The sequence below is a fragment of the Epilithonimonas sp. genome (assembly GCF_056329745.1).
The window spans coordinates 1-57,671 of sequence record NZ_JBWEYV010000002.1 but is presented as its reverse complement, the minus strand read 5'-3'; the positions used below and the strand labels follow the sequence as shown (position 1 = coordinate 57,671).

45 protein-coding genes (1 of these 45 running past the window's edge) are annotated in these 57,671 nt (G+C 33.1%); 37 read left to right on the top strand and 8 right to left on the bottom strand.

The genetic code is table 11. From position 1 onward, the window contains the following. A protein-coding gene (locus tag AC00Y6_RS02110; protein WP_474488963.1) for a ComEC/Rec2 family competence protein crosses the window boundary here: on the top strand, positions 1-54 show its 3' end. 1,743 nt of this gene lie to the left of the window's left edge; 54 of the gene's 1,797 nt are visible here — the last part of the coding sequence; the start codon falls outside the window, past its left edge; it ends in the stop codon at positions 52-54. Positions 55-104: 50 nt separating this feature from the next. Here the strand turns inward: AC00Y6_RS02110 and AC00Y6_RS02105 are convergent, their stop codons facing one another. The 3 genes from AC00Y6_RS02105 to ppk1 form a co-directional block, all read right to left on the bottom strand. Then, complete coding sequence (locus tag AC00Y6_RS02105; protein WP_474488962.1) at positions 105-1,124, bottom strand: LLM class flavin-dependent oxidoreductase; 1,020 nt, start codon at positions 1,122-1,124, stop codon at positions 105-107. A gap of 113 nt (positions 1,125-1,237) precedes the next feature. Further along, positions 1,238-2,125 (bottom strand): Ppx/GppA phosphatase family protein, encoded by an 888-nt coding sequence (locus tag AC00Y6_RS02100; RefSeq protein ID WP_474488961.1) that lies wholly within the window; start codon positions 2,123-2,125, stop codon positions 1,238-1,240. Positions 2,126-2,165: 40 nt separating this feature from the next. Continuing rightward, on the bottom strand, positions 2,166-4,235 hold the full coding sequence (gene ppk1, locus AC00Y6_RS02095; RefSeq protein WP_474488960.1) for a polyphosphate kinase 1: 2,070 nt from the start codon (positions 4,233-4,235) through the stop codon (positions 2,166-2,168). A gap of 212 nt (positions 4,236-4,447) precedes the next feature. On the opposite strand from ppk1, the gene dnaK reads away from it, so the two are divergent. The 15 genes from dnaK to AC00Y6_RS02020 all read left to right on the top strand — a co-directional run bounded on the left by dnaK (position 4,448) and on the right by AC00Y6_RS02020 (position 21,768). Continuing rightward, complete coding sequence (dnaK, locus tag AC00Y6_RS02090) at positions 4,448-6,343, top strand: molecular chaperone DnaK (RefSeq protein ID WP_474488959.1); 1,896 nt, start codon at positions 4,448-4,450, stop codon at positions 6,341-6,343. A gap of 230 nt (positions 6,344-6,573) precedes the next feature. Beyond that, entirely contained in the window at positions 6,574-7,143 is a 570-nt protein-coding gene (locus AC00Y6_RS02085; protein ID WP_474488958.1) for a helix-turn-helix transcriptional regulator, read from the top strand. Positions 7,144-7,232: 89 nt separating this feature from the next. Further along, on the top strand, positions 7,233-8,396 hold the full coding sequence (locus tag AC00Y6_RS02080) for a tyrosine-type recombinase/integrase (RefSeq protein ID WP_474488957.1): 1,164 nt from the start codon (positions 7,233-7,235) through the stop codon (positions 8,394-8,396). Beyond that, on the top strand, positions 8,393-9,133 hold the full coding sequence (locus AC00Y6_RS02075) for a hypothetical protein (RefSeq protein WP_474488956.1): 741 nt from the start codon (positions 8,393-8,395) through the stop codon (positions 9,131-9,133). The genes AC00Y6_RS02080 and AC00Y6_RS02075 overlap by 4 nt, the downstream gene beginning before the upstream one ends. Before the next feature lie 124 nt (positions 9,134-9,257). Then, complete coding sequence (locus AC00Y6_RS02070; RefSeq protein WP_123910515.1) at positions 9,258-9,635, top strand: helix-turn-helix domain-containing protein; 378 nt, start codon at positions 9,258-9,260, stop codon at positions 9,633-9,635. Then, positions 9,632-10,861 carry a primase-helicase family protein gene (locus tag AC00Y6_RS02065; RefSeq protein WP_474488955.1) on the top strand — a complete coding sequence of 410 codons (1,230 nt, stop codon included), beginning with the start codon at positions 9,632-9,634 and terminating at the stop codon, positions 10,859-10,861. Before AC00Y6_RS02070 ends, AC00Y6_RS02065 begins: the two co-directional genes overlap by 4 nt. Positions 10,862-11,283: 422 nt before the next feature. Further along, the gene (locus AC00Y6_RS02060) at positions 11,284-11,961 is read left to right on the top strand and encodes a toprim domain-containing protein (protein WP_474488954.1); all 678 of its coding nucleotides are present in this window, start codon (positions 11,284-11,286) and stop codon (positions 11,959-11,961) included. Positions 11,962-12,108: 147 nt separating this feature from the next. Next, the gene (locus AC00Y6_RS02055; RefSeq protein WP_333854171.1) at positions 12,109-12,558 is read left to right on the top strand and encodes a plasmid mobilization protein; all 450 of its coding nucleotides are present in this window, start codon (positions 12,109-12,111) and stop codon (positions 12,556-12,558) included. Beyond that, positions 12,551-13,471, top strand: a complete 921-nt coding sequence (locus AC00Y6_RS02050) for a relaxase/mobilization nuclease domain-containing protein (protein WP_333854169.1) — start codon at positions 12,551-12,553, stop codon at positions 13,469-13,471. Before AC00Y6_RS02055 ends, AC00Y6_RS02050 begins: the two co-directional genes overlap by 8 nt. A gap of 25 nt (positions 13,472-13,496) precedes the next feature. Further along, complete coding sequence (locus tag AC00Y6_RS02045) at positions 13,497-14,135, top strand: hypothetical protein (RefSeq protein WP_474488953.1); 639 nt, start codon at positions 13,497-13,499, stop codon at positions 14,133-14,135. Between the two features lie 76 nt (positions 14,136-14,211). Further along, the gene (locus tag AC00Y6_RS02040) at positions 14,212-14,496 is read left to right on the top strand and encodes a helix-turn-helix domain-containing protein (RefSeq protein ID WP_123910526.1); all 285 of its coding nucleotides are present in this window, start codon (positions 14,212-14,214) and stop codon (positions 14,494-14,496) included. Between the two features lie 12 nt (positions 14,497-14,508). Next, the gene (locus tag AC00Y6_RS02035; protein ID WP_123910527.1) at positions 14,509-15,756 is read left to right on the top strand and encodes a type II toxin-antitoxin system HipA family toxin; all 1,248 of its coding nucleotides are present in this window, start codon (positions 14,509-14,511) and stop codon (positions 15,754-15,756) included. A 69-nt stretch (positions 15,757-15,825) separates the two neighbouring features. Then, positions 15,826-18,891, top strand: a complete 3,066-nt coding sequence (locus AC00Y6_RS02030; RefSeq protein ID WP_474488952.1) for a type I restriction endonuclease subunit R — start codon at positions 15,826-15,828, stop codon at positions 18,889-18,891. Beyond that, a complete protein-coding gene (locus AC00Y6_RS02025) occupies positions 18,891-20,513 on the top strand; it encodes an HsdM family class I SAM-dependent methyltransferase (RefSeq protein ID WP_474488951.1) in 1,623 nt (540 codons plus the stop codon). The genes AC00Y6_RS02030 and AC00Y6_RS02025 overlap by 1 nt, the downstream gene beginning before the upstream one ends. Then, positions 20,500-21,768: a restriction endonuclease subunit S gene (locus AC00Y6_RS02020; RefSeq protein WP_474488950.1), complete on the top strand. Its 1,269-nt coding sequence runs from the start codon at positions 20,500-20,502 to the stop codon at positions 21,766-21,768. Before AC00Y6_RS02025 ends, AC00Y6_RS02020 begins: the two co-directional genes overlap by 14 nt. Here AC00Y6_RS02020 and AC00Y6_RS02015 read toward each other — a convergent pair. Next, on the bottom strand, positions 21,707-22,231 hold the full coding sequence (locus tag AC00Y6_RS02015; protein ID WP_474488949.1) for a restriction endonuclease subunit S: 525 nt from the start codon (positions 22,229-22,231) through the stop codon (positions 21,707-21,709). The two genes, AC00Y6_RS02020 and AC00Y6_RS02015, sit on opposite strands and share 62 nt — an antisense overlap. Next, positions 22,231-23,223 carry a site-specific tyrosine recombinase/integron integrase gene (gene xerA / locus AC00Y6_RS02010; RefSeq protein WP_474488948.1) on the bottom strand — a complete coding sequence of 331 codons (993 nt, stop codon included), beginning with the start codon at positions 23,221-23,223 and terminating at the stop codon, positions 22,231-22,233. The genes AC00Y6_RS02015 and xerA overlap by 1 nt, the downstream gene beginning before the upstream one ends. 98 nt (positions 23,224-23,321) lie before the next feature. Here xerA and AC00Y6_RS02005 point away from each other — a divergent pair, with 98 nt between their 5' ends. From AC00Y6_RS02005 to AC00Y6_RS01995, 3 genes are all read left to right on the top strand, one after another. Further along, complete coding sequence (locus AC00Y6_RS02005) at positions 23,322-24,038, top strand: restriction endonuclease subunit S (protein WP_474488947.1); 717 nt, start codon at positions 23,322-23,324, stop codon at positions 24,036-24,038. 113 nt (positions 24,039-24,151) lie between these two features. Next, positions 24,152-26,509, top strand: a complete 2,358-nt coding sequence (locus tag AC00Y6_RS02000; protein ID WP_474488946.1) for an AAA family ATPase — start codon at positions 24,152-24,154, stop codon at positions 26,507-26,509. Between the two features lie 12 nt (positions 26,510-26,521). After that, positions 26,522-27,886 carry a 5-methylcytosine restriction system specificity protein McrC gene (locus tag AC00Y6_RS01995; protein WP_474488945.1) on the top strand — a complete coding sequence of 455 codons (1,365 nt, stop codon included), beginning with the start codon at positions 26,522-26,524 and terminating at the stop codon, positions 27,884-27,886. Positions 27,887-27,902: 16 nt separating this feature from the next. Here the strand turns inward: AC00Y6_RS01995 and AC00Y6_RS01990 are convergent, their stop codons facing one another. Beyond that, positions 27,903-29,093, bottom strand: coding sequence for a hypothetical protein (locus AC00Y6_RS01990; RefSeq protein ID WP_474488944.1), 1,191 nt, complete (start codon positions 29,091-29,093; stop codon positions 27,903-27,905). 385 nt (positions 29,094-29,478) lie between these two features. On the opposite strand from AC00Y6_RS01990, the gene AC00Y6_RS01985 reads away from it, so the two are divergent. The 18 genes from AC00Y6_RS01985 to AC00Y6_RS01900 all read left to right on the top strand — a co-directional run bounded on the left by AC00Y6_RS01985 (position 29,479) and on the right by AC00Y6_RS01900 (position 56,701). Further along, complete coding sequence (locus tag AC00Y6_RS01985; protein WP_474488943.1) at positions 29,479-31,053, top strand: reverse transcriptase domain-containing protein; 1,575 nt, start codon at positions 29,479-29,481, stop codon at positions 31,051-31,053. A gap of 139 nt (positions 31,054-31,192) precedes the next feature. Continuing rightward, complete coding sequence (locus AC00Y6_RS01980; RefSeq protein WP_333854147.1) at positions 31,193-31,792, top strand: DUF6088 family protein; 600 nt, start codon at positions 31,193-31,195, stop codon at positions 31,790-31,792. 2 nt (positions 31,793-31,794) lie between these two features. After that, entirely contained in the window at positions 31,795-32,799 is a 1,005-nt protein-coding gene (locus AC00Y6_RS01975; protein ID WP_333854146.1) for a nucleotidyl transferase AbiEii/AbiGii toxin family protein, read from the top strand. Positions 32,800-32,945: 146 nt separating this feature from the next. Beyond that, on the top strand, positions 32,946-34,019 hold the full coding sequence (locus AC00Y6_RS01970) for a DUF4433 domain-containing protein (RefSeq protein ID WP_474488942.1): 1,074 nt from the start codon (positions 32,946-32,948) through the stop codon (positions 34,017-34,019). Further along, positions 34,016-34,597, top strand: coding sequence for a DUF6939 family protein (locus AC00Y6_RS01965; RefSeq protein WP_474488941.1), 582 nt, complete (start codon positions 34,016-34,018; stop codon positions 34,595-34,597). The genes AC00Y6_RS01970 and AC00Y6_RS01965 overlap by 4 nt, the downstream gene beginning before the upstream one ends. A gap of 123 nt (positions 34,598-34,720) precedes the next feature. Beyond that, positions 34,721-35,701 (top strand): type IV toxin-antitoxin system AbiEi family antitoxin, encoded by a 981-nt coding sequence (locus AC00Y6_RS01960; RefSeq protein ID WP_474488940.1) that lies wholly within the window; start codon positions 34,721-34,723, stop codon positions 35,699-35,701. Then, positions 35,691-36,536, top strand: a complete 846-nt coding sequence (locus AC00Y6_RS01955) for a nucleotidyl transferase AbiEii/AbiGii toxin family protein (protein ID WP_474488939.1) — start codon at positions 35,691-35,693, stop codon at positions 36,534-36,536. Before AC00Y6_RS01960 ends, AC00Y6_RS01955 begins: the two co-directional genes overlap by 11 nt. Positions 36,537-36,538: 2 nt before the next feature. After that, positions 36,539-38,548, top strand: coding sequence for a methylation-associated defense system DNA methyltransferase MAD2 (gene mads2 / locus AC00Y6_RS01950; RefSeq protein ID WP_474488938.1), 2,010 nt, complete (start codon positions 36,539-36,541; stop codon positions 38,546-38,548). 4 nt (positions 38,549-38,552) lie between these two features. Beyond that, positions 38,553-39,926 carry a methylation-associated defense system restriction endonuclease subunit S MAD5 gene (mads5, locus tag AC00Y6_RS01945; protein ID WP_474488937.1) on the top strand — a complete coding sequence of 458 codons (1,374 nt, stop codon included), beginning with the start codon at positions 38,553-38,555 and terminating at the stop codon, positions 39,924-39,926. After that, positions 39,911-44,383 carry a methylation-associated defense system protein kinase MAD6 gene (gene mads6 / locus AC00Y6_RS01940; RefSeq protein ID WP_474488936.1) on the top strand — a complete coding sequence of 1,491 codons (4,473 nt, stop codon included), beginning with the start codon at positions 39,911-39,913 and terminating at the stop codon, positions 44,381-44,383. Before mads5 ends, mads6 begins: the two co-directional genes overlap by 16 nt. A gap of 2 nt (positions 44,384-44,385) precedes the next feature. Then, entirely contained in the window at positions 44,386-45,942 is a 1,557-nt protein-coding gene (mads7, locus tag AC00Y6_RS01935) for a methylation-associated defense system protein MAD7 (RefSeq protein ID WP_474488935.1), read from the top strand. A gap of 10 nt (positions 45,943-45,952) precedes the next feature. Then, positions 45,953-51,352 carry a methylation-associated defense system ATP-binding protein MAD8 gene (gene mads8, locus AC00Y6_RS01930; protein ID WP_474488934.1) on the top strand — a complete coding sequence of 1,800 codons (5,400 nt, stop codon included), beginning with the start codon at positions 45,953-45,955 and terminating at the stop codon, positions 51,350-51,352. Continuing rightward, positions 51,352-52,044: a PP2C family protein-serine/threonine phosphatase gene (locus AC00Y6_RS01925; protein WP_474488933.1), complete on the top strand. Its 693-nt coding sequence runs from the start codon at positions 51,352-51,354 to the stop codon at positions 52,042-52,044. The genes mads8 and AC00Y6_RS01925 overlap by 1 nt, the downstream gene beginning before the upstream one ends. Before the next feature lie 9 nt (positions 52,045-52,053). Next, positions 52,054-52,611, top strand: coding sequence for a hypothetical protein (locus AC00Y6_RS01920; RefSeq protein ID WP_474488932.1), 558 nt, complete (start codon positions 52,054-52,056; stop codon positions 52,609-52,611). A gap of 96 nt (positions 52,612-52,707) precedes the next feature. Next, positions 52,708-53,799 (top strand): hypothetical protein, encoded by a 1,092-nt coding sequence (locus AC00Y6_RS01915; RefSeq protein ID WP_474488931.1) that lies wholly within the window; start codon positions 52,708-52,710, stop codon positions 53,797-53,799. A gap of 13 nt (positions 53,800-53,812) precedes the next feature. After that, entirely contained in the window at positions 53,813-54,127 is a 315-nt protein-coding gene (locus AC00Y6_RS01910; RefSeq protein WP_474488930.1) for an STAS-like domain-containing protein, read from the top strand. Between the two features lie 14 nt (positions 54,128-54,141). Then, positions 54,142-54,705, top strand: coding sequence for a hypothetical protein (locus tag AC00Y6_RS01905; RefSeq protein WP_474488929.1), 564 nt, complete (start codon positions 54,142-54,144; stop codon positions 54,703-54,705). Positions 54,706-55,123: 418 nt separating this feature from the next. Beyond that, on the top strand, positions 55,124-56,701 hold the full coding sequence (locus tag AC00Y6_RS01900; RefSeq protein WP_474488928.1) for an ATP-binding protein: 1,578 nt from the start codon (positions 55,124-55,126) through the stop codon (positions 56,699-56,701). Positions 56,702-56,797: 96 nt separating this feature from the next. Here the strand turns inward: AC00Y6_RS01900 and rpmA are convergent, their stop codons facing one another. Together rpmA and rplU are read right to left on the bottom strand one after the other, a co-directional pair. Continuing rightward, complete coding sequence (rpmA, locus tag AC00Y6_RS01895) at positions 56,798-57,055, bottom strand: 50S ribosomal protein L27 (RefSeq protein WP_072996923.1); 258 nt, start codon at positions 57,053-57,055, stop codon at positions 56,798-56,800. Positions 57,056-57,083: 28 nt separating this feature from the next. Next, entirely contained in the window at positions 57,084-57,479 is a 396-nt protein-coding gene (gene rplU, locus AC00Y6_RS01890; RefSeq protein ID WP_120211803.1) for a 50S ribosomal protein L21, read from the bottom strand. Between the last annotated feature and the right edge of the window lie 192 nt (positions 57,480-57,671).

Below are 57,671 nucleotides of genomic sequence, written 5' to 3'. Positions count from 1 at the left end.
CCCAATGATGCACAATCTTTTATTGCGGATGGAACTGTATATTCTTTAAAATGAAGTTTAAACGTAAAAAACGCCTTCTGATCATTCAAAAGGCGTCTTGGTTTTTATTTAACTAATGGTGCCACTTTATCACCAAATAATTCGATAGAGTTCATCATCACATCATGTGCAGGATCGCCCACATCCATATGTCCTATGAATCTTGTTAAGCCAAACATTTCTTTTACATCATTAATCTTTTCAGCTACTTCCTCTGCATTTCCTATGAATAATGCGCCGTCTTTGCTGCGTCCGCCGTCGTACTGTTCCTTTGTATAAGGTGCCCAGCCTCGGCTTCTCCCAATCCTATCCATCTGAGATTTATAAGTGAAAAAATAGTCATCAATTACTTTTGGATTATCACTTACAAAGGTGTGCGAGTGCACGGCAATCTGCATTTTGTCTTCATCGTGGCCAGCGCGCAGGTATTCCTGTTTGTAAAACTCTATCAGGTTTTTGAACTGTTTTGGCATACCGCCAATAATCGCTACAATGAGTGGCAAGCCGAGCTTAGCTGCTCTCAGTACAGATTCTGGGGTTCCGCCAACGGCAATCCAAATGGGTAATTTCCCATCGTTATAAGCCCTTGGGTAGACGGTTTGATTTTCCATAGGCCTGCGGAGTATTCCACTCCAACTTACATTTTCTTCGTTATTGATTTTCAAAAGTAAATCAAGCTTCTCTTCAAAAAGTTGGTTATAATCCGATAAGTCGTATCCATATAGAGGAAAAGACTCAATAAAACTTCCTCTTCCTACAAAAATCTCGGCTCTGCCTTTTGAAATCAAATCGATGGTAGAAAAATCTTCGTAGACTTTTACTGGTTCTGCCGAGCTAAGGACTGTTACGCCACTTGCTAATTTTATATTGCTGGTAATGCTGGCGGCAGCGGCCAACAATATCTCCGGCGAAGAAACCGCATAATCTGCACGGTGGTGTTCCCCCATTGCAAAAACATCCAGACCTATCTGATCCATTAGTTTTACCTGCTCTAGGATTTCGTTTAGTTTTACGCTGGCGTCTCTATATTTCCCGGTTTTTGTGTCCAGAGCTATGTCTCCAAACATCCCTATTCCTAATTCCATAATTGTCTCATTTTTATAGATGTAAAATTAAGTCAGAAGGAATTCTCCTGCATTGATCTAAGATAATTTCGGTAAGTCAAATCGCTTTGATTCTTTTTAACAGGATAATAGGATTAAGGTTTTTTCTGATTAAGTTTGTAATAAATACTTTTTACCAACCCGTCTGCTACAGAGATTTTTGGAACGTAGATATGTTTGATCTCCGCCCATGTCATCACATTATTAAAGATTTGCAGAGCCGGAACCAGCACATCGGCGCGGTCTTCGCGCATCTGGTAAAGTTGCATGCGCTCTTGTACAGTAAGCTGTTGCATCTCCTTCAGGTATTTTTTGATTACAGTTACCGGCATGGGCTTTCCATCTTTAGTCTTGCTAAGGGAAAATATTTTGTTGATATTGCCTCCGGAGCCAATGGCAACCACAGGTTTTTTACTTTTTATTTTATCCTTGATTTCAGCTTTCATCTCCTCCCATGCTTTATCGGGAACCAGCCCATTTAGGATTCTGATCGTTCCTATATTGAAGGAGTGCTCATACTTCATTTTGTTGTTTTCGTAGAAAGTCAGTTCTGTAGAGCCGCCACCAACATCCACATAGAGATAGGCGAAATCTTTGTCCAGGCCTTCTGCTACATGGTTTTCATAGATAAGAGTCGCTTCTTCGTCACCGGTAATAATTTCTATATTAATGTCGGCTGTGCTTTTGACAATATCGATAATTTCCTGACCATTTTTGGCATCGCGCATCGCGCTGGTGGCGCAGGCACGGTAATGATCTACTTTATAAACCTCCATCAATTGCCGGAAAATCTTCATAGAGTTGATTACCATTTCCTTTCTTTCCGCCCCAATTTCGCCATTGCTGAAGACGTCTATCCCCAGCCGGAGTGGGATTCTCAGGAGGTTAAGCTTGGTGAATTCAGCTTTGCCATTATTGGTTTTTACTTCATTTATAAGCAATCTTGCAGCATTACTTCCTATATCTATTGCAGCGATTATCATGTTTTGAGGTCTAATTAAAGAATAAAATTAGTGTAAATTTCTAATATTTTTGATTTTTAAGATAATGATAAGTGCTTATTTGGGATCGTATTTTTTCCAGATCGTTGGTATGTACGTATTCATTTCGCATATTTTTATCCAAGATTCTGGCTTTTACGTTATCCTTAAGCTGTATTTCCAGCATGGCTTTCAGTTCTTTTTTCAGGTTCTTTTGCAAAACGGGTACAGCGGCTTCAATCCGGTAGTCCAGGTTTCTGGTCATCCAGTCGGCAGAGGAGATATACATATTTTCGGCACCTTTGTTATAGAAATACATGACACGGGCATGTTCAAGATATTCATCAACGATACTGATAGCGTAGATTTTTTTCTTAAACTCTTTCTGGTTAATGGCACAATAGATCCCGCGGACAATCATTTTGATATCTACGCCAGCTTCCGCAGCTTCGTAAAGTTTGATAATAAGCGATTTATCACTTAAAGAATTAACTTTTATAATCATCTCGGCACGTCTTCCTGCCTTGGCCTCGTCAATCTCACGATCGATATGTGCCATTATTTTTTCGCGCATAAACTGAGGGCAGACCATCAGGCTTTTACAACTTTTCAAAATGGGCAGAGGATCCATTTTGGGTTTATTAAGTGCGTTGAAGACTTTATTAATATCTGCCATTATTGCACGGTTGGATGTCATTAGCAGATGATCGCCATAGATTTTGGCCGTTTTTTCATTAAAGTTCCCGGTGCTTACAAAACCAAACTGCACCGTTTTATTATTTACCCTTTTTTTGATGACGCACAACTTGGCATGTACTTTTTTATTAGGGATTCCAAGGAGAACTTTTACGCCTTCCAGCTCCAGTTTATCTTTCCATTCCAGATTATTTTCTTCATCAAATCTTGCCCGCAGTTCCAGCATTACCGTTACATCTTTGCCATTCCGTACAGCATTTATCAGGGCATTCACAATCTTGGAGCTTGATGCCAGCCTGTAAGCGGTGATTTGTATAGATTTCACATCAGGATCCATGGCAGATTCCCGCAAGAGGTCAATTACAGAATCATAGGAGTGATACGGAAACGTCAGTAAAACATCTTTCTTGATAATGACATCGGTAACCCGTTGTTTATTTGCAAATTCCGGATGGATAAAGGAAGTCCTTTCCACAGGTTTTTGATAAGCCTTGAAAACATCCGGAAAATCCATAAAATGCCTAAAGTTGTGAATTTTTTGGCCCGGGATAATGCTGTCTTTTTTGGTAAGGTTCAGTTTTTTGATCAGGAACTCTAGCAGGGCTTTATCTATTTCTTTATCAAAGACAAACCGGGTTGGCTTCCCTTTTCTGCGGCTTTTGATGCCTTTTTCGATCTTATCTGCAAGTGTTGTTTTGATGTCATTATCCAGGTCAAACTCAGCATCCTTGGTTACTTTGAAACAATGCGCCATGAACTCGTCATAACCAAAATAGGAAAAAATATGTGGCAGATTATAGATGATAACATCTTCCAGCAGCATGACATCCTTTTGCGCAGGATCTTCTGTTGGAAGCAGGACAAATCTTCCATTTGCTGTTACCGGGACTTCGATTATGGCATATTGACTTTCGTATTGCCATTCTTTCCTCCTCATGGCAACACCAATGAAAAGGCTTTTTTCTCTAAGGTATGGCAAAGGTTTGTTGTCATGCAGCAGGATCGGGATTACGTTGCTTTCCACCTCTTCATCAAAATATTGAACTACAAATTCTTTCTGCTGATCTGTCAGGTGCCTGTAATCCTTAATAAAAACCTGCTCTTTGGCCATCTCGCGCTGCACTTCTTTCCACGTCCTGTCAAAGTCTTCCTGTTGTAGGATTACCAGCTTGTTGATTTTCTGAAGTATTTTGGAAGGAGCATCATAAAAAGATTCGGCAAGAACTTTTTGTTTAAAGTCCATGGCGCGTTTAAGTCCAGCCACCCTCACGCGGAAAAACTCATCCAGATTGTTGGAAAAAATCCCTAAAAAACGGATTCTGAGATGGATAGGGACGGTTTTGTCCATAGCTTCCTGAAGTACCCGGGCATTGAAGCCTAGCCAGGTAATATCGCGAGGATTAAATTCGTGCGGCATTGCTGATATTTTGTTGTTCTCAAAATTAATAAAAATCATTGTAAAATAATGTGTGCGGAAATTACAATCTTCTTTTATCACGCGATGTTTCGGGAACTTCAACTAAATTTTAATAATTAAATAAATGACAATTTGTCACAGTTTCTGTCGTGGTACAGATATTGAAAATAGGAGGATATAACAATTAAGAATAACAAAAAATAACATATAATATGAGTAAAATTATTGGAATCGACTTAGGAACAACCAACTCTTGTGTTGCCGTAATGGAGGGTAAAGACCCTGTTGTTATCCCTAATGCAGAAGGTAAAAGAACAACGCCTTCTATTGTAGCCTTTACACAAGATGGTGAAAGAAAAGTTGGTGATCCTGCAAAAAGACAGGCTGTAACCAACCCAACTAATACGGTATATTCTATCAAAAGATTTATTGGTACACATTTTAAAGATGATGCTAATGAAGTGAGTAGGGTGCCTTACAAAGTAGTTGCTGGACCTAATGATACTGTAAAAGTTAAAATTGAAGACAGAGAATATACACCACAAGAGATCTCAGCAATGATCCTTCAGAAAATGAAAAAAACAGCTGAAGATTATCTAGGACAGGAAGTAACAAGAGCGGTAATTACTGTTCCGGCTTACTTTAACGATGCTCAAAGACAAGCGACCAAAGAAGCTGGTGAAATTGCAGGTCTTAAAGTGGAAAGAATTATCAATGAGCCTACCGCAGCAGCTTTAGCTTATGGTTTGGATAAAAATCATAAAGATCAAAAAATTGCTGTTTATGACCTTGGTGGTGGTACTTTCGATATCTCAATCCTGGATTTGGGAGATGGCGTTTTCGAAGTATTGTCAACTAACGGAGATACGCACCTTGGTGGTGATGACTTTGATGATGTCATTATCAACTGGTTGGCGGATGAGTTCAAAGCTCAAGAAGGAGTTGACCTTAAATCTGATGCTATCGCATTACAAAGATTGAAAGAAGCTGCTGAAAAAGCAAAAATCGAGTTGTCTTCTTCTCCTCAGACAGAGATCAACTTGCCATATATCACGGCTACAGCTACAGGGCCAAAGCACTTGGTGGTAACGCTTACAAAGGCTAAATTCGAGCAATTGTCTGCAGATCTTGTAAAAAGATCTATGGATCCTGTGAAAAAAGCATTGTCTGATGCCGGTTTGTCTACATCTGATATTGATGAAGTGATCTTGGTAGGTGGTTCTACAAGAATCCCGATTATTCAGGAAGAAGTTGAAAAATTCTTCGGTAAAAAACCATCAAAAGGCGTTAACCCGGATGAGGTAGTTGCCGTAGGTGCTGCAATCCAAGGTGGTGTATTGACAGGTGATGTAAAAGATGTTCTTTTGTTAGACGTAACACCACTTTCTCTTGGTATCGAGACAATGGGTTCTGTTTTCACTAAGTTGATTGAAGCTAACACAACAATTCCTACCAAAAAGTCTGAAACATTCTCTACAGCATCTGACAACCAGCCAGCTGTGAGCATCAGAGTAGGACAGGGGGAAAGACCAATGTTCAACGATAACAAAGAGATTGGTAAATTTGATTTGACAGATATTCCGCCAGCTCCAAGAGGTGTTCCTCAGATCGAAGTAACTTTCGATATTGATGCCAACGGTATCTTGAGCGTTTCTGCAAAAGATAAAGGAACAGGTAAAGAGCAGTCTATCAAAATCCAGGCTTCATCTGGCCTTTCTGAAGAAGAAATCGAAAGAATGAAAAAAGAAGCTCAGGAAAATTCTGCTGCCGATGCTAAGAAAAAAGAAGAAGTTGAAATCTTCAATAAAGCGGATGGATTAATCTTCCAGACTGAAAAACAGTTGAAAGAATTTGGCGATAAATTATCAGCTGATAAAAAAGCGGCAATTGAATCTGCCCATACAGCGTTGAAAGCTGCTTACGAAGCTAAAAATGCGGATGACATCAAAGCAAAAACCGAAGCTTTGGACGCTGCATGGATGGCAGCTTCAGAAGAAATGTATGCTGCAGGACAAGGCGCTCAGGGAAACCCAAGTGCTGATGCCAATGCAGGCAATGCAACCGGAGCAGATGATGTTCAGGATGCAGATTTTGAAGAAGTCAAATAAGTAGCAATTAACATCGATTAACATCGATTGAAATAAATTAGCAAATCGCTGTAAATGTAATGTTTACAGCGATTTTTTTTGTTTTTGTATTTTTTATTAATAGTTGATTTTAATCGATTTTTGTTGTAATTTTGTATCTCATTTGTACCGCATCTTAATTACGGACAATGTGGTTCTTATTGTGTCTTAAATGTGCTAATGCATATTTTTAAATTTAAAAAAGTTGAATTATGGGCTTCAGTAATCTTAAAATACCTAAACTTTGTGAATTTTGCCAGAAGCCATTTGAAGCAAAAACAGTTGCCACCAGATTTTGTAGTAAGTATTGCTCGGAAAAATTGGGGAAAAGGCAAAAACAATTGGCAAAAGAAATCGAAGCAAAAAAAACACTGTTAGAAAACTCAGTTTCTAAAATTGCTGAATTGCAAACACGACCTTATATATCTGTGAGTGAAGCGGAAATGCTTTTTGGGATTTCAAAAAACACGATTCATAGATTAATTAAAAGTAAAAAAATACCTGCCATCAATTTGGGCGAGCGACTCACTCGTGTAAGCAAAATTGATATAGAACAAATGTTTACAGCAGTTGAAATAACAGCTAAGTCAGAGGAAATTACTGAGAAACCCAATTTTGAAGTTGGTAATTGTTATACAATTTCTGAAATTAGTTCAAAATTCTACGCTGATCCAGGAACTGTTACAAGCCTAATTAAAAGAAACAAAATTCCGACAAAGAAAGTTGGGAGTTTCGTTTATGTCCCTAAAAATCTAATTGATAAAATTTTTGAAGGAAGATGAAAGAATTATTGAAAACTAAAGTTACAGTAAGACTGCGAAAAGCCGAGTTCCGAAAAGAATGGTTTATTTATTTGGAAAGTTATCCTGTAATGGTTCCCGGAAAAGATGGCGCTCAAAGGATTCGGGAATACTTGAACCGAAGCGTAACGACAGTAGATTTTGATAAGAAGAGACCTGCAAGAACAACGCAAGAATCCGTTTCATTTAAACCTAAAAGGGATGACAATGGTATTATCGTTTGCAAAAGCGAAAATGATCGGGAGACAATGCTCTACGCAGATTCTCTGCGAAAATTACGTCAAAAAGAATATGATAATATAGAACTCTACAGCGAGCTTGAAGCAATAAAGGCTGAAGAAAAAGAAAAATCTCAGGAGGATTTTGTCAGATATTTTGATTTGCTAGTCACTAAGAGGCATAAAAACAGTTCTGAATCTATACAAATAAATTGGTATCGCTCCATTAAATTTCTCCAAGATTTTGGAGGTCAAAAAATTATGTTTTCACAGATCAATACAAAATTCTGTGATAAATTTAAATCATATCTTCTGACTGCAAAAAGTGGAAATAATAAGGAAAATACTATCTCTCAGAATACCGCTTCAACTTATTTTTCTGTTTTCAAAGCCGCATTGAAAGAAGCATTTATTGATGGTTACTTTACCTCTGACATTTCTGCAAAAATAAAAGCGATTCCGCACGAGGAATCTAGACGAGAATATTTAACACTTGATGAACTTAATACTTTAGTTGAAACGCCTTGCGAACTTGATGTTTTAAAACGAGCAGCGCTATTTTCGGCATTGACAGGTTTGCGACATTCCGATATTCAAAAATTGACGTGGAATGAAATCAATATTGAAAACGATCAAGCCAGAATAAATTTTACTCAAAAAAAGACAAAAGGCGTAGAATATATGCCGATTTCTAAACAAGCATTACAACTTTGTGGTGAAGCAGGTCTTCCAACTGATTTGGTTTTTAAAGATTTAACGAACCCAGCTTGGATTTCTCGACCACTTAAAAAATGGATTGAAAGTGCAGGAATTACCAAAAAAATAACTTTTCACAATTTCAGACATACTTTTGCAACGCTGCAACTTTCCAGCGGAACTGATATTTATACAGTAAGTAAAATGCTCGGTCATACGAACGTAAAAACTACACAAGTTTACGCAAAAGTGGTTGATGAAAAGAAAAATGTTGCGGCAGAAGCCATTCAGTTAAATACACTCTCAAAGATTAAAAAATGAAACATAATTACCAAGATATAATTATTCAGAATGTTTCTGTTGTCATTGGGAGCGCAATTACAGGTTTAGTAATAAGATTTGTGATGCTTGAAAAAGGCGCAGATCAATTTACTGCAAATAGTATATTTTGGATTGTCATACTTATAGGATTGGTGTTTTACACAAGTTTAGTTTTATTAGGTGTTTCATTATTTGAATTATACAAGCAATTAAGAAATAAGAAAAATTCAAAAAAACTTAATAATTATACTGAGGCTAATGAAAAAGTTGTTCAGATAGACAATACGGCGAAGATTAACTCATCTGAAAATGTAGAGATTTTGGTTGAAAATAATATCGATACAAATGCAATCCGTACATTTCAACATCAGAAAAAAGTTCAACAAGAAAACGAAAAATTACAAATCGCCCTTCACTACACAAGAAATCATTTTGCCTTGTACGTTTCGGATGAAGATTTGGGTTTGCTTTGCAATACTGTTATTTCTTACTCGAAGAAGGAAGAAATTTCAAATTCAAAATTGATAGAAACAGCTGGACTTTCTAATCTAGACCTCTATCATTTCGGATGGAATATTTGGAATCATTTTAGACCAATAAAACAGGAAGAAATTTCAAAATTATTAAAAACTGTTTTTGTTTCGCTTGATGATATTGATTTAGATAGTATCAAATCACATTTGAAAGATGAACCTAAAAAAGGTATTATCACAATTCAAGAAAACTTGGCAGACTAACAAAAGACATAAAAAATTACAAAACGAAGTGTAAGTTAAGTGATTTCTCTGTGATTGCGTGTTTATAGGCGTCACAGAGAAATCACTTTTTTTCTTTGCACCATAACAATCAAAAACGATACTTATGGACAGCAATGAAATTTCATTCGAAAACCTGCCGAGAGCAGTGGCACATTTGGCTAACGAAATAGCCGAAATTAAATTTCTTGTGGAAAGAAAAGAAACAACTACAATTCCTCCAAAAAGAATTCCAATCGACATTGAAGCTGCGTGCGAATTAATTGGAAAAGCCAAACCAACGGTTTACACTTTAGTAAGAACTCGAAAAATTCCGTGTTACAAAAATGGTAAAAAACTCTATTTTTTTGAAGATGAATTATTAGAGTGGATTTCCCAAGGAAAAAAGAAAACATTACAGGAAATTCAATCTGAAGCTGACGCCAATTTCAAGAAAAATTTCAGGAAATCGAATGGTGAGTTTAATCAAAATTCACAACGATGAGCCAAAAAACCCCTTACATCCGAGTCGGAACCACGTATTATAAAATCATTGAAAAGCCATTAATATCGGGCGACACAACCTCGGTTTTGGTTCGTTGGAATCGCGAAACAATCATTAGCGACCATGGAAAAGCTTTTCTTTCCTCGATTCCAAAATATGATGGTTTTTGTTGCATTCCAGAACATTTAGATTATCAGCAAATCGTTCGAGGTTTTTATAATATTTATAACGAAATCCCATTCTCTCCTTCATCTGAAAACGAAAATTTCAAAAATGAAATTCCTTTTTCTTTGAATTTTGTGAAGCATATTTTCGGAAAACAGTTGGAACTCGGTTTAGATTATTTGAAAATCCTATTGCAATTTCCAACTCAAATTCTGCCGATTTTATGTTTGGTAAGCAAAGAAAGAGCTACCGGAAAATCAACTTTCATCAAATGGTTGAAAGAAATTTTCGGGTTAAATATGACTTACATTAAAGGCGATTCATTCGGAAGTCAATTTAATTCTGATTGGGCGGCAATGCTTGTTGTAGCGATTGATGAAGTGTTTTTCGATAAAAAAGAAATTACGGAAAGATTAAAATATTTATCAACCACCAACAAAGACAAGTTGGAAGCCAAAGGAAAAGACCGAGAAGAAATCGATTTTTTCGCCAAATTTATTTTGTGTTCCAATAACGAAGAAAATTTTATTCAAATTGACGAAAACGAAATTCGGTTTTGGATTCTAAAAATAAATCCGATAAAAGTGGAAAACACAGACTTTCTCAACAATCTCATTTCAGAAATCCCTCATTTTCTTCGGTTTTTAATCGAGAGACCTTTTGCAACTGAAAAGAAAACGAGAATGTGGTTTTCTGCCGATGAAATCAGGACAAAAGCACTTCAAAAACTGGTTTTCAAGAATAACAATAAACTAGAATCTAAGGTGATTGAGTTGTTATATGAGTTTTTTGAAAGCAACAACGAAGATGAAATTAATTTCGTTCCACAAGACATCCTGAACATGATGAACCGAATGTTTCGACCAACTTACTGGACGAGAAACGATATTCGAAATCTATTAAAGGAAACATGGAAATTGAATCCGCAAAATAACGGCTTAACCTACATCAGATACGACATTGATTTTGCAGGAACATTCTATCAAAACAATTCCGTTGGGCGATTTTTCACCGTTAAGAAAGATTTCATTCTTCAAAAATATGTTGAAATGTTGAATTAATTGATAATGAAAAGAAAATCAATCAATTAGTTCTCTACAAAATCCTCAACAAACTTTTAAACCCACTTTTTTGTTGAGTGTTTGTTGAGCAAATAAAATCGAATTTGTTGAATTGTTGAGCTTTTGTTGAATGATTAACTGTTTAAAATTCAATTATTTAATAAGTTTTTTCAACAATTCTACAGAAAATTACAATAATTAATACCCGAAGAATCTACACAATGAATTGCAAACAATTTAACAGCATAAAGTTGGAAGAAGTCCTCCAAATTCTCGGACACCTTCCAACAAAACAAACGGAAAAAGAAGCGTGGTTTCTCAATCCATTTTCCAAAGAAAACCACGCCTCTTTTAAAATTAATAAAAACCTAAATTATTGGTATTTACACTCCGAAGGAATCGGCGGAAAGAATGTCGATTTTATGAAAAAACATTTGAATGCTTCTGTAAAAGAAGTTTTAGAATGGGCAGAAAATCAGAATTTTTCTTCTTTTCAACAGCAAAAAACTTCCAATAGTAAATTGGAAAATCTTTCTAAAAACTATGAAATCATTGAAATTAAAAATGTTCAGCATCCTGCACTTTTAGAATATTTAAAGGAAAGAAATGTTGAAAATCAAACTCAATTTTTACAAGAAATTCATTATCGAATGAATGATAAAAATTACTTCGGAATTGGCTTCAAAAATGATTCTGGTGGTTATGAAATTCGCAATAAATATTCAAAAATTTGTTTGGGTAAAAAAGATGTTTCTACGATAAAAAATGGTTCAGAAAATTTGAAAATTTTCGAAGGTTTTTTCGATTTTCTTTCCTTTAAAAATGTAGAAAATTTTTTAGAAAAAAAACCTTCAGATTATCTGATTTTGAATTCCGTTTCGATGATTCATAATATTAAAAATTCACTCGGAAATTATGGAAATATTGAGCTTTATTTTGACAATGATGAAGCCGGAAATAGAGCAGTTGAAATGATTGAAAATGAAAACAAAAATGTAGAAGATTGTAGGATTTTGTATTTAGGTTTTAAGGACTTAAATGATTGGTTAATTCACAAAAACCCATCAAATGAAAGGCAAGTGAAGCACAGGAGAAGGTGAGTGAAATAAACACAGGTAAAATATGGTGGGATGCTTGTGCAAAAAGTACCCAAAGTTTACAATAAGCGTGGTCGCTGATCGTAAAATTGGGATTTTTGATTTCTTCCTATCGTCAGAAATGTTTTTAAATACACAAAATTTAATGAAATGGAAAACGACTTTTTACAAGAATTTATAAACCAAGCCACCAAAGAAAATGAAGCCAAAATTGCTCAGGAAAAAAGGAAAAAACATTTTCAAGAATTGGGCAGAAAAGGTGGTTTAAAAACTAAAGAAAACAAAAAACTGGATAAAGTAATTTCGATAAGAATGACCAATTCTGAATATGAATTATTGATTCAAAAACAAGAGAAATATCCTCTCAAATTATCGACCTATATCCGAAATGTTTTATTCGAAAAAGAATTAAAAATCAATGAATTTAAAACTGATGAAATCTTGCTTCAGTTTGGAAACAATTTCAAAAAAATAACCAATCTTTTGCGAAATCGAGAATGGAATGTTTTTGAAAATAAGAAAGAAATTTTAGTGAAAATTGAAACGACGGTTGATTTGATTCATCAATATTTATACTCAAAAATTCAGAAAAATGAATAATTCTGCAACCACAAGAACCATCACAAAAATTGCTTTAGAATATAATGGAAACGACAAAGGAACTGCAGAAACAGTGGCTTCAAATTGTCTTTTAAGTTCGACGGTTGAAGGTCAGTTTTTGGAAATGAAAACCGTTGTAGACCGAAACACGAATGTGAAAAAATGGGCTTTAACTGGCTATATTTCCCAACCCGACGAGCTTGGCAGAAAGTTGACGGATGAAGAATTTACAGAAATCGCTACCAAAGCTTTAGAAAAAATTGGAGTGAGCGATAAGAATCAATTTCGATTGGATATTCATAACAGTACGAAACAAAAACACATTCATTTTATCGTCAATAGGATTGATATTTCGGGAAAATGTACGGTAAAATCACACGATGTAGGAAGAAGATTTGGAGAAGCAGTTCGGGAAGTTTGTAAAGAAAAAGGGTTGTTGACCGATGTGGAAATTGGAATTCAGAAAAAAGCAGAAATGCTGAAAAATTTAAAAGAAAGCCTAAAAACAGCGAAAAATTTTGATGAACTTATTTTTAAAATGAAAGAAAGAGGTTTTGAAATTCAATTATCCAAGAATGTGAAAGACGGCGTTTCGGGAATGCGAGTCGTGATGGAGAAAGATAAAAACCCCAATACAGACAGAATTTATAAAGCAGGCTACAAACTTTCTGAAATTACCAACAAGTTAAAAATTGCAGAAATCAAAGTAATTCTCAATGAAAATAAAGAGAGAAAATTGGATGATGAAACTGTTTTTTCTGAAAATTCAAACCAAGAAAACAATGGAAATATACAAAAAAACAACTCCGTAATCAGCGAAGTTGGAAAAGCAATTGAGCAGTTTTTAAAACCAACGTACACCTCCAATTCGGATGATGAATTGTTAAAGAAAAAGAAGTGGAAATCGAGATAATAATTAAAAAAATAAATCAAAAAAAATGGAAAATCAAAAACAAAACGACGGAACGAAAAGCAACGGAATGGAATTGCTGGAAAACGTGATAAAATCTAACGAGAAAAATATTGCTTCAAACGAAGCAAATATCGAACAATTTGTAAAAGTTGAATTTGTTGTGGAAGACTTTATCAATTCGTCAAAACATATCCAGACTGGTTTGCGTGATGTAAGTGCAAAGTATGATGATGTCGAGAAATTGTATGAATTGGAGCAAGTGAAAAGAACTGAATTTCTTGCCAATATTCCCACCAAAATAGAAACAGTTCTTTCGCAAGAAACCATTGATTTTTATGATAATTTTGAAAACAAAGTTAAAAGACTAGAAAAATTTATCTGGAGTGGAATTGGAGTTGCTGTTTTTTCGGTTTTATTGCTGATAATTTCCATCAATTTCGCAACCAAATGGTACAAAGAAAGCATCAAAGCAAAAAGCGAACTGCGCCAAGATATTCTAAATGAAATTGCTGGTGAAGGAAAAAAAATCTATGATGAAAAGGAGATAAATATATTGAGTGAAAATACTGAAATTATGCAGCTTTGGATTAAGAATAATCCTAAAAAAGGGGAAGATTTTTTGAGATTTAAGGATGGGTTTGAAGCGAGTTTGAAATCAAAATAATCATTCTTTATTTTTTAAATGTTCGTTATTTCATTCAAAATAAATATATTTGTATGAAATAACAATCATTTATAGAATGAAACAACAAATAATCCTTCCCAAATTCAATCAATTATTAGAACAAATGGGAGAAAACATAAAACTCGCGAGGAAGCGAAGAAAACTCACTGCAGTACAAGTTGCGGAAAGAGCTGGAATTGCTCGTTCAACATTATATTTGATTGAAAAAGGCGATTCTAGTGTTTCGATGGGTGCATATTTTAATGTCTTAAGAGTTTTAGGATTGCAAAATGATTTCCTAAAATTAGCTGCAGATGACGAGTTCGGTAGAAAATTACAGGATTTGGAATTGCTGAAATAAACGGCTAATATTATGAAACAAGGAAAATTTGACATCTACGTTTTTGCACATTGGAAAGGAATGCTAGAACCAAAAATGATGGGAATTCTTTCCGCACATTACGGAAAAGGAAAAAAAGCGTTTGGTTTTGAATACGATAAAAATTGGATTAAAACGGAATCACAAAGATTAATTGATCCAGATATTCAGTTTTTTTCGGGTGCGCAATTTCCTAATAATAAAGAAAATTTTGGCGTTTTTTTAGACAGTATGCCCGATACTTGGGGACGAACTTTAATGAAAAGAAAAGCCGCACAACAAGCCAGAGAAAACGCTGAAAAGCAGCAAACACTTTATGATATTAATTATCTGTTGGGCGTTTACGACAAAACCAGAATGGGCGCTTTGAGGTTCAAAACTTCTTTTGATGGCGAGTTTCTTGATGATGATCACGAACATTCTACACCGCCTTGGTCGTCTATTCGAGAGCTTCAAGCCGCTGCGAAAAATTTGGAAGATGATGAGAATGTCGATGTCAAAAAATGGTTGGCGATTCTTATGGCTCCAGGTTCTTCGTTGGGTGGAGCAAGACCAAAAGCCAATATTGTAGATGAAAACGGAGATTTGTGGATTGCAAAATTTCCTTCTAAAAATGATACCATCGACAAAGGAGCTTGGGAATTTTTAGCGTACCAATTAGCGTTGAAAAGTGGTATAGAAATGACTGAATGTAAAATTGAAAAAATCACAGGAAAATACCATACTTTTTTCACGAAAAGATTCGATAGAGAAGGCGAGAGTAGGATTCACTTTGCTTCAGCAATGACGATGACGGGAAATAGTGAAGAAAATTTGAGATTTCACACTGCAAGTTATCTCGATATAGCCGAATTTGTAATGAATAATGGCGCAAATGTCAACGAAAATCTTCATCAACTATGGCGAAGAATTGTTTTCAACATTTGTATTTCCAATACTGACGACCATCTTCGGAATCACGGTTTTATTTTAACCGAAAACGGCTGGATTTTATCTCCGGCTTATGATTTAAATCCTTCTGTTGAGAAAGATGGATTGTCTTTAAATATTGATATGGACGATAATTCTTTGGATCTCAAATTAGCCAAAAGTGTAGGTATTTATTTCCGATTAAATGATTCTGAAATGGATGCTATCATTGTCAAAATTCAAGATGCAGTCAGTAACTGGAAAGATATTGCAACTGAAATCGGGATTTCGAGAGGAGAGCAGGAATTGATGGTAGGAGCTTTTCGATTTTAGTTCTTTTACGGTTTTCCTTTAGTTTCCTTTATTTGATTTTGTTATATTTACAGAAACCTAAGATTTACTATGAAATTCAACGAAGACTCACGAGTTAAAATACCAGCTTTATTGCATTTGGCAAGACTAGGCTATACTTATATCTCAAGGTCAAAGCAATTTCGGTTGGAAGAAAACAATATATTTTCTGATATTTTTAAAGGAAGCATTTCAAATATAAATCCGGAACTTTCTTCGGGAGAGGTAACTAAACTTTTAGAAGATGTCAGTTTTAAATTAAAAAATGACGATTTAGGCAGAGACTTTTTTAAGCAATTGACTAATACTTCAGGAATAAAACTTATTGATTTTGATGATTTCGAGAATAATTCTTTTCATATTACTACAGAATTGACTTATAAAAATGGAGAAGAAGAATTTCGTCCGGATATTACTGTTTTAATTAATGGAATGCCGTTGGTTTTTATTGAAGTTAAAAAACCTAATAATAAACAAGGCGTAATTGATGAAAGAAATCGTATCAACAGACGCTTTACCAATGCAGCTTTTAAAACATTTACGAACATTACGCAATTAATGATTTTTTCCAATAATATGGAATATGAAGATGGCGTTATTGACCCTGTTTATGGCGCTTTTTATGCTACTTCAGCCAATGGAAATTTACATTTCAATTATTTTAGAGAAGAAGAAAATCTTAATCTTACCCATTTATTAAAACCTGAGAATGAGGATTTAGAAAACTCAATTTTAAGAGATAATAATATTGTTGCAATTAAAAATACAGATGAATTTCTAACGAATAAAGATTACAACAAACCGACCAATAGAATTTTAACCTCACTTCTTTCTAAAGATAGATTGGCTTTTATTTTACAATTTGGTTTGGCTTATGTGGAAGAAGAAATTGATGGTGTGAATGTGATTCAGAAACACATTATGCGTTATCCCCAGATATTTGCGACTAAGGCAATTAAAGCAAGTTTAGATAAATCTATTAAAAAAGGAATTATTTGGCATACGCAAGGAAGTGGTAAAACGGCTTTAGCATATTACAATGTGAAATTTCTGACCGATTATTATCAGAAGAAAAATATTATACCTAAGTTTTATTTTGTGGTCGACAGATTAGATTTAGCCAATCAGGCAGCTTCTGAATTTGGAATGAGAGGATTAATTGTAAAAAGAGTCAACTCCAGAATTGAATTTTTAAAAGATATAAAAACCATCAGTGCATTACAAAATAGCACAGGCGAACCAGAGATTTCTGTAATTAATATCCAGAAATTCACGGAAGAAAGTACTGTTGAAAAAGTGTTGGATTACGACCTTAATATCCAACGAATCTATTTTATTGATGAAGCACACCGAAGTTATAATCCGAAAGGAAATTACCTTATCAATCTTTTAAAATCAGATGAAAATGCTATAAAAATTGCTTTAACAGGAACTCCACTTTTGAAAGAGGTTGCCAAAGATTACGATTCTAAAGCAATTTTCGGCGATTACATTCATAAATATTATTACAACAAATCTATTGCAGATGGTTATACTTTGCGATTGATACGAGAAGGTATCAATACGCAGTATAAGTTACAGATGCAGGATATTATGGATGAGATTTTGAAAAAAGGAACGATTAGCAAAAGTGATATTTTTGCACATCCAAAATTTGCAGAACCAATGTTAGAATATATTCTGACAGATTTAAAAGCATTCAGAAAAACCCACCAAGATGATTCGCTAGGAGCAATGGTGGTTTGCGATAGTTCTGATCAGGCAAAAGCACTCTTTGCAGAATTTGAAAAAATATACGGAACACAAACTCAAGATTATCTGAGTGTAGCAGAAGAAAAAGCGAAATATGGCAACAATGATTCTTTGAAAGCCTCGTTGATTCTGCACGACATCAATGATAAAGAGTATAGGAAAAAAGATGTAAAGTCTTTTAAGGCAGGAGATATTGATATTCTTTTTGTTTACAATATGCTGTTAACTGGTTTTGATGCGAAAAGATTAAAGAAATTATATTTGGCGAGAGTAGTCAAGCATCAAAATTTACTGCAAACTCTGACTCGTGTCAATCGACCTTATAAAAACTATAAATTCGGATATGTAGTCGATTTTGCGGATATTTCTAAAGAATTCAAAATTACCAACGATAATTATTTTCAGGAATTACAAAGTGAGTTGGGAGATGAAATGCAGAATTACAGCAATCTCTTTAAAACACGGGAAGAAATACAAGAAGACAAATCAAGAATAAAAGAATTTCTTTTTCAATACGATACCAGGAATGCTGAGAATTTTTCTGACCAAATCATTCAGATTTCAGATAAAAAAAGATTACAGGATATTATTAATATTCTCAGTTCTGCAAAAGAATTAAGAAACATCATTCGGTTACAAGGTGATGATGATTTATTAAACGGAATAGATTTCTTTAAATTAAATCAACTTCTGAAAGTTGTACAAGACAGGTTGGCAAGTATTAATTTTGTAGAAAACCTTGACAATGAAGACGAGAACAATAATCTGCTGAATGTGGCTCTGGAAGACATCTATTTTCAGTTTGTAAAAGTTTCGGAAGAAGAAATGATCATCGCAGATCAGCTTCGAAATGACCTTCGAAAAACCCGAGAAGAATTACAGAGAAATATTGACCAGAAAGATCCTGAATTTATAACATTAAGAGAAGAACTAGAAAGGATTTTTAAAAATAAAAACCTAGACGAAGTTTCACAAGAAGATATGAGAAGCAATATTACGTTGCTAAAATCTGTTTATGCTCGAGTAAATGAGCTTAATAATAAAAACTCCAATATCAATTCAAAATATAACAACGACGACAAATTTACCAGAATCCACAAAAGAATAATGGAAAAAGGAAGTATTTCTGCTCAGGAAACCCAAATCCACGAAGCATTGATGGATACCAAAATAATGGTTGATCTTCTCGTTTTAAGCAATACCAATATCCTGAAAGATGGGAATGATTATTTTAGTGATGAAGTATTGAGCATCATTATACAAAAATTTATAGACAACAAAAAAATGAAACTTGACTTCGAAACGACCCAAAATATTAACCAGTTGGTTGTAAACGAATACAGACAACAATCTTATATCAACTAATGACAGATTTAGAATTTATATCGAACACAAAAAAACTTATTGATGACCTTAAAAGTGTTTGTGCCAATTATGGTTTAGGAAACGACGGAAACGAATTTAAAATTATTTCACAAACATTTCTTTACAAATATATGAACGACAAGTTCAGTTATGAAGCAAAGAAAATTAGTGAAACCTTAGCTGAAGCAACTGACTTTCAGAAAGCTTACGAAGTACTTTCAGAAGAGGAAAGAAAATTTCTCATCGCCCGAATCGGCAACAAAGCACCTAAACTTCAACCCGAACATTTGATTTCTTATCTTTTTAACAATTCTACCAAAGCAAATTTTGCAGAAACTTATTTTGATGGAACATTGCGGAATATCAGCCTTGATAATTCTAATCTATATTCCATAAAAACGGCAAGTGGTGTAAAAGATAAAATGTTTGATGATCTCAGCCAATTCATTACTGATTCTTCCCAAAGAGATGCTTTTGCAAGAGCGTTGGTTAATAAATTAGTGAATTTCAGTTTTGAAAAAATGTTCCAAGAGAAATATGATTTCTTTGCGACCATTTTTGAATACTTGATTAAAGATTACAACAGTGACAGTGGCGGAAAATATGCCGAATATTACACGCCTCACGCAGTTGCCAGGATTATGGCGGCTATCTTGGTAAAAGATGCTGTGACTAATGTAAAAGTGTATGACCCTAGCGCAGGTTCTGGAACGCTTTTGATGAATATTGCTCACGCAATTGGTGAAAAAAACTGTTCAATTTATTCCGAAGATATTTCTCAAAAATCGAGTAATATGTTGAGGTTGAATTTAATTCTAAACAATCTTTCACATTCTATCCCGAACATTATTAAGGGAAATACGATTTCTGAACCTTCCTATTTAAAAGAAAAGTTTGATTACATTGTTTCCAATCCACCTTTCAAATTAGATTTTTCAGATTTTAGAAACGATTTGGATAAGGATAGTTTCAAGGAAAGATTTTTTGCGGGAATTCCCAATGTTCCGAAAGCGAAAAAAGACTCGATGTCTATTTATTTGCTTTTTATTCAGCATATTATGCACAGTCTAAGTGCAACGGGAAAAGCAGCTATTGTTGTTCCGACAGGATTTATAACAGCACAAAGTGGTATTGAAAAAAAAATACGTGAAGCTTTAATCAATCGTGGTTGGTTACGAGGTGTAGTTAGTATGCCTAGTAATATTTTTGCAAGTACGGGAACCAACGTGTCTGTAATTTTTATTGACAAAGAAGCAGATAATGAACATATCGTTTTGGTAGATTCTTCTAAATTGGGAAAAACCATAAAAGAAGGAAAAAACCAGAGAACGGTACTAACCAGAGAAGAGGAAAAGCGAATAATCAACGCAATGAATCAAAAGTTGCAGGAAGAAGGTTTCTCAGTTGTTATCTCTGCAGAACAAATTAAAGAAAAGAATTACAGTTTCAGTGCAGGACAATATTTTGAAGTAAAAATAGAGTATGTAGAAATCACAGCAGAAGAATTTCAAAATAAAATGATTGCCTTTGAAAATAATTTAACAGCAATGTTTGCTGAAAGTGCTGATTTAGAAAAGAAGATACAAGAGAATTTGAAAAAGTTGAGGTATGGAAAGTTTTAAATTAAAAAATTTATCACTTCATATTACGGACGGTGAACACGGATCTGTTATTGATGATCCTAATGGAGAATATTATTTGTTAAGTAACAAAAATATTGTAAGCGGAAATATTAAAATAGATAATAAAGATAGGATAATATCAAAAGAATCTTTCGAAAAAATTAATAAACGAACAAAGTTGTCAAAAGGAGATATCGTTATTTCAACAGTAGGAATACTGGGAAAATCTGCAATTATTAAAGATTTTGTGAATTATGATTTTCAAAGAAGTGTAGGGATTATAAAGCCTAACCTAAAACTTTTAAATAATGAATATCTGTATTACTATTTAAACACAAAATTTGTACGTAAAAGAATCAACGATTTATCAAAAGGAGCTGTACAAAAATGCTTCTTTATATCAGATTTAAACAATCTAGATATTCATTTACCAGAAAGCTTGAATGTGCAACAAGAAATAGCAAAAGTACTTTCTATCTTAGATGAAAAAATTGAGCTAAATAATAAGCTAAATGATAATTTAGAGCAGATGGCAAAAACGCTTTATGATTATTGGTTTGTACAATTTGATTTCCCCGATGAAAACGGAAAGCCTTATAAATCAAGCGGTGGCAAGATGGTTTGGAATGAAGTTTTGAAAAGGGAAATTCCGATTGGATGGGAACTTAAAATTATTGGCGATTATTGTAAATCTAGAGGAGGCTTTGCATTTAAGTCAAGTTGGTGGACTACTTTTGGAGAATCTGTTATAAAAATTAAAGATATTCAAGAAAACTGCACATTGAATCTAAGTGATTTATCTTTAGTCAATTTAGAAGGTAAGAATATTGATGATAAATTTAAAGCTAAAGCTGGAGATATTGTTATTGCAATGACGGGAGCTACTGTTGGAAAATATGCAATTGTACCTAACACCAACAAACAACTTTATGTAAATCAACGTGTTGGTTATTTTGATTTAGGTTTGTCGCCAACTATAAAATTGCCTTATTTAATAAATTCTTTAAATCAAAAATATTTTAGAGAAGCTATTTTCACATTGGCAAGTGGAGCAGCACAACCCAATATAAGTAATGAACAAATTAATAGCATACAATTATTAATGCCGACAAATCAGTTAATTGAAAATTTTAATTCTCAATTAAAATCAAGTTACGATAAGATTTTAAATAATCAGAATGAAAACCAACAACTTAGCTCATTACGCGACTGGCTTTTACCCATGCTGATGAATGGACAGGTAAAAGTTGAGTAATTTTGTAAAATAAATTATCATTTAGTTTATTGTTTAATTCAATTTTATTGTCAATATCCATTAGGATGTTGGCAATTTTCTTTTGAACATTGAGATTTGGCAACAGTATTTTTAAATTATAGTAACTGTCAAATGTCATACTCGGAACTCCAGTTCCTGTATTTAGATTTTCTAAATTTAATATTTTCAAATAGTTATAAAGAAAATATGGTTCTGTTTCGTCTTCATTTATTTCAGTATAATAAATGGTATCAACTGTCCAAAAAGGAATTTTCGAAAATTGGATATTATCTAAAGTTCCTTTTCTAGGAAGTAAAATACTTGGTTTGCCATATAAAAATTGATTACCATAACGCATAATTCCTCCACTTCCATATATTGGAATTGTCCCATTTGAAACGGTTTTATGGTCTTTTCCATTTTTTATCTTAACTAAATCTCTAAGAAAATATTCTTTCATCATTAACTTATAAATTTCCGATGAGCAATTTTCACATTAGACTGATTCACCATCGCATAATGCAAGGTCGTATCAATTTTAACGTGACCTAATAATTTCTGTACTTGCTCAATCGGCATTCCCTTATCTATCGCCATTGTAGCCAATGTTCGTCTGAATTTATGCGGATGTACTTTATTGATTTGTGTTTTCAGTCCAAGCTTTCGTAGCACATTTTCTACGCCACCAATAGAAAGTCTTTGATGCGGTTTTGATAGTGAGACAAAGAGCGCTTCATTGTCATCAGTTCGGGTTTTCAGATATTGTTTTAAGTGAATTTTGGTTCGTGCATCAAAATAAACTTCCCTTTCTTTATTTCCTTTTCCGGTTACAATACAAGAACGTTCGTGGAAATCAATGTCTTTTCGGTTGATTTTCACAAGTTCACCTACACGAATTCCTGTTGAACTAAGAATTTCAATAAGCGTAAGATCTCTGATTTCCTTACAGTTGTCTCTTAAAATTTCTATTTCTTCATCACTCAAAATTTCTTTAATAATTCTAGGCGTTTTAACTTTATGAATTCTTCTCACTGGACTTTTTAAGATGTAATCCTCATCTTCTAAAAATGAGAAAAAGCTTGAAAATATCCTCCGAATATTATCGATAGTAACCTTGCTGGAATTCTTCGTTTCTTGATAATCAGAAAGGTAAATTCGTAGATCGTTAGTGGAAATTTCGGTCACTTTTTTACTTAATTTTTTGAAAAGCGTATCTATTGTTGAAAAATAATATTTTAGAGATTTCTCCGAACATCCTTCTACTTTTTTGGAAGAAATAAATAGATTGAGAATCGATTCGTTGTTATCTATAAAGTGTTGATTTTCTTTGTTTTGATTGGTTATTTCTACATTATGAAAACTCTGGTGAATTACCTTTTCTAACATCGTCATCTGTTGAAAGTTTAAAGTGGCATTCATTGCATTCATAATCTCTAGTTTCACTAATTCCTTCATTGCTATGCTTTATTTAAAATTTAAAAATCCGCAAAGGAATGAAAAACAAAAATAGCTAAAGTTCATCTTTTACTAAACTAAATGATAATTTAGAGCGTATGGCAAAAACGCTGTACGACTATTGGTTTGTGCAGTTTGACTTTCCAGACGAAAACGGAAAGCCTTATAAATCAAGTGGTGGCAAGATGGTTTGGAATGAAATTTTGAAGAGGGAGATTCCGATAGATTGGGAATTTCAAACAATTGAGGAGCTAGGGACAATTACAGGAGGAAGTACACCTTCAAAAGCTATTGAAGATAATTTTTCTAAAAACGGTATTCCTTGGATAACACCTAAAGATTTGTCCCAAAACATCGGAAATAAATTTATTACAAGAGGTGTATTTGATGTCACTAAAAAAGGTTTAAAAGAGGCATCCTTAAATATTCTACCAGCAAACTCCGTTTTGATGTCATCAAGAGCTCCGATAGGATATTTAGCTATTAATAGATTTAATTGCGCTACAAATCAAGGATTTAAATCTATTGTTTGTAATAAAGAATATCCTTTTGAATATGTATTTTATGTACTTAAACATAATATGCTTTCAATTGAAGCCAATGCATCTGGTTCTACATTTAAAGAAATCTCTACAGCAGTTTTAAAAAGAATCAAAATTTTAAAGCCCCAAAAACGATTAGTTAATCAATTTAAAAATATTGCTTCAGTACTTTTTCAACAGCAAAATAACTTAGAGCAACAAAACCAACAACTTAGCTCTTTACGTGACTGGCTTTTACCTATGCTGATGAATGGACAGGTAAAAGTGGAATAATTTTGTAAAATAAATTATCATTTATCCGATTAAAATCAAGCCACTATGGATTCCCGTATTTTTTGTTAAATTCAAAAACGTATTTTTGTGGAACTTAATAATCTATGAAAAATATGGAGGAATCATTACGAAGCAAAGTTGCAGAAATGCTCACTTCAAATTGGGCTCAAGATATTATTAGATCAAATGAATTTTACTTTCAGAAAGCTACTGACGCTTTACAAGATTTTTTGGTATTTGAGGTAAATGCAGAAACTGAAAATTTTCTTCGTTTAAATAAAAAAAAATATTCTGAACTTAAATTACTTTTTGATGATACAGCAGAACTCTCAGAGTTTGGGAAGCTGTTGCTGACAATTGTGTCGTATTGTGATTCAAATGCACATAGAAAAAAGGAGTTGAATCAGTATGATGATAATAGAGTTTTAGCATTTGCATTTGTTAGAATGAATAATTGGGTTGAGCAATTAATCTCTTATAAGTTTGGAGAAGATATTCCTGATGGATCTGTTAAAAATGCGATTAACTATATGTTGAATCCTCTAGATAATTTCACAATGTTGAGTGAGAATCATAGACAACAAATTTCGGAGAATCTTTTTTTTAAAGCTTATAAAAACACTACGTTTAAAGACAGTTTTTTAGAATATTTTGACGAATTTAGAATTGATGTAAGCAATTTAAAAAATAAGACACATCTTATAACAAGAATTGCATACTTTTTAGAAAAAGAATGGAAGGAAAGTTTAGTTGGTATTATGGCATCAGATAGTACAGGTTGGCTTTCTAACCACCAAATGAAAGATTCATACGATGTGTTTTGGAATTCAAAAAGACCATCTGGAACTAATAAAACGTTGAAGTTGTTACGAGAATGCATTGATGAGAATGGACATTTTAAGCTATTCTACACGTCGTATTACAATGTTAATTATATTGCAGAAGTAATTGATTTTGTTGAAAATGAAAAAGAGTATGAGAAAGCGAATTGGAAGCAAAATTATACAAATCAGGAAAATTGTCCGAAATATGACCAACTGCAGGACGATAATAAAGTTGCAAAAATTACTTTCTTGATTGATAAGTTTTATAAAGTTGGTCCAATTCCAATTAATCAGTTTAAAATTTACAAATCATATTCCTATCCAACACAGGATAATTTAACTCCTATTCAGGAATATATTTCGAATGCCAGAATAAATGAGATACAGAAAATGGAAAATATAAATACCTTACTTCAATACAAAAAACAAATCATCCTCCAAGGTCCACCCGGAACAGGAAAAACCAGATTAGCAAAAAACATAGCATTAGGAATGTTGGGTCTTAATAATGTGAATGAATTACAAGACAACGAAGAATTCAAACTTATTCAATTCCACCCAAGTTACACCTATGAAGATTTTGTACGAGGAATTGTAGCGGAGTCTAAAGGAGATAAAATTGAATATAAAAATGTGAATAAAACTTTAGGCTTATTTGCAGAAGAAGCATTGAAAAATTATCGTATCAGCTCTCAAAACTCCATTGTAAATAATTTAGATATTTGGATTGATGAAAAATTTGAAGATTTTAAAAATGAAATAGAAAAAGATGTAGAAGAAAGCGAAATTAACTTATCTGGAAATATTAATTTGTTTAAAGTAGAGGTTGATAATTTTAGATATGGTAAAGATTGGGCTTCACCTTCTAGAATTAATTTTTCGGATTTCAAAATATTAATAAAAGCAGTTCTGGAAAATCAATTAGTGATTTCATTACAAAAGATTCCAAAAGAACTTTCTGTTCACGCACATTATCGTTATACTTATTACAATGCTTTACTGAAAAAATTCTTTGATAATTATTCTTATAATGGGGAAACTTATTCAGAAACTCGGAAAAACTACGTCCTAATAATCGATGAAATCAACCGAGCTAATCTTTCATCTGTTTTAGGAGAACTCATTTATGCTTTAGAATACCGTGGTGAAAATGTAGAGTCTATGTACAAAGTAGGAGATTCAAACAAATTAACTCTCCCCCCAAATCTATACATTATTGGTACAATGAATACCGCAGACAGAAGTGTCGGTCATATCGATTATGCAATTAGAAGACGTTTTGCTTTCGTAGATGTGTTGCCAAAAAATTTAGAATCAGAATTAAAAGATGATTTTAAGGTTGATCTTTTTGCTAAAGTTGCGTCATTATTTATTGAAAACTATGATGTAGCTATTGATTATTCGGATGAGAATGTGGTGATGAAAAAGTCAGAATATATGACTGGAGATTTCGATCCTAAAGATGTTTGGTTGGGACATTCTTATTTTATTCAGCACTACGAAAAAAATGAGATTGGTGAAGATATTAAAGAAAAACCTGTTGATTTCCGTTTTAGAATTAGGTACGAAATAAAACCTATCCTAGAAGAATATATAAAAGATGGTATTTTGAAAGAGTCGGCAAGAAGTATTATTAATTCCCTTTAATTGAAAATTTGAATGCTTAGGATTTCAGAACATTTTGAATATTATCATAAAGACCATATTTCTATTTTTCAAAAAATTGAAAATTGGGAGCACTATTTTAATTTATCAACTTTAGAAGATAAAATAAATTTTGAAAATGATGAAGAAAAAAACTGTGTTTCCATTTCATTAAATAGAAATTCTGAGGGAAACCAATATTCCTGCAGTATTTCTTCGTCTTATTATATTGGTTTAGATCGTTTTCCAAATTTAGGCGCGAATATCTATATTGAACCAAAAATTAATAACGAAGAAAGACAAGTGAATTATGTCCAAATGCTTTTGGAATCATTGAAAGAGCCAGAAAACTTTGAACATTTAGATGGATTGATTTCTACTAAATTCAATGAAGAATGGATTGAAATTGACAATCAATTACAACCACTTTTAACACCTTTTTTAATAGCTCAGTTTTTATCAGTTGTAAAAGATTTGGTAAAAAAAGGATTGAAAAAATCCTATTACGAAAAGATTGAAAATTTAAATAATAGAGTTAAAGGAAAAGTATTGGTAGGACAACAAATCAAACAAAATATACTTAAAAATCGCTACATAAAAACAATTTGTAAATTTCAGGAATTTGGTTTTGATATTGAATTAAACCAATTTATAAAATTTGTTTTATCTCGTGTTTCAATTCATTTGGAAGATTATTCGAAAAATTCAGACATTTATAAAAACTTAGTAGAAATTCAAAGATACTGCGATGGTGGTTTCTATCAAGTAAGCGATAATATTTTCAGTAAATTAAATTTTAAAGAGAGCAATCCGTTTTTTAAAAACTATAATCGTGCAATTCAATTAGGAAATCAAATTTTGGCGTTAAATGACTACAATATTTCTAAAAACTCCAAAAAATCAATAACATTGCATCCACCATTTTGGATAGATATGAGTAAGTTATTTGAATTGTTTGTATTTGGAAAACTTCGTGACAGATACTCTTTGGAAGGAGAAGTACAATATCATAAAAAATTCAATAAACAAGAACCAGATTTTATTCTAAATACAAATTGTGGAATAAAAGCTGTTGTAGATGCGAAGTACAAACCACGTTATTCAAACGGAAATCCCACGATGGAAGATGCACGACAATTGGCTGGCTATACCAGGTTAAATAGTGTTTACAAAGAATTTGGAATCGAGAATGATGACGTGATTTCTGCTTATTTCATTTATCCCGGAAACTTAAATTTCACAGAAAAAGATCAGCATACTCAAGAAGATTTCAAAGTAAAAGAAGAAACTGAAGAAATTCCCCTTTTCGAAAGTTCATTCAGAGTTTCTTCTTCATATAAAAAAATGTATTTGCAAGAAATTAATTTACTTGTGAATTAAACTGTTCACGTTAGAGTTACACGATTAAGTTTTCGAAATCTTTAGTTAAAGTTGATCGTTCAATAATGTTTTTTAAACGAAAATGTCGAACGTCTCCTTTTCTTAATAAGCAATTTGCAATGATAAAAGTTTCTTCAATTTCATCTTCGTTTTCAAAAGTGCTAGTAGAACAATTGGTTATTATTCTTTGCGTAAATCTTCCTTTTCTGTCTGTATAGTTGATTTCATAAAACTTATCTTTCTCCCAAGATAATTTTTTTATATCATTAAAGACGTTCGAAGAATAATCTGGAAATTTATCTTTAGCTAAATCTGTAATTTTAAATGTCGTTGCCTCAAAATTGAATTCTTGTAAATAAGAAGATTTCACTTTTTTTGAAAAATAGTCAGAATATACGATCCGTACTTTATGATTTAAAAGAATGATGTTGATGATTTCAACTAACGTATTATTAATTTGACTTTTAGGATGTCCTTCAAATGGTGTGATTTTTGGAATTTTAAATAATTTACTTCCACTCATACCCAATTGTATAATATCAATTTTTTCTTGATCAAAAATAACTTCCTCTACAATGTTAATAGGGATAAAATCTTCAGAAAATGATTGTTTAGAAGGGTTAAACCATTTGCATTTTAATAAGAATTTGCAAGAATCCTTTTTCAACGTACCATCTTTTGGATCTCTTCTATCTTTTAAAAATTTAGAATTTTCAACAACGTCAATTACGGTCATTACTGGCGGTAAAAAATCCATATAGGATTCAGTTCGAAATTTTTCTTTATCACCTTCTTCACTCCAACTGATTTTCTTTTTCCCCAATTCTGCATCAGCAGTATTTAAAATCACTTGTTTTCCTTTATATTTTTTTTTTACAGCAATTAATTCGGTTGGAACTGTTTTTTTACCCGCAATGTCCTCTTCTATATTCTCTTTTTCTGCATTAGTAATTGGAATTATTTCGTCAATATTAAACCAAAATTTTTCATAATTACAATTTTTAGAGTTATAGAAAGTGCCCAAAACTTGTCCTAAAAGTTTTTCTTCATTCTCAGAATCTGGATTGAATTTATTTTGCTTTAATATTTCAGTAACTACCATAAGTGGTGGGGTCATTAATGCATTTGCTCCAATTTTCGTCTTTTGATTTAAAGAATAAGGGTGGTTTTTTAAAGAAATAACATCGCCAATTTGAAAGTTACTCATAAGTAGTATTTAGTTTTTTATTTTACTATATTTGATGTACTCGTAGGAAGTTGATTTTTTACATCTAGTCAGGACTACAGGACTTCGGTCTTACTGCTTTTGCAGGATTAAAGTTTGCAATGCAGTATTCCCGATAAAAGGAATATCACGCATTCAAGCACTAAGATAAGTAATTTGACGATAAGTTCCAAATTCATAAATTCTAATATTATTAAGGGTTTAATTGGGGCAACATCAATTAGTTGCAGTATATCTTTACGAACATTACAATGACTCAGTTAATGGGTACTAGTCCGCTCTTCGGAGGTATGTAAATTTAATAATCATTATTGCTAGAACTTTCTACGGGGTTTTTATGAGAAATGATACAGACAAACCAAATTGGATGAAAACGAAGGGATATTTGCATTTGTCCCCGAGTTTACGCATCAATGAAAATTGGAAAAGTTATCAAAAGAAAATCCAAAACCCCTCTTTCATACAGCAATATGCTTTTTACCCTTTGATGCATTCTATCATCAAAGAAAGAAAATATAAAAAAGTAAATTCCGAAAAGCATTTAAATGAAAAAGTGAGGACTCATAATTTCAAATTTGATGATTTCAAATTTGAAAAAACAGCAAAAAAAAGACCTCTGCATTATGCGACACATTTTGACGCTTTAATTTATGGATATTACGCCTCAATACTAAATGAATTGTATGAAACGGCATTAAAAAAAGATCTTGGACTCGACGATTGCGTTAATGCTTACAGGAAAATTATTTTAGACGAAACTGGAAAAGGAAAGAGTACGATTCATTTTGCTAAAGAAGTTTTTGATGAGATTAGAGATCGTAGCGATTGCCAAGAGGAAGTAGGGGTACTAACTTTTGATATAGAAAGTTTTTTTTCAAGCTTAGACCATCAGTTGTTAGAAAAAAAGTGGAGCGATCTATTAGGTGAGGAAGAATTACCTCCAGATCACAAAAACGTTTTCAAATCTTGTACAAATTTCAGTTATGTATTAAGAGATGATTTGCGAATTAGAATACAAAAAAGTGGTAAACAATCTGGTTTTGATGAAAAAAAATTAGCAAAAATAAGAAGAGAAAAAGGTTTTAAAAGTTTCTTTGAGTCAAATGCAGATTTTCGAAATACTATAAAACAGGGAAAATTAAGAATTTATAAAAACTCATTTTATAATAAAGAAAAAATTCAAGTAGGTATTCCTCAAGGATTGCCCATAAGTGCAGTTCTTGCAAATTTATATTTGTTGGATTTTGATAAAAATATTCTTAACAAAGTTGTAAAGGATAAAGGGGGATTTTATAGAAGATATTCTGATGATATTATTATAGTAGCAAATGTAGATGATCTAGAAGAAATAAAAAATTATGTTGAAAATCTTATTAAACAAAGCAATCTAAAAATAAGTTCTTCAAAAACCGAATCTTTCGTTTTTAGAAAATCAATATACAATCAAGAACAAAATAGTAGACTAACTTCCTTTAAGCAAGTTGAAGGTAATGAAAGGAAAGACGCGCCTTTAATATACCTTGGATTTGAATTTCGAGGATACAATACCTGTATAAAATCAACAAATATTGCTAAATTTTATAGAAGACTAATTTCTATCGTTCGACGAAGATCTAATCGAGCAATAAGAAACAAAAATCCAAATATTCCAAAAGCGGTGTTTAAAAATCAAATTAAAAAATTATACAAAAAACCGTTACGAGATTTAGATGGGGAAAATAGAGAAATTAAACAGACTTTTCGGAATAGAACATTTCTTGTAGAAAATGAAAGAAATGAGTTTTCAATGATCGTTAAACCATCTGTAAATAAAAATAAATCAAACTATTTTAGCTATATTAAAAGGTGTGAAAAAATTTTCGATAGTAAAATTTTTTCTAAACAGCTTCGGAAAAAAGAACATTTGCTAAACACCGCTATTGCAAAGCATTTGAATAAATAAGGCTTGTTTTGAATAATCAAACTGCAGGAATTTGTCAAAAGACGAGGTGTTGCGCTAATGTATTATGATTAAAGATTTATAAACCATATTTTGTCACAAATATTTACTAAATTTGTGACAATAATTATTTATATAAACCGTGCAAACAACTCATAATCATATAGAAACTAAGATTAAGAAATCTTCTAAGGGAAAAATATTTTTCGCAGAAGACTTTCTGAGATTTGGCTCTGCTGAGAATATTCGGCAGGTTCTGCGTCGGTTGGAAGAACAGGGAGTTTTGGTTCGGTTGGCTCACGGAATTTATTTGGTTCCGAAGAAAGATGAGCTTTTAGGAACGGTCTATCCAAGCATCGAGGAAATTGCAAAGGAAATTGCGAAAAGAGATAAAGCCAGAATTGCACCTACGGGAGCGATGGCAATGTATTTGTTGGGGCTTTCTACCCAAATTCCGCTACACGCGGTTTACCTTACAGATGGTGCGCAAAGAGAAATTAAAATAAGAAAAAGCATCATTAAATTTAAGAAAACTGCCCCTAGAAATTTAGCGGTTAAGGATGAATTGCTTCAGCTCATCATTCAAACATATAAAATAACCGGCGAGAAAAATATTTCAGAAGATTTTGAGGAAAAACTTACAGTCTATATTAAGAAAATAGACGAAAAAGTATTAATGTCTCAATTGAAATATGCACCAGTTTGGATTCAAAAAAGAATAAAAAACAGATACCTTTCATAAAAATGTGGCATCAGCAGCTTACTAAAGAACAAAGAATTGAAACCTTAAACCAACTCGCTCTATCAACAGGTTATGCGCCTTTTGCGATAGAGAAAGATTGGTGGGTTTGTATGGTGTTACGCGCTGTTTTTCAATCAAAATATAAAGACCAAATTATCTTCAAGGGTGGAACTTCTTTAAGCAAAGCTTATCAAATTATCGAACGGTTTTCGGAGGATGTCGATTTAATTATTGATAAAAATTTATTAGGATTTGCAGAAGATCCAGAAACCAAAACGCAAATGAAGAAACTTCGAAAGACCGCAGGAAAATTTGTAATCTCCGAATTTAGAGAAGAATTGGTTAAACAATTGGAGAAGTTAGAGATTTCTGAGAATGAATACGAAATTAAATATTCTGAAATTATTGACGATCTTAGCGATCCAAATCACTTAGAATTAGTCTATAACAGTGTGATTCCACAAGAAAGTTACGTGCAGCAAAAAGTTCTTATTGAAATGGGAGCAAGAGCAATGACAGAACCTTCGGAGAAAAAAATGGTAGAATCATTTATAGAAAACCATTATAAAGATGCCCCTTTTTCATTGCCACAATTTGAAGTTTTGGTAACTGTTCCTACAAAAACATTTTTAGAGAAAATACTTCTAATTCACGAAGAATTTTCAAAACCAATAGAAAGAATTAGAAGCGAGAGAATGAGTCGTCATTTGTTTGATTTGCACCAACTTTATCATACAGAATACGGAAAACGTGCACTAATTGATGATAGCCTTTTTGAAAGAATTGTTGATTTTAGAAAAAGAATGAATAATTCTAAGTGGATCAACTACGACAATCATAAAAAGGGTCTTATCAATATCATTCCTCCTCAAGAAATAATGAATAAATGGGAAGAAGATTACAGAATAATGCAGGGAAGTATGATCGTAGGCGAGAGTCCGAATTTCAAAACTTTAATTGAAATAATGAAGGAAATTATGGGTAAATTGAACAAGGTAGTAAGCTGATAATGATAGAAAATATTCAATTTAGCGTTTGTTTATATTCGTTAATTTAGTATCATATTTGTACCATTAAAACACAACTGATTGATTTTCAGCATTCGTTACTTTTGAAGAAGTAAACAGAGGGCTTAGAATCGAATATTTCTAAAATGTCAATCCAAAAGACTGAGAATTTCATTTTATTTTTAAAAGATGTTATTTCTTCACTTCGCAAAATAGATGTTATTCTTAAAAATGTTTCTGATTCTGGTCAAACAAAGGAAACAAATGACATTATTAGTGTCTTTGAAGAGTTGTTTAATGATAACAGATATAATGTACATTTTGAATATAAAATTACGCTTATCGGTAAATCTAGTCAATATTATTATTGGGGAGAAAGAAATGAAGAAAACTCTAATAAGCATTTGACTTTGAACTTGAAGTCTGAAGAAATTATTTTTTATAATAATTTATATGACAATAAGATTTCCGACCTGCTTAAGTTCTTTAAGCATTTGTTTTCACTAATTGAAAATTTCTCAATTATTGAAAGCAATTCAAGGGTAGCTAAGTTTCAAAACCTTCTCACTGAAATTCGCCGTGATTTTATTTTTTGGGAATCGGTGCTAAGAAAATCATTAAATGACCTAGATGACCAAAAAAAGTTATTACATGCATTCAGTTTTTTATCTTATACAACTGAAAAAAAATCAAATTGGCAGGATTATTTGAAAATTTTGTCAGATAAAAATGTGAATTGTCTTTATCATTTCACTGATCGTAGTAATATTGACTCCATTAAAAGTCATAAAGGTCTTTACTCTTGGTTTTATTGTGAGAATAATAATATAGACATAGTTAAACCAGGTGGAAATGGAACTTCAAGAAAGCTTGATAAAGATAAGAATTTAGAAAATTATGTCCGTCTTTCTTTTTGTGAGAATCATCCAATGGCATATGTATTAAAAAGAGATGGAAGAATTTCTGATATAGTTGTTTTAAAATGTGATACTGAAGTTATTTTGCACAAGAACACTTTGTTTTCGAATTGTAATGCTAATAAATCGGAAGCAGTCATAAGTGACTCTTTGGAGTTATTTAAGGATTTAAGGTTCGATATTTTTGGAAAAAAATATTTTGATGTGAATAAAGATAATAAACTCAAATCCTTTTATCAAGCGGAAGTATTAGTTGCTAAACACCTTCCGATGAAGTATATTTTAAACATTGATAATATATGATATTTATTGAAAACAAAAAGAAGAAGATTGAAAATATAAAGAAGAAATATCCTTATGCAAATATTATTGACCTGACATCGAATTCAGATTCTGAATATGTGCGGTTTAGTCCTTTCTATCCGATCGGAGAGATTCCTATTCCATTCAGTGATCCCGAAACAGGTGCGTCGGTAGAAGGAATTTGGCAGGGATTAAAGGTTTTTCATTCAAGTGGCGTTGATTATTCGAAGTTTCGAATCAAAAATATGAAAGGAATCAAGAGAAGCATTAGAGTCAATGGTCCTATTGTTGGGCATCAGAAAGGCATGTTTAATAATGAAGTTTTAGATTATCTTGCAGCAAGAAAATTAATTTTTGTTGCAACATATAATTGGGTATTGGATAACAAATTACAAGATTTACTTTCTACATTGATTAAGATGGCAAAGGAAAAAGACTTGGTGTTTTTGGATTATAATGTGAATGAAGATATTTCCTCTGTAAAGAAACCATTGTCTCATGCAGCATTAGTGAAACAGTATATTGAAAAAAAAATCAATTTATATGCCCCTCCAGTTCAGGGAGTATTAGATTTTTGAATAAGTAAGATTTACTTCTCCCTTATCAGACTCTTATTTTTCCCAATTTCCCTTGCCTAATCCAAAAATGTTCAATATATTTGAATGTTCAATGTCATTGAACACTTTATTTTATTGAACAAAATGAATTTACAAACCGACATAATCTACGAAGCAGTCGCTAATCTGGAAGAAAATACCGGATTAAAAGTCGATGTGGAAACAGGACGTAAAGAGTATGATGCCATCATTCAAATTGATGGACAGACTTTCTATGTGGAAGCAAAATCCCACGCTCGAAAGTCCAATATTGGAATTATTCTTTCGCAGTTCCAAGATCAGAACAAGAATAAAAAATGGCTTCTAATTGCTGATTATTTAGCCAAAGATGTTGCGGAAACTCTTCAGCAAGAAAACTATAATTATTTGGACACGGCAGGGAATGCTTTTATCAAAGCAGGGAAGCTTTTCATTTTTGTCGAAGGCAAAAAGAAGGAAGCAAACGAGAAAAAAAATCAAAGTTATGCGTTTCAAGAAGTCGGTTTAAAACTGCTTCTTCTTTTGATTTCCGATGCAGAAAATCTACAGTTATCGTATCGAGCGCTTGCAGAAAAAACCAATATTTCTTTAGGATCAGTAAGTAATATTTTTAGTGGTTTAGAGGAGGGTAAATTTATAATGAAATCCCACAGAAAAAGAATGCTCAAGGATATGGATACTCTTTTGGAGCGTTGGGTAATTGCCTACAACGAAATCGTTAAACCAAGAATTCTTCGCAAAAAATACCGACTTGCAGATGAAAATCAAAACTTTTTAGATGTTGATCAAAGGGAATTTGGTTTCTTGTGGGGCGGAGAATCTGCAGCAGGATTAATCACTAATTATTTAAAATCAACCAATTATACGATTTATTATGATGGAGATTTATCTGCATTGGCAAAAAATCTTAAACTGATTCCTGACAATAACGGAAATGTAGAAGTATATAATACGTTCTGGACCGAAGATTTAAAACTAAAATATCAAAACACAGCACCGCCACTTGTGGTATATGCAGATTTGATGGGAACGAGCAGCAGCAGAAATATTGAAGCCGCTAAAATGATTTTGGAAAATGGATTATAAAGTTTTTAGTGAAAATATTGAACATCCTCTTTTAAAGCCGGTTTTAGAAGAGTTGATTCCTGTTTTTGAAAAAAGAGGAATTAAGTTTTACATCATCGGTGCCGTCGCAAGAGATATTATTCTGGATTTGCACGATGAGAAATCGGAACGGGTGACAATGGATTTGGATATCGCAATCGCGATTGATCATTGGGAGGATTTCGATGATATTTCTTCAGATATTCGATCTTTACCGAATTTTTCCAAAGACGAAAAGCAACAACAGCGATTTTTCTTCAAGGAGAAATTTCAAGTAGATATTGTTCCTTACGGAGCTATAAAAGATCAAAATGATCAAATTTTTTGGCCACCTGACGAATCGTTTGCAATGTCAGTCGTTGGTTTTGAAGAAGCAGAAAAACATTTGCTTCCCATCGAAATGGATGGTTCCTTAAAATTTAATATCGTTTCTCTGGAAGGCGTTTTTCTTCTGAAATTATTTGCTTGGAAAGATCGCCATAACCGAGAAAACAAAGATGCTGAAGATTTAGGGTTCATATTAAATAACTATTTGAATATCAATAGATTAATGTCTTTTTCAGAGCCCTATAACAAAGTGTATGATTTGGAAAATTTCACGGAATTAAAAGCCGGAGCAATCATTTTAGGAATCAAATTAAATGAACTGATTGCTGAAAATCCCGACACCCAATCAAAAGTAAAATCTCTTTTACAGGAAGAAATCAACAAGGAAGAAGAAAGCCAATTCTTCAACCAAATTATAGAAACCAACCGAAACTTAAAATTTGATGATGTGGCGGAAGCCATCGCATTAATTAACCAAGAAATAAACTAACGATGAGTAATAATTCTACAAATACAGAAGAAATCGTTCTGGAAGATAATCAGATTCTTTGCGTATTAACTGGGGAAGCAAAAAAATCTAGTCCAAAAGAAGAAAATCTTCAATCAACCATCCGAATGCTGAACGAAGAATATGGATTCGATATTTCCGATATGCAGCGTGATTTCACCATCAATTATGTGGATCCGGAAACGATGAAGAACAAAAAGCAGAAGGTGGAATTGGTAATCTTCGATAAAGATGCTAAACACGAACAGGAAAATATTATCCGAATTGCCGCAGTTCAAGACGATAAAACCAAAGATACCGACAAAAAGAAAGGCGTTCGTATGACTTTGGAAAATGCAATGGGCGCTTTAGATAAATGTGAATTTGGTCTTTGGACAAATGGTATTGATATTAAATATTTGCAACGCGAAGAAGATCGGTTTGGTAATGATACTTTTAGCGATCTTGCAGATATTCCTGGTTTTGGTGAAGACATTAACGATTTAGAAAGACCGGAGCGTTCACACAGTAGAAAACCTGCAAACGATTCTTTAATAAAAGTTTTCAAGCGTTCCCACGATTATATTTATGCTAATGAAGGTCGGAAGAAAGATGCTTTCTGGCAATTACTTTATCTGATTTTCTGCAAACTATATGACGAAAAACGCAGATTTACCGAATTTGAAAAAGGAATTTCTTACCGCAAGAAATTTTGGGTGGGTGTAAAGGAACAAAATACCAACGAAGGCAGAAAAGCAGTTGCCGACCGAATAAAATCATTATTTAAGGAATTGAAAGATGATGATATTTTTTCGGGAGTTTTTGATGGCAACGAAAGTATTGATCTTACCGACAAAGGTTTGGCTTTTATTGCAGGAGAATTGGCGAAGTATTCTTTTCTTGATGCCACAGTAGATGTGAAAGGTTTGGCTTATGAAACCATTGTGAGCAACACTTTGAAGCAAGAAGCAGGACAGTTTTTCACGCCGAGGAATATCGTTCGTGCAATGGTAGAAATGCTGAATCCCGATGAACATACACGAGTTCTGGATCCTGCTTGTGGTTCCGGTGGTTTCTTGGTAATGGTTTTAGATCACGTTCGGAAGAAAATTGCGGCGGAAATGTATCCTGAATTAGATGAAGTTTTAATTACCGAAAAATACAATTCGTACGAAGTAAACGAGCGCGTAAAAAATTACGCAGAAAACAGCATTTTCGGGTTTGATTTTGATCCTGATTTGAAGAAAGCAGCGCGTATGAATATGGTAATGGCAGGAGACGGACACGCCAATATTTTCCACGTGAATTCTTTGGCTTATCCGAATTGGGAACATCCGCAGGAAATTGAAAAAATTAAGACCGCGATTGAGGAAAGTCTGAAAAATATGAAGGATATTTCCACAAATTACACACCTGATGCTCGTGGAAAATTCGATATGGTGTTTACCAATCCGCCGTTTGGAACGAAGGTGAAAGTGGATAAAGAAATTGCAGAACGCTACCATTTATCCAAATATTCTGATGCGCCGGAAGTTCTTTTTATAGAAGCGTGTTACGATTTTTTGAAAGAAGGCGGAAAAATGGCAATTGTGCTTCCCGACGGAATTTTAGGAAATCCCAATACTTTGCCGGTAAGAGAATGGATTTTGGATAAATTTAAGATTTTGGCATCTGTAGATTTGGCGGTGGAAGCATTTTTACCGCAAGTTGGCGTTCAGGCGTCGCTGTTGTTTTTGGAAAAGAAAACCGAAAACCAAAGAAATTTGGTGCACGATGGTGGCGAAGATTATGATGTCTTTATGGCGATTGCAGAAAAATTAGGGAAAGACCGACGCGGAGTTCCTATTTATGTAAGAGATGAAGACGGTGCGGAAATTCTTTTTGAAGGCGAGAAAAAATATTTGGCTTATAATGAAAAGGGAAAATCTTATGTGAAATCCCGAAAAGAGAAAGTAAAATTATTAGATGACGATTTGCCGAACATCACAAAAGCGTATTTGGAATTTTTAAATTAAAAAAATGAAGACGCTTAAAATTAATAATAAAGATATTTTTTCTGCAATGAGATTTGATGGGAGTTATCATATTTCTGAAGGAACAATATATTTGAAAAAACTAAAAAAAATGCCACACAAAGATTTAATTTCTTTGTGTCCAAAAATTTTTACTGCGGGTCGTAATAAAAGAGTTTATACTGAAAAAGATAGAGGATTTCCATATTTAAGTAATTCTGATGTTGTAAAAAATAATCCTTTTGAAAGTTGCAATTACAATTCTAAAAAATATGGTTTTGATGAAAGTGCATTCTTGAAAGAAGGAATGATATTAACTGGTCGCGTTGGTGCAATCGGACAAACTTCTTATGTAACCAAAGAATTTGAAGAAAATAAAGCAATGGGTTCTGATAATATTATTAGAATAGTTGCAAAAGACAAAAATAATTCAGGATATATCTACGCTTTTTTGGTCTCAAAATATGGGAATGCTTTGTTCAATAGATTGTCTGCAGGTGGAGTTCAACCTTATATTTCTGAAGCGATGTTGCAAGACATTCCAATCCCAATCCTTCCCGAAGAATTTCAACAAAAAATCCACAACCTTATTGTAGGGTCCGCTCAACTGCGCGTGGAAGCCAATAATTTGTTGAAGGAAGCAGTTGAAATTTTTGAAGATGAGTTGATGGAATTTTCTGAAACTGATAATACGAAAATATCAGATTATACGGTAAAGATAAATGTACTTCGTTCTCATAATAATAGATTGGACGCATCTTATAATGCTTTGTGGTTTGATCGGTTTTATGCAAAACTGAATAAATCAAATATTACAACTAAAACCATTTCTGAACTTTCTCAAAATGTTTTTACACCAAATATTTTTAAAAGAGTAAGAACTGATAATCCTGCATTAGGAGTTCCTTTTTTAAGTGGTTCAGATCTTTTAAGTGCATTTCCAAAAATGGATAGTTTTTTATCGAAGAAAATGGCAAACATTGAAAATTATATATTACGAAATGGTTGGTTAGCAATACAGGATGCGGGAACAATTGGTTATGTAACTTATGTTCATCAATTTTTGGATGGAGTTTCAGCTACGAATAATCTAATTAGAATTATTCCTAAAAATAAAGAAAATTGGAATCCCTACATTTTTACTTTTTTTAGAACAAAAACAGGTCAAAAGATTTTGTCAAATTTTGAATTTGGAAGTGTTCAAAAACATATAGATAATCATCAAATCAGTTCTTTGGCAATTCCAATTTTTGAAGAAAAGTATGGTGAAATCAGTGAAAGAATTTTAAATGCAATGAAGAATTTTTCAAATGCTTGTTTTAAAGAAAAAACCGCAATCGACCTCATAGAAAAAGAAATCGACCAATGGCAACAATCATAAAACCCCCTTATTTCGAGCAGGTGGTAAACGCTGGCGAAAAGAAACTGTTGGATTTTCTGGAAGTGAATCTTCCCGACAATTATTTCCTGATTCCCAATGTGGAAATCGCTTCCACCAATCCGAAAAATTTCCGCACTCAGTATTGGGAATACGACCTTATTGTGGTAACACCGCACGCCATTTTCAATATCGAAAACAAAGATTGGAAAGGTCGTATAGAAGGCGATGATAATTATTGGTATCTCAACGATCGCCAAATGAGCAATCCGCTAAAAACCGGCAGACAAAAAACTGCGGTTTTGGCTTCCAAACTCAAGGAACATAATCCCAATTGGGGAAGAGCGTGGATACAGAATATGCTTACGCTGTCTTATGACAATGTTTATCATCCCGTGATTTCTTCGGATGCATACAAACTCACTTTTATGCTGAATGATCGCCTTTTAGATTATATCTGGAATCCGATAAATGTGGGAAAAAGCGAAGATGCGATTGAAGATATTCGGACAGATATTGTGAAATTCCTTTCTGGTCAACAAAGCAAAAAAGCACCGGAAGAAAAGCGTGAAGTTCAAGGTTACGAAATTGTAGAAATCTTGGATCAGCAAACCAACTTCACCGAATTTTTGGTTAAAGAAGAAGGCAACACACCGGTTCGTAGAAGAGTGAAGGAATATGCATTGCAAGTTTCGGGAATGTCGCCCGATGAACTTCGGAACCGTGAAGACCAAATTAAAAATCAATACAACGCATTAAAGAATTTGAAAGGAAAACCTTTCATTTTGAATGTAGAGTTTATTGTAGATAATGAAAACCATTTGTTCTACGAGATTTCAGATTTCTTGGATGAAAATTCTTTGCGATCCGAAGCGAGACATAAAACTTTTACTTTCAAGGAAAAACTTCAGATTGTAGAAAATGTAATGGTTGCTTTGAAGGAGGCGCATCAAAAGGGAATTTTCCATCGAGACATCAATCCCGAAAATATTTATTTGGCAAGTGGTTATGCGTATTTGGGAAATTTCGGAAAATCTTATTTCCTTGATCATAATGAACAGGGTTATACTGTGATGCCGACAATGACTCAATTAAATGCAACAGCATATCACGCACGAGAACTCATTGAGAATGATGCGAACACCTCTTCGGATATTTATTCATTAGGCGTTTTAATTTATTGGTTGTTTACCGAAAAAGAACCGTTTTCATCGCCTTACGCTTTAGATAAATTGGGCGGAAAACTGCCTGAAAATCTGTTGCCTTCCAAAATAAACCCGAATCTTCCCATTTGGTTGGACGAAGTTTGCCGAAAAACGATTCTTACAGACGATCAGCAAAGATTGCAAACGGTGGAAGAACTACAGCAAATCATTGCAAATGCATTGGAAAGCAAATCTGATATTTCCGAATCTGCGGAACCAAAACCAATTCCATCGCCAACTGTCCCAACTTTTGAGGAACTGAAAGAAGGTGACACGATTGGAAGTTACACCATTCATAAAGTTTTGGGTAAAGGCGGTTATTCAAGAGTATTTAAGGTAAAACACCGTATTCAAGATAAATACTTTACGATGAAACTCTTCAACGAAAGTGTGAATTTCAATTCGGTAAAAGATGAATACGAAGCATTAAAAGATTTAGACCACGAAAATATTGTAAAATTTGTTTGGAACGATGAAGCATCAAACGGACAATTTTATACCGTAATGGAATTCTTGGATGGAGAAAATTTAAGCCATTACACAAGAACCGATGCGAGATTATCAATCCACAAAGTTCTGCAATTGGGGAAAGATATGCTGAAAGCATTGGTAGAAATGCAATCTAGGGAAAAACCAATTATGCATCGCGACATCAAACCTCAAAATATTATTTGGGACAAAGGTGAGCGATTTGTTTTGATTGATTTTAATGTGGCTTCGAGCAATACACAGAATAAAGATTTTGTGGGAACCAATCCTTATTTAGCACCGGATCTTATTCACGAAAACTATAATGTGCATTGGGATAAATCTGCAGATGTTTTTGCTTTGGGAGTTACGCTTTTTGAATTGGCTTGCAAACAATATCCTTGGAATCCGAAGAAAACGCCAATTATCAGTATCGCGCCAAACGATCCAAAAGAAGTTGAACCAAAATTGTCAAGAGAATTTGCTGATTTTCTTTTGAAAGCAATTTCTACAGATAAAGATGTTCGTTTCAAAGATGCTTTGGAAATGCAGGAAGCACTTCTGGAAATTGAAGATCGGATTTTAGATGAAATTCCTGCTTCTACAGATGGTTTGTCCACGAGAAACAGATTGTATCATACGCAAGTTTCCATCAGACAAGGAACTTATAATATCAATATTTACAACCGTCAGAATACTTATGTGAACTTGTCGGAATCTGTGGATAATCTGCTTTCGGAATTCAAATCCAAATTCAAATCGTTTCGTCTGAAGTTAGATGAACCAATGAAATTAATTCTTCGAGTTGATAATGAAGACATCATTAATGAAAACTTCTGGAATGGCGGTGCAAAAACCTTTACCGAAGGAAATATTGAAAGAGTTCATACCGCATTAAAAGAATTATTCGAAGAAAATCGAGATAAAATAAAGGCATACAAAATTGATGTTGAAGGAGCCAATATTGTAGATTACATCAATTCGCTTTACAGTCAGTCGAGATACGGGAACTTCGGAACAAGAGTAAGTGCAGATCCGAATGAAAAGAATCTGGATGAAGCCACTTACACGGAAACAAGATTGGATAAAAAATTGATTCCGGCGATTGTTGACGGTACTTTCAAACTTTTAATTATCACAGGAAATGCAGGTGATGGTAAAACCGCTTTCATCAAGAAAATTGAAAAGAATCCGTATGTAAAAGATGTAGAACATTTTGAGCATCAAAACGGAGCGCGTTTCAAAATCAACGGAATGCAGTATGAAAGCAATTATGATGGTTCGCAAGATGAAAATGAAAATGTGAATAATGATGTTCTTGAGAAATTCTTCGAACCTTTTGAAAATGTGAAAAACTTTGAGCAAGCAAAAGAAGGAAGAATTATTGCGATTAATGAAGGAAGGTTAGTAGAATTTTTTGAAACTTCAACAAAGCATAGAAATCTTGCGGATGTCATCGATAATTATTTTGATAAAGAAGGGCATTATCAACTTCCGCCTGGATTGATGATTATCAACCTTAATCTTCGTTCTGTAGTTGCTGAAAATGCGGAAGAAGGAAGTTTATTCAAACAACAAATAAAGCAGTTAACGAGAAAAGATCTTTGGAAAAACTGTGACAGTTGTGAATTGGCGAAAGATTGCTTCATCAAATACAATGTCGAAAGTATCAATGACAGTGCATCAGGAAATGAAGTCGTTACAAGAATGGAATGGCTTCTTCGAACTGTGAGTTTGAAGCGGGAATTGCATATCACGATGCGTGATCTTCGTTCATTCATTGCTTTCTTAATTACGAGAGATTTTTCTTGTGAAGATGTGAAAAAATTAGAATCATTAAAGACCAATGATCCTTCCAAATATTGGCAATATTATTATTTCAACATTACCAATCCAAGTTTTGATGATGGTGGAAGCAACGACCGATTGGTGAAAATGCTTCGTGAAACTGATATTGGTGAAGTGGCAGTTCCGAATTTGGATCGTGAATTATTTTTTACAAAACATCAGGAAAAAGATTATCTGGAATTTGCGGAAAGAGAAGCCAATCTTTTGGACACATTTAACGAGAATAAATCTTTTGTTACCGCTCACGAGCAGACACCAGAAGTAATTGAAGAAATTCGGGAAAAGCATAGATCCTTTATTCGTCATCAATATTTTGAAGCCAAGTTTTTCAATTTAGTTACCGAAGTTGTGGAGATTGAAGAAGAAAATGGGAACACCAAAAAATTGAATAAGCCGGCTTATTTACTGCGAATTCCTTATAAATCAGTATTTGAGTTTGTAAATATTCTGCGTTCCGATTTGTTGAATGAATCGATTATTCAGAATATTTCTAGAGCAGTTTCCCTAAATGAAGGTTGTAACAATAAAACTTTGGATATGAAAAATCTTGTTATTTCTTCCACCGAAGTTAAAGACCATAAAGGAAAATCATTCAAGCTATTTCCGCTTTCAGATTTTGAATTGAAAGTAAACAAGACTGATCATTTGACGAAATATTTGGAATATGAAGCAGATAGTTTGACTTTCAGAAATAAGTCGCACACGCATATTGCGCTTACGATTTCGCTCGATTTGTATGAGATGCTATACTTTATCCATAAAGGATTTAGCCCATCATTGAACGATATGAAAGGGAAATTTATTGAACTGTTGGTTTTCAAAAACCTATTAGAAAACCTAAACTACAATGAAATTGTGGTGACACCTGACAATAAAGAATTCTTTTCTGTGAAGAAAGATAACTTGAACAAAATAACCATCAAGAAACTAGAATACTAATTATGCCGATAAAATTAAATAAAGACGAAAGTGTTTTTAGGAATGAATTGATATTTACTCCGGATGCCAAGTTGATTAATATCGATAATACCTTGGTTAATTTATTTATGTTGTTAAAGCATAATGGAATAAGACCATCTCAAAGAACGAGAAGAGGTGAAAATGTATTTATCAGTTTAGAGAGACTGCAGATGATTTTTGGGAAGTTGGAAGAAGATGGAGAGTTGCAAGGATTCAAGGAAAATCCACAAGCGGTAGAATTGTGGATGCGAACCAATTTGGTGAATTTGGTAAATCGAGGGAATACAGATAAGGAAGAGATTTCTTCACTCAAGCCGATTCATTTGCAAAGTTATAGAGTTCGAAATGCACAGAAAACAAGAGATTATTATACTGCAGATCAAGTATATTTAATGTTAAATCACGATCCAAAAGTAAAAGAAAGTCTGATTAGTTTTCTTTTGGAAGGTTGGGATTCAACTACAAATCAATTACTAGGAGGCAATCGCCTTGATGTTGATAGTTTGGGTGTTTTGCACTTAATGAGAAGTGTTGCACCTGGATTTTTGGAAAGCAGTACATCTTTGAACAAAGTAAGACCAATTTTGGAAAAGCAGAATGAAATATTTTGCGAAGACGTAAGAAAACTATTGGTTTATAAAAATGAAATACCAAGAGGCGTTCTAATCGAATATCTGAAAACGATTATCTCTTTTCATTTGGCGCTTTATATTAATAAACTGATTCACCTATTGCCGAAAATGATTGAGGAAGGAACTAAAGATGTTGTGGATGATTGGGCGGTAGTTTTAGATGTAACAGATAATTTTGAAAGTAAAATTTCTGCAATGGCAATTTCCGATGCAGAACGAACATATAATTCTATCTACAAATATATTAAAGCGAGTTTCAAGATTAACACGATTATTAGCAAGTTGAATCTTGATAAAGCAGATTCGGTAAGTGTCGATAAAGCATTACATATTTTAAAAAATAATCTCTCTGAACATGAAACGCTTTTTCGTGCATTTTGGGACATTATTTACAATCAACAAGATGAAGCAGATAAATCATTGTTACTGGACAAAGTAAAATACGAAGAAACTTATTTTGATAAATATGTGGAAATTTTGGTAAAAGAAAAAGGACCATATCAGTATAAGTATCATTTGCAGTTTATAGATTCTGTTTGCCAAAAAAATAATGACCGTGGATTTCTCGCGCAGGGAAGAAGCAAAAAACATCCAAGAAGATATGTTTTGGGAACTCGGCTTTTAGAAACATTAGTTCAAATTCAGGTTTTAGACCGTGAAGAAGATAAGTTTGTTACTAGAAGTTTATCTATCGAAGAGCTGATGCAGAACCTTCGTGAACGCTACGGATTGATCATCAATGGACAGAATGAAGAGCGTTTCAAAGATGCGGATCTTCATACCAATATTGCATTCAAAGAAAATGTAGAAGCCTTCAAACTGAAGTTGAGACAGATTGGTTTCTACAATGATTTAAGTGATGCATATATCCTTCAAAAAATAAGACCTCGTTATTCTTTAAAGTAAATTTTACCCAATGGAAGTTAAAAACATAACTCTTTACTACCAATACATTATCGACTTGATCATCGAACTGTATCGTGATGAATTGCAGGAAGCAAAACCTGGTCACTGTATGAAGATTACCGGAATGGGTAATGAAGAAACAATGATGCTTTGGGAAGCACTTTCTGAGGAATTCAAAGATTTAGATACCTTTATTATCAATGAAAATAAAGTAGAATCGCCATATATTTCCGCAACAAAATTAATTGAATATCGAAATCAACAGCGAAAGCCATTGTTGGTTTTGATTCCATCAAACAATAGAACTGCTGCAGAAGATTCATACGGTAATGCTACTTTTAAAGAAATTTCATTAGAGCCGGTTGAAACAGAATTAAAAAAACGCCTACTCAAAGAAATTCCTGCATTGCAGAGAAATTATATTGACCAAATATTTACAACAATCAAAGCGAATGAGCTGAAACAAAGTAATATTATTGATTATCTTTTAGCAATAGAACAGGATAATTATGAGTTGCAATCCGTAGGAACACACCTCAATTTACTTTCACTGTTTCCGGATGTTGATTTGTTGAATGATGACAAGTTGTTTCGATCTCGATTAAACCTCAATATTGAAAGTACCAATAATCTATGTGCATTCAACAAACCGCTTTACGATCGAGTTGAGGAACTGAAAATGGAGAAAGATACTCTTCAGAAAAACTTTATAGACCTTTTTAAAGAAGAAACTGAAATTACTTCAGCATTTTCTTTGGTAAATATTGTTGCACAAAATTATCCTGAACTGTGGTTTAATAAATGGAAAATCCCAAATTTGGATTTTGATGATATCAAGTTGAGAATACTTGAAATTAGATCAACAGATTTTGTGAATGATGAAGGTAAAAAAGTTTTGTTGGCAAAAAATACTGCCAACGCAAAAGTTGTCATTCGCTATACTACAACACCCGAACCTAAAAACCTTCAGCAACTAAAAAGCTTTAAAGTAATATTGATGTCAGTTGATGGAGGATCAGGTCAGGAAATCAACGTTTTGAGAAAAGCTCCAAATACCAACGCTGCTTTGCATTATAGAGAAGCAAAAGTAGAACTGAACTCCAACTCAATGGAAGAAGGATCATACTTTTTTAAAGTTATTGCAGAGGACGAAAATGGAAATATCCTTAACGTAAATGATGACTTTAGTGATGCATCCATTCAAAAAATTTGGGAAGAGGAAGGGAAAACTCCAGATGTGAAAGCAGAATTAAATAGGAAGTTGACTTGCGATTCCGAAGACTTTGATTATTTCTTTGATGAAAACACAGAGAAAGAAGAAAACACAAGAAAAGATAAATTGAATAATGTTCTTCAAGCATTTTTCAAGTTCAATATTGAAAATCTTCGAAATAATAATCCAATCTCAATTCCCGTTGCCAGCGAAACATCAAATGTTTGGTTAAACGATTCAAAGCCTAAATTGAATTCAATATTTCATATTAATTATTCTTCAAGGCATAATTATCAAGTTATCATATCTACGAAACTTCGTTTGATAGAGAATCAATTCTTATCTAATCCAGAAGTTTTAGGTTATGTCTCGACTTCTTTAAGTAATAACTCAACCGCAACAGGATTGCAAAATTGCTTCCTTGAAAAAAGTTCGTTAACAGATATTGCTCCTCTTAAATTGCTTGAACTTAGAGCACAATTATTTTCTGCAATTCAGTCATCTAATGACGCCGAAAATGGAATTATAGAAACTGCAAACTTGTATGAATACAGGGAGTTAATTGAGAATTATATTTTCGAATATCAAGATTGGCTAAACGATCTTTATGATCAAATTAATGACTCCACCAAAGGAAATGAAAATGAAGAAGAAATGCGGATGCTTTTTTCTGAGGTGCAATATCTTGACATGGTTAAGGTTAAGTCAAGTCTTCCAAATGGACAACCGGTTTCCGCAATCCTTATGTCGCCAGTACATCCTTTGCGACTCGCATGGTTTCTAAATCTGATGGATCTTTTTGAGGATTGGCATGAAAAAACCCTGAATTATAATGGACACATTAAAGATTGGGGGAATTTAGAAGATCTTTTTTTAGGTAAACTAACACCACAGAATAATCCTTATGTAATTGTGGATCCAAATAATTTTTCAAATTTTGATTATTTGGGCGATTTGTCTTTTGGGTGGGGAATCTATCTGAACTCGGAGTTAGCAGACAAAAAAGACACTTTGGTTCCAATGAACCATCAAGTAAAGTATTATTTTCGATCGCTTTTGAACATCTCTTATTCAAACCTTGTGAATAACGATGTAAGCAGACCAATTGTGGTGAAAAGTATTAAGAACTTCCTAATTCAACATCCTTATACTGATAAACTCATAATTAATCTTTTTAATGTAGGTGATGGAGAAGTTTTTGCAGATGCGTTGATTCAAACAAGTAAAAATAAAGAGTACATCGACACTAAATTCGAAATTAGAATTTTTGTTGGGGAAGATGCTCTTATAGAAAACGGATTGGCGTTAAAAGAATTGATTAATCCTGAAACGACGATTACAGAAGAAGCGGAGTTATTTTCTCAACCTTCAAAAAATAGACTTTTTCCAAAACTGCGTTATTCAATCAACAAAATTGAAGATTATATTCAGAATCCAGCGAAATATGATTCGCATTTAAGTTTCTTGGTCAATCCATTTGCATCTAATATCACGCTTCATAAACCGTATCGCGATTACAAAGTAGATTATTTAAACGGATTGGTTTTAGATAATGCGATAGAAGTAGTGGAAGGTAAAAATGGAAATAATATTTCTTGGTTTTCCTTTATTGATTTCGGGAAGGAAAAAGATAGACCATTAAATAGTTTTTATACTACTTATCAAAAATACACTGCAGGAGCATTGGCTTCTCACAAAACAGATGCTGTTCCGGCTGTGAACTTAAATTTATCGGATAGAGATAGAGTGTTGATTTCTCATCTTCATGAATTTTCTGACTGGGTAATCACTTTTGACAAGAATCTCGGTCCGCAAATTTTTGATATGCCGTCCGATGATGGTAAAATTCCTTTCTTGCTGGATTATATTCCAGGAGAAGAAGTTACAGGGGTTTCATCATATCTTACCACAAAACCATCAAGCGAAATTGTAGGAATACTTGGTCCACATTTTCAAGATTTTGGAATTGACATTGACTCAGAAGATGGTCAAAAAGCCTTACAAGTGATTTTGGAAGATTTGCGCGCGATTAGTAGTTCACTTGTGATGCAGTTGAATTCTTCAAAAAACAAAGCATTTGAAGTTATTGGTTCTGCGTTTGCAAAACGTGTACTTGAAAAGAAAGGTTTATTAGAAAACGCCTTCCTTGTTCCAATTGATTTACATCAGAATCTATTCGATAATTTGGACTCAAACTCAAAAAGTAGAGCGGATAATTTGTTCATTTCAATCGATAAGGAAAGTAGAACTATAAATGTTTCAGTATTAGAGATTAAATGCCGTAAATATCTTGGAATTGGCGAGAGAGAAGATCTAAAGAATAAAATGATCGACCAAATTGATAATACCATATTTGCACTGAAACAACATTATGATCCAAATAATTTCACTTCTGAAGATAGATTAGATCGAGACATCAAGAATAAGGAGTTGAAATCGCTATTGGCATTCTACATCGATCGTGCATATCGCTACAAATATATTTCAGAGAATGCATACAATATTTATTGGGATTTTATTCAAAATTTGGATAAAGGATTTACATTTAAGTTCAACAGAGTCGGATTTATTTTTGATTTTAGTTTTGACCAAAAACACTTAAAGGAAATGATTGATGATGACACGGTTCTATTTACATTTGGTGAAAAACTTATTGCTGAAATTCTCGATCTGGATTCAGATCTGAATACTCGCAGATTGGAAGATGAAGAATTTAGAAAAGAGTTTGAAAATGCCTTTGACACAAAAGACAAATTGGAGCCATTTATTCAACAATTTAAGTCAAAATTAAAACAAGAAGAAGAGAAACCGATTGTTGATGTATCTGATGAAAATAATTTTTCACAAGATGATGAAGATGAAATCAACGAAGAATCTTCAGTAGAGGTGGAAAATAAATCTGAAGAAGATTTAGATTTCAAAAATGAAAATGATTCTCCCGACACGAACGAAGAATTATTAGAAAGGACTTCCGACGAATTGAAAGATGTGGATTTTGATATCTTGGTTGGTAAAGCCAGTAAAAGTCCGCAATATGGTATCCTCGGAAAAACATTGCAGAATAAAACAATTGCTTTAGATCTTTCCGATACCAATACAATTAGTTTATTTGGTGTTCAAGGAGGAGGAAAAAGTTATACCATTGGGACTGTATCTGAAATGGTTCTCAAGCAGTTTGACAAAATAAACCGTTTGCCTTCACCGCTTGCAGGAGTGATTTTTCATTATAGTGAAAGTATGGATTATGAGCCGGAGTTCACTTCGATGATTTATCCAAATGATAATAATTCCGAAGTTGAAAAATTACGGTTGGTGTATGGTGCAGAACCTGACTCATTAGACAAAGTAATTATTTTGACACCGCTTGATAAAGTGGAAGAACGAAGGGCTGAGTTTCCATCAATAGAAGTTCGACCGTTAATGTTCAGTTCTAAAGAATTAAATGTTCAAGATTGGCTGTTCCTTTTAGGCGCAATTGGAAACGACTCTTCATATATCAAGCAACTAAAATACATTATGAAAGAGCACCGTCGAAATATCACGATGAGTGCAATTAAAGAAAGTGTTGAAAACTCTGACTTGCTTTCAAATACACAGAAACAACTTGCGCGACAAAAGCTGAATTTTGCTCAAGAATATATTGATGATGAAATTTCATTGAGTTCAGTTCTTGAGCCAGGAAAGCTAGTAATCGTTGATTTGAGGGATGAATTTATTGTGAAAGATGAAGCGTTGGGACTTTTTGTGATAATGCTGAATATCTTTTCCGGTGTAAGAGAATTTAAAGGAAAACACTTTAACAAGTTTATAGTGTTTGATGAAGCCCATAAATATATGGACAACAAAGATCTTACAGGAAGTATCGTTACTGCGATTCGAGAAATGCGACACAAAGGCGTTTCAATAATGATAGCAAGCCAAGATCCACCAAGTTTGCCTAATGAAATCATTGAGTTAAGCAGTATGGTTTTATTACATAAATTTAATTCTCCACAATGGTTAAAGCATATACAAAAATCTGTGATTCAATTGAATGGTCTTACTCCAGCTGATATGAGTATTCTAAAACCTGGAGAAGCATTTCTTTGGGCGACGAAAGCCAATGACCATAGTTTAACTTTAAAGCCAGTCAAAATATCAACTAGACCAAGAGTGACAAAACACGGTGGTGCAACTAAACAAGCAACAGGAAATTAATGAAACATTTGTCTTTGACAGGAATTGGAACTCGTGAGAAAAACGAAGATGTTATTTTGATTGAAGAATTTAATCAAAATAGCATCCTGTATCTCGTGGTTGATGGAATGGGTGGATATCAAAAAGGAGAAATCGCCGCAAAACTTGTTTCCGAAAACATCGCAACTCATTTAAGGACCGTCTCAGGACTTAACAAGCAAGCTATTTTAAATGCCTTTAAAAAAGCAAACTTGTCCATAAAACAGTTTAACGATGAGAATGAAATTAAATCTGGAGCAACAGTCGGAGGCGTATTAATAGTTGGTGAAATTGCTTATTGTTTCTGGGTTGGAGACGTTAAAATCTATTTTTTGAAGAATGAAAAACTTGATTGGGAATCAACGAGCCATTCTTTTCTAAATGAAATGTTTGAAGAAGATTTGCGAAAATCAACTGAAATTCAAAAAAAATACGGGCATATTGTAACAAGATCAATTTCTGGTAAACGCGAAAAAAGTACTCCTAATATTTTTGAAATTGAGGATTTTTCGAAAGATGATTCTTTTATAATTTGTTCTGATGGGGTGCACAATGTGATGACACTAGAACTTTTGAGACTTTTGCTTTCTGAAGAGAATGGGAGGGAAAAAATCGAGGAATATCTTGGGGAACATGCGGTGGATAATTTTAGTTTGATAAATATTAACGCATAATTTCATAATATGGAATCAACTTTTACTTTTGTGATTATCGGATTACTGATATTGTCGGTGATTTATTTGTTATTCAAAAATTATTCGATTTCAAAATCAAATTCGAATATATCTCAGCAGCAAGAAATTAGATTTCAAAATCAAATCGCTGAACTGAAACATGATTTTAATGAGGAGTTAAACCAATTGAAGGATAATCACAGAGCAGAACTAAAAACTGAATTTGAAAAAGGATATGACCGCGGTGCCGCAATTTCTAAAATTGATGTACAAATTACACCATTCAAACGAACAGTGAAAACTGGTAATTTTATCAATCGTTCCGAAAGCTATGAATGTGGATATAAGTATCAACTATTTTCTAACGGTCTACCATGTTTAGAACCAAAAGAAGTTATTGTTGATAGTATTTCAGTTAAGGAAATTAATGAAGAAAATGTAAATAACCTCCTTGAAAAGTTCAACAACATCATTGAAAAAATACCAAACACTAATTTGCAACTTGGTGAGACGCTTGCTTCGTTCAAGAAAGGGCTTTTGTCACTGAGGAAAGAGAAAGATAAATGATGATGTTTAATATCAAAGAGAGATACAATCTTATTTAAACGTTTTACTGAAAAGACAATTTAGTCAGAAATATTTAATAGAAAATAAGTTTAAATTTTGCATAAAAGAAAACAAAAAAGAGATAGACATTTATGGATGTCATCCTTTAAATCTCATAAACGTTTTGTAAAGATACGTCTTAGAAAGAAAAAGATCAGAAGATTTTGCGAGGGAGTATCAAAACAAGTGGCGAAGGATTCACAATTGAGAAGTCAAATTTTGAAATCCTATGAGGTTATTAAAGCTCCCAAGATATTTTCCCTTAAAGAAAATAGTATTGGATTTGTAAATTTTGCAGAAAAATGTGAATTGGCAAGAAAGAAAAGGATGAAACGAGGAATCGCATTTGATCTTCGTGCAGTTGAAAAACTAGATTTTTCAGCAATAGCTTTGTTAATTTCTTTGGTTTATAAGTTGAAATTGCATAAGATCGAATTTAATGGGATAAATCCTGTAAAAAAGGAATTATGTGATTTATTAAATTATTACAATTTTTTTCAACAAATTGGAATAAAGCCGTCTTATGAAAATATTCATTTTCAATTAGGAAAAAAAGGTGACAAAATAACCATAAAAGGAGATCAAATTGTTAAAGCAGAACTTGGATTAGAAATTGCTACATACGTTTCTGAAAAATTATTTGAACGGTCAAATAAAGTGAATGATGGATTGCAAACTTTGTTTTTGGAGTTAATGGCCAACACTACAAAATGGTCGCAACAAGAAAATGAAAAAAATTTATGGTTACTCGTCATGTCCTATGATCGTGTAGAAAAGAAAATTGATTTCCAATTTATTGATTTTGGCATAGGAATATTCGAAAGTTTGAAACAGTCCAAAACATATAAAAACTGGTACAGTTCAATTGTTGGATTTTTCAGTTCGAATGAAAAGATCTTGGAATCTATGCTACATGGTAGCTCAAAAGTTTACCAATCTTCAACAGGATTGTATTTTCGGGGAAAAGGTATTCCTTCAATAAAAATGGGTTTTGACAATGAATATTATAATGAAGTTGAAATATTAACAAATAATGTGTACGGAAATATTGAAACAGAAACATATATGAATCTTGACAAAACTTTTAACGGAACTTTAATAAAATGGTCGATATCGGCTAATAATAAATTTAGTACTTTTGATTTTTAATATGAACATTCAAATGGTAATACTTAAAGTTAAGGATTTTTCTGTTACTCCAGGGGTTAGAACGCCCGATGAAGGTCCGTTTTCTGGCGAGATTTACCGAACTAAAATTGTTGAGCCAAGATTTACGGAAGCAATTTCTAATGGAGAAAAAATCAAAATAATCCTAGATGGAACACTTGGTTATGCAACTTCTTTTCTTGAAGAAGTTTTTGGTGGGCTTGTGCGAACTTTTGGTTTCGAATTAGTAAAGAATAATTTGGAGATTGTTTCGGATCAGAGACCTTTTTATCTTGATGATATTGATGAGTATATGAATGATGCAAAATAATTGTTATCAAGATAGTGAAAAACAGCATTAAGAAAATCAAGATAGGATATTTTTACGTCGCATTTTTTTCTGCGCTTCTATCATTAATTTTTTATCTGCTGATAACCCATTCATTTGAGTTTGGAAATAACATAGAACTGAAAGATATTGTAACCTTGCTATTTAATGCAATTTTCGTTATTTTCATTTCAAAATCAATCACAAAATCATACGATTCGCACCGTAAGAAGAAAGATATTTATATTGATGAATTAAAAAGTTATCTTAATTTAACAAATAGATATTATTTAGATTTAAAGGATAGTCAATATTCCAAATTGAAAGCTGTGTTTTCGGTTACAGAATTACGGGATGAAACTGAAAATCTTAAAAATTTGATAGCGAATAATTTTGGTGATGGTCTAAATGGGAACTTTGATAAGATTCAACAGAAGCTACGGACGACGGATAGAATTGTGAATCCAAAAGATTCGTTCACTGATTCAATTAATAACGATCAGGCAACATTAATTAATTCTTATAAACTAGAAATAAGAAATGAAATAATGGACGCAATTAATAAAATCAATATATACTAGAGATATTGAATCTACTGATTCTTAATAAACTTGCAGATTTTGTACAGGGTGTTACTTCACAAATTGGGAAAATTTTTGACCGATTTTTATCAATCATTTTTGTACCATAGAAATCGTAACTCATTGACTGGTTTGCATGTTCATTTTTGAAGAAGTTAAATAAGACTCAGCGAGTCAAGCAATAGTAAATAATTAACCGTTGTAAACGTCATGTTTACAGCGGTTTTTTTATAAATAATTATTATCAAGCATTACAGCAAATATTTGGGCAATAAAACAGCAAATAATCCTTCTGAGAACTAAATATACGTAACTTTATAACCATTTTATAAATGGAATAATTATTTTAATGAAGGCCAATCTTTTCCTCTGTTTTTTTCTGGTTGTCTTTTCTTGTTCAAAGAATCAAGCAGATAAGATGTCAACAAATGAATATTACGAAAGAGCTTGGAAATATTGGGATTCTAAAGTAGATGATAGTGCATTTGTCAATTTTGATAAGGCTAAAATTGTTTTCATAAATAGAAATGATAAAGAACAGGCCGCAAAATGTTTGATCAGTATGGCTATAATAATGATTGATCATAGTGATTATTATGGGAGCCAAGAAGCATCTTTGGAAGCTTTACAGTATTTGGATAAATCTAATAAAGAGCAGAGAGAGATTTTGTCCTCAAACTATAATAATTTGGGAAACGCAATCAAAAATTTAGGAAACTATGACAAGGCAAATTTTTTCTACAAAGAGGCTATAAAAAATACAATTGACAGTGAATCGTTAGTAAAGTATAAAAATAATTTAGCCAATAATTATAGATATCAAAAAGAATATGATAGAGCGAGGGCTTATTATGATTCTTTATTGATGAACAAAAAATTGAAAGAAGATATCGTTACTTATTCTAGGGTAGTAGATAATCTTGCTTTTACAAAGTTTCTTGAAAATTCAAATTATAATGCGGAAAAGGAGCTGGTGCAGGCTTTAGCTATTAGAGAAAAGGGAAATGATCTCTGGGGGCAAAATGCTAGCCACGCCCATTTATCTGACTATTTCAGTAAAAAAGATAAGGTAAAATCCCTTTTTCATGCTCACAAAATGCTTACAATAGCAACGGGGCTAAATAGTCCGGATGATCGTCTAGAAGCACTACAGAAATTGGTGCTTTTGGAAACGCCTGAGAATTCAAAAACGTTTTTTTTACAGTACCAGAAGCTTAATGACAGCCTACAAACAGCAAGGGCTAGAGCCAAAAACCAATTCGCTCTGATTCGCTACGAAACTGAAAAAGAAAAGGCAGAGAACGCACGAAAGCAAAATCATATTTTAAAACAGAATATTGTGATCGGGACTTTGATATTTGGCTTATTTGGTGGATTTTTTATTTATAAAAGAAGAAAAAAGAGATTGAAGCAGGAAAATGAAATCAAAGTTAAAAATACGCAAGTAAGATATTCCAAAAAAGTTCATGATGTGGTGGCTAACGGACTTTATCATACGATGATGCAGATCCAAAATAACCCCGGTTTCAGTAAAGAACAAACACTCAACGATATTGAAAGAATGTACGAAGAATCTAGAGATATTGCGCGCGACGACGATGATGGTATAGATAAGTACTTCGGTAGTCGATTATCAGAAATGATTAATTCTTACTCTTCAGAAAATCAGAAAGTACTAATTGTGGGCAATAGCCCGGAACGATGGAAAGTTATTCCTGCCAATGTTCAGACAGAGATTTATTATGTTTTGCGGGAAATGCTTACCAATATGGTAAAACACAGCCAGGCAAAGATTACATCTATCAAATTTGATTCTTCGGAAACGCAATTATCCGTCAAATATATAGATAATGGGATCGGTTTTACTTCTGGAAGTAAAGGGACTACATCAGGCATCAGAAATGCGGAAAACCGTATTGCCGCAATAGGCGGAACCATCGTTTTTGAAAACAATCCAAATGGTGGATTAATTGTCCACATTACTGTTCCTGTTTGATAAGGTATGTTTTCAAAATCTAAGTTTTCCCAACTGAACAAAAAAATTCCGAAACTTAGAGGCTTCGGAATTTTTATTTTTATAAAACGCTTTTAATTATGCGTTTGGTTCAATAGATACAAAAGATCTGTTGTTTGCTTTCTTTCTGAAAACTACAGTACCGTCTACAAGAGCGTGTAAAGTGTGATCTTTACCCATTCCTACATTCTCACCTGGGTGATGCTGCGTACCTCTTTGTCTGATGATGATGTTCCCTGCGATTGCAGTTTGTCCTCCGAAAATCTTAACACCTAATCTTTTAGAGTGAGATTCTCTACCGTTTTTGGAACTACCAACCCCTTTCTTGTGTGCCATCTTATTTTAAGCTTTTTTGGATTAAAAATTACTCAGCAGATTCGCTGGTTTCAGTTACTTCAGCTTTAGCCGCTTTCTTAGGAGCTGCTTTTTTAGCCTCTTTTTTTGCACCATCAAATCCGGTAATACCAGTTACAAGGATTTGAGTTAATTGTTGTCTGTGACCATTTTTCTTAGCATAACCTTTTCTTCTTTTCTTTTTGAAAACGATTACTTTGTCAGCCTGAACGTGGTCAAGAATTTCTACATCTACGGTAATACCGCTTACAGCCGGGGCACCTACAGTTACTGCGCCGTTTACAGTAAGAAGAACTTTGTCAAAAGATACTTTTGCACCTTTATCTCCTTTCAAACGGTTCACAAACAACTTTTGGTTTTGCTCAACTTTGTATTGAAGCCCTGCTATTTCTACAATTGCAAACATTGTTTATAAATTTTTATAATTATTCGAGGTGCAAAAGTAATCATTTTATTTAAAAATCACAAACCAATTCTTAAATATTTAATTTTCTGAATATTAATTGGGTAGTTTAATCCGCCTTCCGCTCTCAAACCTAACGAAGTGGTGATAAGTTTGCTTTTTAATAATAGTTTAGATAAAAAGTTAAAAAATTAC

What these genes read in the sequence shown, in the direction of transcription:
- mads5 (WP_474488937.1), top strand. Translation starts at nt 38,553, where the DNA reads ATGAAGACGCTTAAAATTAATAATAAAGATATTTTTTCTGCAATGAGA.
- AC00Y6_RS01960 (WP_474488940.1), top strand. Translation starts at nt 34,721, where the DNA reads ATGAATTTACAAACCGACATAATCTACGAAGCAGTCGCTAATCTGGAA.
- mads6 (WP_474488936.1), top strand. Translation starts at nt 39,911, where the DNA reads ATGGCAACAATCATAAAACCCCCTTATTTCGAGCAGGTGGTAAACGCT.
- mads2 (WP_474488938.1), top strand. Translation starts at nt 36,539, where the DNA reads ATGAGTAATAATTCTACAAATACAGAAGAAATCGTTCTGGAAGATAAT.
- rpmA (WP_072996923.1), bottom strand. Translation starts at nt 57,055, where the DNA reads ATGGCACACAAGAAAGGGGTTGGTAGTTCCAAAAACGGTAGAGAATCT.
- AC00Y6_RS02050 (WP_333854169.1), top strand. Translation starts at nt 12,551, where the DNA reads ATGAATAATTCTGCAACCACAAGAACCATCACAAAAATTGCTTTAGAA.
- AC00Y6_RS01965 (WP_474488941.1), top strand. Translation starts at nt 34,016, where the DNA reads ATGATATTTATTGAAAACAAAAAGAAGAAGATTGAAAATATAAAGAAG.
- AC00Y6_RS02075 (WP_474488956.1), top strand. Translation starts at nt 8,393, where the DNA reads ATGAAACATAATTACCAAGATATAATTATTCAGAATGTTTCTGTTGTC.
- AC00Y6_RS02025 (WP_474488951.1), top strand. Translation starts at nt 18,891, where the DNA reads ATGACAGATTTAGAATTTATATCGAACACAAAAAAACTTATTGATGAC.
- AC00Y6_RS02000 (WP_474488946.1), top strand. Translation starts at nt 24,152, where the DNA reads ATGGAGGAATCATTACGAAGCAAAGTTGCAGAAATGCTCACTTCAAAT.
- AC00Y6_RS02040 (WP_123910526.1), top strand. Translation starts at nt 14,212, where the DNA reads ATGAAACAACAAATAATCCTTCCCAAATTCAATCAATTATTAGAACAA.
- AC00Y6_RS02020 (WP_474488950.1), top strand. Translation starts at nt 20,500, where the DNA reads ATGGAAAGTTTTAAATTAAAAAATTTATCACTTCATATTACGGACGGT.
- dnaK (WP_474488959.1), top strand. Translation starts at nt 4,448, where the DNA reads ATGAGTAAAATTATTGGAATCGACTTAGGAACAACCAACTCTTGTGTT.
- mads7 (WP_474488935.1), top strand. Translation starts at nt 44,386, where the DNA reads ATGCCGATAAAATTAAATAAAGACGAAAGTGTTTTTAGGAATGAATTG.
- AC00Y6_RS02085 (WP_474488958.1), top strand. Translation starts at nt 6,574, where the DNA reads ATGGGCTTCAGTAATCTTAAAATACCTAAACTTTGTGAATTTTGCCAG.
- AC00Y6_RS02065 (WP_474488955.1), top strand. Translation starts at nt 9,632, where the DNA reads ATGAGCCAAAAAACCCCTTACATCCGAGTCGGAACCACGTATTATAAA.
- AC00Y6_RS02005 (WP_474488947.1), top strand. Translation starts at nt 23,322, where the DNA reads ATGGCAAAAACGCTGTACGACTATTGGTTTGTGCAGTTTGACTTTCCA.
- AC00Y6_RS01975 (WP_333854146.1), top strand. Translation starts at nt 31,795, where the DNA reads ATGTGGCATCAGCAGCTTACTAAAGAACAAAGAATTGAAACCTTAAAC.
- AC00Y6_RS01970 (WP_474488942.1), top strand. Translation starts at nt 32,946, where the DNA reads ATGTCAATCCAAAAGACTGAGAATTTCATTTTATTTTTAAAAGATGTT.
- AC00Y6_RS02105 (WP_474488962.1), bottom strand. Translation starts at nt 1,124, where the DNA reads ATGGAATTAGGAATAGGGATGTTTGGAGACATAGCTCTGGACACAAAA.
- AC00Y6_RS02030 (WP_474488952.1), top strand. Translation starts at nt 15,826, where the DNA reads ATGAAATTCAACGAAGACTCACGAGTTAAAATACCAGCTTTATTGCAT.
- AC00Y6_RS01925 (WP_474488933.1), top strand. Translation starts at nt 51,352, where the DNA reads ATGAAACATTTGTCTTTGACAGGAATTGGAACTCGTGAGAAAAACGAA.
- rplU (WP_120211803.1), bottom strand. Translation starts at nt 57,479, where the DNA reads ATGTTTGCAATTGTAGAAATAGCAGGGCTTCAATACAAAGTTGAGCAA.
- xerA (WP_474488948.1), bottom strand. Translation starts at nt 23,223, where the DNA reads ATGAAGGAATTAGTGAAACTAGAGATTATGAATGCAATGAATGCCACT.
- AC00Y6_RS01900 (WP_474488928.1), top strand. Translation starts at nt 55,124, where the DNA reads ATGTCAACAAATGAATATTACGAAAGAGCTTGGAAATATTGGGATTCT.
- mads8 (WP_474488934.1), top strand. Translation starts at nt 45,953, where the DNA reads ATGGAAGTTAAAAACATAACTCTTTACTACCAATACATTATCGACTTG.
- AC00Y6_RS01955 (WP_474488939.1), top strand. Translation starts at nt 35,691, where the DNA reads ATGGATTATAAAGTTTTTAGTGAAAATATTGAACATCCTCTTTTAAAG.
- AC00Y6_RS02070 (WP_123910515.1), top strand. Translation starts at nt 9,258, where the DNA reads ATGGACAGCAATGAAATTTCATTCGAAAACCTGCCGAGAGCAGTGGCA.
- AC00Y6_RS02055 (WP_333854171.1), top strand. Translation starts at nt 12,109, where the DNA reads ATGGAAAACGACTTTTTACAAGAATTTATAAACCAAGCCACCAAAGAA.
- AC00Y6_RS02015 (WP_474488949.1), bottom strand. Translation starts at nt 22,231, where the DNA reads ATGATGAAAGAATATTTTCTTAGAGATTTAGTTAAGATAAAAAATGGA.
- AC00Y6_RS02060 (WP_474488954.1), top strand. Translation starts at nt 11,284, where the DNA reads ATGAAAAAACATTTGAATGCTTCTGTAAAAGAAGTTTTAGAATGGGCA.
- AC00Y6_RS01920 (WP_474488932.1), top strand. Translation starts at nt 52,054, where the DNA reads ATGGAATCAACTTTTACTTTTGTGATTATCGGATTACTGATATTGTCG.
- AC00Y6_RS01910 (WP_474488930.1), top strand. Translation starts at nt 53,813, where the DNA reads ATGGTAATACTTAAAGTTAAGGATTTTTCTGTTACTCCAGGGGTTAGA.
- AC00Y6_RS01990 (WP_474488944.1), bottom strand. Translation starts at nt 29,093, where the DNA reads ATGAGTAACTTTCAAATTGGCGATGTTATTTCTTTAAAAAACCACCCT.
- AC00Y6_RS02080 (WP_474488957.1), top strand. Translation starts at nt 7,233, where the DNA reads ATGGTTCCCGGAAAAGATGGCGCTCAAAGGATTCGGGAATACTTGAAC.
- AC00Y6_RS01995 (WP_474488945.1), top strand. Translation starts at nt 26,522, where the DNA reads ATGCTTAGGATTTCAGAACATTTTGAATATTATCATAAAGACCATATT.
- ppk1 (WP_474488960.1), bottom strand. Translation starts at nt 4,235, where the DNA reads ATGCCGCACGAATTTAATCCTCGCGATATTACCTGGCTAGGCTTCAAT.
- AC00Y6_RS02045 (WP_474488953.1), top strand. Translation starts at nt 13,497, where the DNA reads ATGGAAAATCAAAAACAAAACGACGGAACGAAAAGCAACGGAATGGAA.
- AC00Y6_RS01985 (WP_474488943.1), top strand. Translation starts at nt 29,479, where the DNA reads ATGAAAACGAAGGGATATTTGCATTTGTCCCCGAGTTTACGCATCAAT.
- AC00Y6_RS02035 (WP_123910527.1), top strand. Translation starts at nt 14,509, where the DNA reads ATGAAACAAGGAAAATTTGACATCTACGTTTTTGCACATTGGAAAGGA.
- AC00Y6_RS02100 (WP_474488961.1), bottom strand. Translation starts at nt 2,125, where the DNA reads ATGATAATCGCTGCAATAGATATAGGAAGTAATGCTGCAAGATTGCTT.